The organism is Siminovitchia sp. FSL W7-1587 (genome assembly GCF_037963795.1).
Taxonomy (GTDB): Bacteria; Bacillota; Bacilli; order Bacillales; family Bacillaceae_C; genus Siminovitchia; species Siminovitchia thermophila.
Genome location: NZ_CP150169.1, coordinates 346,030 through 403,700 on the forward strand (window position 1 = coordinate 346,030; position 57,671 = coordinate 403,700).

A 57,671-nucleotide genomic window follows, 5' to 3' on the forward strand; every position below is an offset into this window, starting at 1 on the left:
CTGTTAAAATGGAAAATAATAGGGCAATGGCTGTCATCGATCGTTCTCCGCCCGATAAAAGGCTCAAATTTTGCAGTTTTTTTCCGGGCGGCTGGGCTACTATTTCAACTCCGGTCGTTAATAAATTATCCGGTGCTGTCAACTCCAGCTTCGCTCGTCCTCCGCCAAATAAGGATCGAAAAACTCCTTCAAATGCTTGTTGGATGGATTCAAACGTTTGACCAAACCGTTTAATCATTTCTCCATCCATCTCCTCCATAATTTGTATAAGCGTATCCTTCGCTTCCATTAAGTCTTGCTGCTGGGCTTGTAAAAATTCAAATCGGCTGTTTACCCTGTCATACTCTTCTATTGCACCAATGTTGACAGTACCCATATCCTCAATTTCATTCTTAAGCACTTCCAACCTGTTTTTTGCTTCTTCAGGTGTTTCTTCTAATGGATAATCTGCTTTCGCCCGCTCATAAGACATCCTATATTCATTTTTTAATATATGGGCATAGTTTTCCAATTCAACTTCGAGCCGGTTTTTTTTTAATTCGCTTTCTTTTGCCAGATTCATCATTTTCCGATGTTTTCTTTTTAACGCTCGCAGTTCGATTTCGATTTCCGCAATGGCTTGCTGGACAGCGTTTCTTTCTTTACGCCTAAGTGCAGCTTCTTCGATCGTTTCTTCCTTTTTTTTCCGCATAATGTGTATTTGTTGGTGATTATCGACGATATTTTTCTCGATTTTTTCGCTTTCTTTTTGGAGTGCGGCGAGTCTTTCCTCTGCGTCCACCATGTCGTTTTGCAATTCTTTCAACGTTAACATAAGCCTGTCCCGATTGGCTATTTCTGCGTTTTTCTGTTCATGCAAAGTCGCATAACGCGTATTTAATTCGTTTATGTCCCCTGAAAGCAACTCTTTATGTTGACGCTGCTCATTCCGTTTTGTTGTGAGCTCTTCAATCTCCTTATCAAGCTTGGCAATTTCTTGTTGACTATTTTCCAACACGGATGCAACTTGCTTCATTTGGTCTTGGATCGAGATACATTCGGCTGTGATTTCCTTTTTTTCCATTTCAAAAAGAGCCATGTAGTCTTGCGCATTTTTTTCATTGATTTCAAGCTGGGAAATTTGTTTCTCTAATTCCTGGCGCTCTCGCAGCCACTTTTTCTTTTGTTTTCCCGCTTCATCCAGCACATTATTATATTTGGCAAGTTGCTCCTTCAGTCTGCTTCCTTCAAGTTCATAGTTTGAAATGGTTGTCTCCACAGCATATAGCTCTTTTTTTAACCGGGCAATCTCATTCTTGCGTCCCACAAGGGAGTTCCGTTTTTGTTTTGAATTTCCCCCCGTCATGGAACCGCCGGGATTCATCACTTCGCCGTCGACGGTTACGATGCGAAAACGATATTGAAGCAGCTTTGCCAGCTCCGTTGCTCCTTGCAAGTCTTTGGCAATAATGACATTTCCCAGCAAGTTGCCAATTGCCGCCTCATGCTTTTTGTCAAAGCGGATCAGTTGCGAGGCAATGCCGACAAATCGGCTGTGACGCTGAAGGAACGCTAGTTGCTCGCTTTGCAGCTGTTTCGGCCTGACAATATTAAGCGGCAAAAAAGTCGCCCGTCCCAATCTGTTTTTCTTTAAAAATTCGATCGCTTTCCGGGCGTCTTCGTCTGTTTGGACAATGATGTGTTGAACGGCGCTGCCAAGCGCGATTTCAATGGCTGTCTCCAGCTCTTTCGGAACATCAATCAATTCTGCGACGGCTCCTTCTATGCCAGACAAAATGGATTTTTTGGCTTTCAACACTTGACGTACACCATGAAAATATCCGGCATAATCCTCAGCCAATGATTCTAGACTTTCCTTTTGGGCTTTCAGTTTATCGGCGGTTCTGTAGGATTCCATCAGCATGGATTGCTGTTGATCCAATTTACCCTTCAACCCATTCATATGTTCCACAAGTTCTTTTTCCTGCAACACTATGTCTTCCAGGGCTTTTAACACTTGAACGATTTTTTCCTTTTTCTCCAAAAGCTTGCTTTTTATATCTTGATAGTCTCCTGAATATTTGTCATAATTTTCATTCGCCTTTTGCAGCTTTATTTCCTGCTGGCTTAACTGGCTTTCTAAATATTGAAGCCTGTTTTTCTCGGATGCCCGCTGATTCAAAACCTCGACATAATCACTTTTTAGCGAATCTATCGTCGCCTCAATTTGGTCATCAAAAAAGCCCAGCTCATTTTTCTTTTTTTGAAGCTCATCCTGGACATGGTCAATTTCCTGATCTTTTTTTTGTAAGAGATTTCTCGTAGCCTCGAGTTGTTTTTTTAACTCTTCTATTTTACTGCCGGCCTCTTGAATCGAAACTTGGAGCTGTTCCATTTGTTCGTTCGTATGCTTCTTTCTTTCCTGAAGAACCTGGCTCGTCCCTTCCAGTTTCTCTAGTTGTCCAGACACTTCGAGAAGAACATTTTGAAGTGAGGTGATCGCCTCGTCAAGCCCATTCTCGGTCTCCCTTTTCCCATCAAGAGCCATTTCAGCTTGCTGGACGGCATTTGCCACTGATTGCTCATTGTCGGTATGCTCTTCCCACTTGTTGTTCAACGACTCCCATTCTTTATAAAGCGTTTCGATTTGGTATACTGTTAACGCTATTTCACTTTTTTCTTTCAACCTTTTTTTATCCAGATATGTTTTGGCCTTTTCTGCTTGTTCCATTAACGTTTCCAATTGTCCATCCAATTCATGGATAATATCGTTCACCCGGTTTAAGTTGTCCTCTGTTTCCGCCAATTTTCCTTCTGCTTTCATCTTTCTCTGCTTATATTTCAGGACTCCGGCGGCCTCTTCAAAAATGGTCCGCCTTTCTTCCGGTTTACTGTTTAAAATTTGATCCACTTTTCCTTGGCTAATGATGGAAAAGGCCTCTCTTCCAAGCCCTGAATCAGTAAACAGATCGACAATATCCCTGAGCCTGCATCTGCTCCCATTGATATAAAATTCACTTTCTCCGGTACGATGAACGCATCTTTTCACACTGACTTCATTATAATCAATCGGAAGCAACCCGGATGTATTATCCAAGATCATGGTCACTTCCGCAATATTAAGCGGCTTCCTTGAATCGCTTCCCGCAAAGATGACGTCTTCCATCGTTCCCCCGCGCAAGCTTTTGGCGGATTGTTCGCCGAGCACCCAGCGAAGAGCGTCTGTAATATTGCTCTTGCCGCTTCCGTTTGGCCCGACAACCGCGGTAACGCCGGGTACAAAATCGACCGTTACCTTCTCGGCGAAAGACTTAAATCCAAATATGCTTAATTGTTTCAAGAACAATCTGTTTCTTCCCTTCACTATTGAGTTAAAGCTCGTTTAGTTTTCCTAAAGCCATTTGGGCGGCATGCTGCTCCGCTTCTTTTTTGGAGCGGCCCATGCCTTCGCCGAGTACTTGGCCATTGAGGATTACTTGCGCTTCAAACACACGATTGTGGGCCGGACCGTGTTCTTTGAGTATATTGTATTCAATCGCTCCGGAACCGTCTCTTTGAACGAATTCCTGAAGCTGGCTTTTAAAATCCATCACATGAGAAAAAGCACCTTTGTCCACTTTTGGAAACACGATTTTTTCAAGGAATGCTTTCGTTATTTCCAAGCCCTGATCCAAGTATAAAGCTCCGATAAATGCTTCAAAGGCATCCGCAAGCAATGCGGGCCGTTTTCTTCCGCCAGTCATTTCTTCTCCCTTGCCAAGTAAAACGGCATCACCAAAATGCAGTTCATTGGCAAAAACAACTAATGACGGCTCACACACGATGGCAGCTCGGAGCTTCGTCAGCTCTCCTTCGCTCATCATCGGATATTTTTCGTATAAGTAGTGGGAAACTGTCAGTTCCAGAACCGCATCTCCCAAAAATTCCAGACGTTCATTATCTTCATAGGGCTTTTTTCGATGCTCATTCACATAGGATGAATGTGTAAAAGCTTTCATCAGGAGTGTTTCATTGGAAAATTGAATTCCAATTTTTTCTTGGATCTGTTTAAATAACAAACGCTCCCGTTCTCCTGCTTGTTGACTTTTTTTTGGTTTGCGCATATCTTCTTCCACCTTATCGGTATTTATAAGTAGAAAAAGCCCCGTCGGCAATCAACGGGACATTTTACTTCCAACGATTAACTGTTGCTTTTTATGTAATTGACCGCATCACCGACTGTCGCGATTTTTTCAGCATCCTCATCGGAAATTTCCATATCAAACTCGTCTTCAAATTCCATGACCAGTTCAACTACATCAAGCGAATCTGCTCCTAGATCATCTCTGAACGAAGCTTCAAGCGTTACTTTAGACTCTTCCACTCCAAGACGGTCAACAATAATTTTCGTTACTCTTTCCATAACATCTGCCATCCGATTCACCTCCCCTCAAGTCATTATAATCGATATACATGAAAAATAAAATATCGCCTTTATTTTCCTCAGGCGCATTTACATAGCCATTCCGCCATCTACGCAAATCGTTTGTCCTGTTATGTACTCGGCATCATCGGAAGCCAAAAACAGCGCTGTTTTGGCGATATGCTTTGCTTCACCGAATCTCGCAAGCGGAATTTGTTGTAACATCGCTTCTTTCATGTCTTCCGATAATTCGTCAGTCATATCCGTGGTAATAAATCCAGGCGCAATCGCATTGACTGTAATATTGCGTGATGCAAGCTCCCTTGCCGTAGATTTCGTTAAGCCGATGACTCCGGCTTTTGCTGCAACGTAATTGGCTTGACCCGGGTTTCCGATCACACCGACGATCGAAGAGATGTTGATGATTCTTCCAGATCTTTGCTTCATCATTTGCCTCGTTACAGCTTTTGTGCAAAGGAAGACTCCTTTTAAGTTGGTGTCGATCACTTCATCCCACTCATCTTCCTTCATTCTCATCAGCAGATTATCTCTCGTAATACCGGCGTTGTTGACAAGAATATCTATACGCCCAAAGTGGCTAATTGTATCTTTCACCATTTTTTGTACCGCATCCCCAGACGCCACATTGCATTGATAGGCGACCGCTTCGCGGCCCATGTCGGTAATCAGGCGTACTACTTCTTCGGCTTTTTCCTTGCTGCCGGAATAATTGACGATGATATTGGCTCCTTCATTGGCAAGTGTCAAAGCCATTTCCCGGCCTATTCCCCTTGAGGCTCCTGTCACGATAGCTGTTTTTCCTTCCAAACGCAATTTAATTCCCCCTTAATGCCGCCACTGCAGCTTGTAAGCTTTCCGTATCTTGGACAGATACTGTCTTGACGTTGCGGTCTACTTTTCTGATAAGTCCGGATAACACTTTTCCCGGGCCGACTTCTACGAAAGTGCCGACACCAAGCTTGATGAGCTTTTCGACCGTATCTTCCCACAAAACTGGTGAATATAATTGTTCAATCAACTTTTTCCGAATCATTGCAGAATCGGTTTCGGGAGCCGCGGTCACATTGACTACGACCGGGATCTCGGCATCTTTTACATTGATTTCGTCCAATACGGCTTGGAATTTTTCTGCTGCGGGTTTCATGAGCATGGAATGAAAAGGACCGCTCACCTGCAATGGAAGGACGCGTTTCGCCCCCGCTTCTTTAGCCCGATCTCCAGCTTTTTGCACTCCCGCAACCGTACCGGAAATCACAATCTGTCCGGGACAATTGAGATTGGCCAATTGCACGGGATCTCCTGCTCCCGTTACATGTTGGCAAATATCGTGAAGGATGCTTCGGTCCAACCCCAATACAGCCGCCATTGTGCCTTCTCCGCTTGGAACAGCTTCTTCCATATATTCGCCCCGCTTCCTGACTGTATAAACAGCGTCTTTAAAGTCGAGCGCTCCGCTCGCTACCAGTGCGGAATATTCTCCCAAGCTGTGTCCGGCCGTATAATCCGGGCGAATGCCGGCTTCTTCCAGCCCTTTCAGCAAAGCGACGCTTGTCGTCAAAAGGGCGGGCTGGGCGTTCGTTGTAAGCGTCAGCGTTTCCTGAGGTCCCTCAAAAATGACCTTGGACAAGGAAAAACCCAATGTTTCATCCGCCAAGTCAAAAATGCGGCTTGCCTGTTTATTTTGCGTGGCCATTTCCTTTCCCATGCCTACCGTTTGCGAGCCTTGCCCCGGAAAAACAAAGGCAATTTTCTCCATGTATTCCACTCCCTTTATATTAACCATTTTGTTCAGTAATATTGGCTTTGATCGTTCCGGTCACATCGTTCTTGACAATGTCGAACGCTTGGCGGATCGCATGGTAGACGGCATTCGCATTAGAGGAGCCATGAGCCTTGATGACCGGCGACTCCAATCCGAACAGACAGGCGCCTCCATACTCCGTATAGTCCATTTGATCTTTCAGTTCAAGCAAATCCCCTTTGATGATCCCGGCTGCCAATTTGTTTTTAACACTTTTTGTCATCGTTTTTTTCAGCATGGAAAAAAGCGAAGCGGCTGTTCCTTCAATGGCTTTTAAAACCACATTTCCGGTAAATCCATCCGTTACGACAACATCCGCATGACCCTCAAGAAGTTCCCGGGCCTCGATATTTCCGGTAAAGTTCACGTTTGCTTTTTTCAATAAGTCGTATGTCTTTTTCGTCAGATCGTTACCTTTATTCTGTTCAGAGCCAATATTTAATAAAGCCACTCGCGGATTTTCTATCTTTCTAACATTTTCAGCATATATTTTTCCCATATAAGCATATTGCAGCAAATGCTCGGGCTTGGCATCCACATTAGCCCCTAAATCTAGCATCACAAATCCTTTTCCATCAATGGTTGGAAGTGTCGGGGCAAGAGCGGGCCGCTCCACACCTTTAATTCTCCCGACAATAAATAAACCTGATGCCATCAAGGCCCCTGTATTGCCGGCTGATATACAGGCATCCGCCTGTCCATCGGCCACAGCTTGGGCCATTTTCACCATGGATGCCTCTTTCTTGCGGCGCACGGCTCTGACCGGTTCGTCGTCCGCCCCGATTACTTCTGTTGTATGGACGATTTCAATCCGTTCATGACTAGTCAGGTATTGCTGTATGTCCTTTTCGTTTCCATACAACGTGAATGCTGCATCAGTAAAATCTTTGGCTGCTTTTTCTACACCACGGACAATTTCTCTTGGTGCATGATCGCCGCCCATCGCATCTATCGCAATCTTCATGTTAAAACTCCCTTACTCATAACTGAAACGATACATTTCAAAATTTCCTTTAAAGCACATTTCGCCGCCTACAAAACTTTCAACCTTCACAAACGTTCTTTTGTCACCTTTTGTATGGCCGAGGACTTTTGCTTTGGCGACTACTCTTTCACCTGCTTTAACCGACCTTGTAAAATGAATGTCCGCTGTGACCGTAAGAGCAACTTCATCATCAATGACTGCAACAGCCAATGAGTTTGCCTGGGCAAACAGATGGTGCCCCCGCGCAATAGAATTTCTTGTAAATGTGTGTTCGCTTTTCACATCAAAAATGGATATCGCACTTTTATCAAGCTCAATATCGATGATATCACCGATGACATCATCTGCAGGCAATGACTTTACTTCATTATCGACATGTTGTTCGGCCACATGCTTAATACGTTCACGCAGCTCCGGTATACCGAGTTCCATCCGATCAAGTCTGATCGTTTGAACACTGACCAAAAAACGTTCCGCCAATTCCTCATCCGTGATGAACGGGTTCGTGTCAATCGTTTGGACGAGAAGCTGCTGGCGTTCTTTTTTCGTTGGCTTCATGCATGCATCACACCATTTCACGTTATTAAGACTTGGTATTAATAGTAGTATATAAAAAGGTGGATTGTCATGCAACATTATTGGAATATCTTAATCTAATTTCTCTCCGGACATAGCTCCCGATTCTTCAAGATAACATCTAAGCGACGCATATTCATCATCCTGCCAAAATTCGTCCAGTTCAATGAAACGGATCGCGTCGGCGCGGGCAATTTCCAAAATTCGGTAATCATGGACCATGTCCGCCACTCGAAACTCAGGCAGCCCGCTTTGTTTTTTTCCGAAGAAATCCCCTGGCCCACGCAATTCTAGGTCACGTTCACTCAATACAAATCCGTCATTCGTTTCTGTCATAATTTTCATTCGTTCTTTCCCGGTTTCATTTTTCGGATCGGCAAGCAAAATGCAATACGATTGGCCGGAGCCGCGTCCAACTCGGCCGCGCAGTTGGTGCAACTGGGATAACCCGAATCTTTCCGCATCATAAATCAGCATGAATGTCGCATTTGGAACATTGACTCCTACTTCCACAACAGTTGTCGAAACAAGGACTTGGATTTTATTGGCGCTGAATGCTTTCATGACTTCCTCTTTTTCTGAAGAGGGGAGGCGTCCGTGCATCAAGCCTGTATGAAACCTGCCGTGAAAATGATTGGCCAGCAAATTATACACGTCAATCGCATTTTGGACATCCAAGTTCTCCGACTCTTCAATTAAGGGGCATATGACATAGGCCTGCCTGCCTTTATTCAACTCTTTTTCCATTAATGAAAGTACCCGATCCAGCATTTCATGCTTTGCCCAAAACGTTTCAACAGGCTTTCTGCCGGCAGGCATTTCGTCAATAACAGACACATCCATCTCGCCAAAAACAGTAATAGCGAGCGTTCGGGGAATTGGGGTGGCAGTCATAAATAAAACGTCCGGATTTTCCCCTTTTTCTTTTAAAACTCTCCGCTGTTCTACACCGAAGCGGTGCTGTTCATCTGTAATGACGAGCCCCAGATTTGAAAAATGCACCTCATCTTGAATCAAGGCATGCGTTCCCACTAATATATCAATCTCTCCATTTTGAAGCCGTTCCAATATTTCTTGGCGGGCCTTCCCTTTTACTGAGCTGGTTAACAAACCTATTGTCAAGTCCGTATTGGCGAACAGCTTGCTTAACGATTCGGCATGCTGTTCGGCCAATATTTCCGTTGGAACCATTAAAGCCCCCTGGAAACCCGCCGTATAACTTGCGTACAACGCAATCGCGGCCACAACCGTTTTCCCCGAACCGACGTCCCCCTGAAGCAGCCTGTTCATTTTGTAAGGCGATTTTAAATCTGCACAAATGTCATTGACTGCTTTTTTTTGTGCATTCGTCAAAGAAAAAGGGAGGGTCGAGATAAACTGCTTCAATTGCTTCAAATGATAGTCTTGGCCGACTCCCCGTGTTCGTTCCCTTCTCATTTTCCTGAACACTTGAAGCTTTAATTGGAACAATAAAAATTCCTCGTAGACAAACCGTCTGCGCGCCTGCTTCATCTCCTCCTCCGTTTTCGGAAAATGGATGAATGCTAGAGCATCCTGTATAGGAGCCAATTTGTAGCGGTCTCTTACTGCTTTTGGAAGAATTTCTCCCACGGTGCCGCCGTATTTTTGCAGGGCATTTTCTATATAGCGACGCAGCGCTGGAACCGTAACATTCCCTTTTACCGGATAAACAGGAAGGAATGGCGTGACTTGCTGGTGTGGACCAAAAACGATGTGGCTGCATGTAATGGTTTGCCGATGTTTGTCCCACTTTCCGGACACAGTAATCACATCATTCGGCGCCAACTTGCCCTTTAAATACGATCGATTGAAAAATACTGCCTTAATCAAGTATTTATCAACCAAAAGATGGATCGTCAGCCTGTTCTTTTTTCTTCCATAAAATACAAGAGAAGGTTCACTATGAACCTTCCCTTCAACCGTTATCCGCTCATCGTGTTGAACGTCGGCCAAATCACGCACTCTCATGTCATCGTAACGGTAAGGCAAGTAGTACATTAAATCTTGAATGGAGTGAATCCCCATATCGGCAAGCTGGACGGCCGTTTCCTTCCCAATTCCTTTTACTACTGTTACGTCTATATTTTGTAAATCGGTCATGGGCTGCTTGCCTCCCTCCTTCCTTATTTCAGGAGCATATCACTCAACTGAAAAAATAAAGTCGTATACAGGCTGGCCCCCTTCATGGAGTTCAACCTCTATATCAGGAAACTGCTCTTCGGCAAACCGGCACAATTGTTCCGCAACCGCCGGCTCGGTGCCTTCTCCATAAATGATCGTCAAAATTTCCGAGTCATCCTCAATCATTTTTATCAACAAATTTTTGGCCGCTTCCAACAAGTTTTTGTTTGTTGTTACGATTTTACCGTTGGCAATGCCCATATAGTCATCTTTTTTGATTTCCATTCCATCGATGGACGTATCCCTGACAGCATACGTAATTTGTCCTGTTTTTACCAATTGCATCGCATTTTTCATTGCCTGTACATTGCTTTCAAGGTCCCGATCCGGATGGAATGCCAACATAGCGGCGATCCCCTCAGGAATTGTCTTTGATGGAACGACAAAGATGTTTCCCTTGGCAACTTCGGCTGCCTGTTCCGCTGCCATGACAATATTCTTATTATTGGGAAGAATAATGATGTTTTCAGCATTTACCCCATTGACGGCGTTAAGCAAGTCTTCGGTACTCGGGTTCATCGTTTGGCCGCCTTCGATAATGGCGGAAACGCCGGTGCTTTTTAACAATTTAGCGACGCCTTCTCCAGTGGCCACAGCAACTATTCCCCATTTCTCCTGTTTCTTTTTCTCAACAACCGGAGTGGATGGGGCTAAAGCCGGGCGCTCTTTTACAAGGGCGCTGTGCTGCTCCCGCATATTCTCAATCTTTATATGAATAAGTGGACCGTACTGCAGGCCGTATGATAAGACCTCTCCGGGCTGCTCGGAGTGAATGTGGACTTTGGCCACCTCTTCATCGGAAATAACGAGCAGGGAATCGCCGTATTCACTCAAGTCTTTCCGGAAGGTTTCTTCATAAAAAGGTTTTTGATCTTTTTCCAAACGGACCATGAATTCTGTGCAATATCCAAATTCAATATCTTCCGTACTCATAAATCCGTGAACATTTTGGTGATGCTGCGCGTTTACCAGTTCTTCCATCGAGCGGACGTCCGTTCGGGGAGCGCGCGAAAGAACTTTTCCTTTCAAAACTGCCAGAAAGGCTTCATATATAAAAACAAGTCCCTGCCCACCGCTGTCTACAACACCTACTTCCTTTAAAACGGGTAGCAGATCGGGGGTCCGGGAGAGCGACTTTTTTGCAGCAGCCAGAGTATGATCCATTACTTCTGCAATATCCACCGTCGTTTTGGCGGTTTCCACCGCTTGTTTGGCGGCATCTTTTGCTACTGTCAAAATCGTTCCTTCCACTGGTTTCATGACTGCTTTATAAGCTGTTTGAACGCCTGCTTCCAATGCGCGGGCAAATTCTCTGCTCGTTAAAGCGGATTTGGTTTCAATTTCTTTGGCAAATCCCCGAAAAAGCTGGGATAAAATAACGCCGGAATTCCCGCGGGCTCCCATTAACAAGCCTTTGGAAAAAGCGGCACCTACCTTGCCTATGTGATCTTGTACATTTTTTTGTACCTCTTTTGCTCCCGAATTTATTGATAATTTCATATTTGTACCTGTATCGCCGTCAGGCACAGGAAAAACATTTAAGGCATCAACCAACTCGGCATTGGCTGATAAGTAATCGGCTCCGTGAGTAACCATCTCAGCGAAGCGATTTCCATCCAATGATGTTATCGACACAAACTTTTCCTCCTCATTACGGGTTCGTAACCCGAACTCCATGAACAAATATATTGACTGTATCGGCTGATAGTCCGATCATTTTTTTCAATGTATACTTAACCTTTGATTGGACGTTGTAAGCCACTTCTGAAATTTTTGTTCCATAGCTGACAATTATGTACATATCGATGTGGAAGGCGCCTTCTTCCTGACGGATGACCACTCCGCGCGAAAAATTATCTCTGCGCAATATTTCAGTCAGCCCATCTCTAATTTGATTTCTGGAAGCCATACCGACGATACCATAGCAATCAATCGCCGCTCCACCGGCAATCGTTGCGATCGTTTCATTCGATATGTCGATTTGGCCGTACTTCGTTTTCATTTCAATGGACATGTTGCTCCCTCCTATTCTCTTTCCAAAAGGTTGAACGGTTCAAGTTTATGGCTATGCTTATCTTACTATAACAGAGGTAAATTTTAAAGCTGAATCATTTTTATTTGATTGCTCCGTAAAGAAAAAAACCTTAACAGCAGGGAGAAGATTTGTTGCATTCTGGCCCGTTGTATGATAAATTATTAAAGTATTATTTACGAATAAAGATTAATGTAACCATCAACTGGCGGTTTGAGCAAAAAAAGCAAACAGTTCGCAAGAAAGCAACCGAGCGGCACCGGAGTGTAGTGTGTTAGAGAACACCGCGGTAAAGCCCGACGGCTTGTCCGCAACATCAGCGCTGGCACATCCAGCACACCCGATGTGCGCGCGAGGGAAGCAATCAAGAAATGCGGCGCTTCTTTTGGTCAACAGTTGATTTATGGGGATTTATATGGATTGGAGGGAATCTTTATGGCGAAGCAATGCGTCATTACCGGGCGTAAAACAGCTACGGGCAATAAACGTTCTCATGCTATGAATGCAAACAGACGCACATGGGGTGCCAACTTGCAAAAAGTGCGGATTTTAGTGAACGGGAAACCAAAGCGGGTGTGGGTATCAGCACGCGCACTCAAATCAGGAAAAGTTCAAAGAGTATAATGGCAGTGAGAAAATTGCTCTTTCTTATGAAAGGCAATTCTCTCTATAAAAAAGGGCGCCTATTCGTATAGGTGCCTCTTTGCATTTTGATTCAACCTTTTTTAAATGTACTAAGCATCGCCCGTACTATGCCGCCTAAAAACCTCGGAAGCTTGATCGTGTAAAACTTCATACAGGTCCCCTCCTCACCGCTTTAAAGAGAAATAGCTGTTTTCACTCTTATCTTATTCAACATGTATTCATTAGTACACGAAGCAAACAAACATGTTAGAAACATTAATCCATGCTCCTTATCATCATTAATATGCCTTTTTCAAAAGAAAAATGACCGGTTTGCCGAATAAGTTCATTGCTGACGCATAGTGAAGAGCCGAGCGGAACCGTATGATTGCGTAATGGATATTTGAAACCCGACAATGTAAGCCCTATAACCTCGTTAAACACGGGAATAAAAGAGACATATTTTTTTGCGGTGTCCTGCTCAATGGTGTGCATGCCGGGCAACCAGACTGAAATTGTATTATTTGTATCAATTAATTCAAACATAATGTCAGGGTATTTCTGTTTATAGGCCGCCACCAAAAAGGCGTTTGCCATAAAATGATCGAGTCTGCCACCGGTTGCCCCAAAAATAACGATTTTTTTCGGTGTTTGCCCGACGGCCCACAATAAAGCCAGTTCCATGTCTGTTTCATCTTTTTCCGGGCGAAACTTGTGAATCGCGGGTACTTTCTTTTCAATTTGCTGCCACTCTTCCTTACTGATCGAATCAAAATCCCCAACAGCAACATGGGGGGCGATACCTGCCTGGAAGATTGTGCGAACCCCGTGATCGACCCCTGCCCAAAGTACGGGATGATCGATAAACAAAGACAGATCCGGGATTAAATTCCTCGGACCTCCAGCAACGATATGGATGATTGGTTTTGTCATTCCCAACGTTTATTCCTTTCTAAACGATTTCTTTACGGATTTCCAGCAAGGCTTTTTTTCTGTCTTTTTGTTGAAAAATAGAGGAACCGGCTACCAAGACAGTCGCGCCGGCTTCTTTGCATAGCCTCGCCGTTTCGGGATTAATGCCGCCATCCACTTCAATATCAAATTGAACACCATGTTTCAGCCCCATATTCCTTACTTCGGTAATTTTGGGGAGCACGGAATGAATAAATGATTGCCCGCCAAATCCCGGATTTACTGTCATCAACAAGACCATATCAATGTTGTCGAGCACATATTTTATCGATTCTGCCGGTGTTGCCGGGTTAAGAACAACACCGGATTTTATCCCTTGCTTTTTGATCTCATCCAGTGTTCGATGCAAGTGGGGCGAAGCCTCGACATGAACGGTCATATAATCCGCCCCCGCTTTGGCGAATGCCTCAATATATTGATCCGGATTTTCAATCATAAGATGAACATCAAGAGGGAGCTCTGTAATAGACCGGATCGCTTCTACTACTGCGGGGCCCATCGTGATGTTGGGGACAAAATGACCGTCCATGACGTCAATATGAATCAAATCTGCTCCTGCGGCTTCAACTTCTTTAATTTCCTCCCCCAGCTTTGTAAAGTCCGCAGCCAATATGGATGGCGCTATTTTCATAACCTAATACCTCGGCTTTCTCTCTTTAATTTCTTCCAAAAATTTCTTGTAATGTTCATATCTGTATAAACAAATATCGCCTTCTTCGACGGATTTTATCACCGCGCACCCCGGTTCATTTACATGAAGGCAACGACGAAACTTGCAACTTGCACTCGCTGCAAAAATTTCCGGAAATGCTCGTCCTAATTCGGCCTCCTCCATCTCGGGAAATTCTAGGGAACTAAATCCCGGCGTATCCGCAACAAGTCCTTCACCAATTTGCAGCAATTCAACATGGCGGGTTGTATGCTTGCCTCGTCCAAGATGTGATGAAATATGTCCTGTTTTTAAATCAAGCTCTGGTCGCAACGCATTCAAAAGAGAAGATTTTCCGACACCTGACTGTCCGGCTAGAACACTCACTTTTGAATCAATATGCGGCAAAAGCTGGTCTATCCCTTCACCGGTCAAAGCAGACACCAAAATAACATCATAGCCGATCGTCCGATAGTCTTCCACATAACGATCAAGTTGCTTCCTCTCCTCTTCCAAAAGCAAATCAATCTTCGTCATGCAAATAATAGGATGAATATTGTTTGCCTCCACAACGGATAGAAAGCGATCTAGAAGAAGTGTGTTAAAGTCCGGTTCTTTGGCGGAAAAGACCAGGATGCCCTGGTCAATATTCGCTATTGGCGGACGTGTCAGTTCATTTTTTCTCGGCTCAATCGCCATAATATAACCTTCTTGCTCATTTTCAGCCTGAAATGTAACATAATCGCCAACGAGCGGATGTATATTCTTTTTGCGGAAAACGCCTCTTCCCCTGCATTGGACTATTTGATCTCCCGCCAATACATAGTAAAAACCGCTTAACGCTTTAATAATCTTTCCTTTGGTCATGGCATCCTTCCTTTCAAATATTAATCATTTGGATAAGGCACTTCCTCTTCCAGTATGACTGTATTGTCCCTCACCACTTTATAACCGGCTTTTTTGTCTTTTTCAACCTTTAATTGGATCTCCCTCTTAACATTGGAGTTGATTAAAAAAATTTCTGCAGGAACCGTCATACTATGATTCATATCCTCTATAAAGATTCTTACTTCTTGAGATTTCCCCTTTTCTGCGGGTTCATATGGAATCGTAATTTCTTTTGTCACGGTTTTGGGGGGGATTTCTTTTTCCCCTTTGGAAATGACCACCTTGACTGTATCGCCCTTTTTTAGTTCGGTCCCTGCGGCAGGCTCCTGTGATATGACGAGACCTGCATCAACTTCGTTCGAATATTCTTCCGCAGAGGAGTCAATCGTTAAACCAGTAGATTCCTCGTAGCTTTCCAAACCTTTTTTATTGTACCCTCTCAAATCTCTTAGCGTAATTCTCTCTGCCCCTTGGCTAACGGTGAAAGTAACCGTCGTTTCGGAAGGAACTACTTCCGATCCAGGTGAAGGATCCTGCTCAATGATCGTCCCCGGTTCTTCGTCTGAAGTCACCATTTCTTTTTTAATTTCCTTAAAGTCTTCATCATTCAACAATGTAAGAATGTCTTCGTACGGTCGTCCCGTGTAATCTGACATGACGAATTTTTCTTCTCCCGTACTTAAATAAATGTCGATGACACTGCCCTTTTTAACTTCCCGACCCGCTTTGGGGCTTGTTTTAATGACTTCGCCTTCTTTAAACTCTTCATCCGGGGTTTCTATTGTTTCACCGACCTCCAAGCCGGCATCAACCAGCGCCAGAACTGCATCGTCGTATTCTTTTCCGCTTACATCAGGTACGTTGACAATTTTCGCCCCAAGGACTGCTGGCAAAATAATGGTAAACAACAATACCAATAAAAGTGCAAGGGTTATGATCGATCCAATAATCCAAAGCAACTTTTTTCTCGGCTTTTTCTTCTTCTTTTCTTTTTTCTCGGGGTTATTGTCCGAACTGTTAGGATGAATAACCGTTTCGTCCCCTGAGGAATTGATGTCATGATCCGTAATAACCGGAATGGCTTTTGTCGCCTCTTCATCTTCGGGAATCAAAAATTTAGGCTCTTGCAGCCGATCCGGGTCAAGGGCCGTTTCTAAGTCTTTTTCCATCTCATCTACATTATTGTAGCGTAAAAAAGGATCCTTTGCTGTTGCTTTTAAAACAATATTTTCAACACTTTGCGGGATATCTGGATTCCACCGTCTTGGAGATGGGGTTTCTGACTGCAAATGTTTCAGTGCAATGGATACCGCCGATTCCCCGAAGAATGGGAGCCTTCCCGTAAGAAGTTCAAACATGACAATCCCGAGTGAATATATATCTGACTTTTTAGTGGCCATGCCTCCGCGCGCTTGTTCAGGAGACAAGTAATGAACGGAACCCAAAACGGCATTCGTATGGGTAATCGAGGTTGCGCTTAAAGCCATGGCAATGCCAAAATCCGTAATTTTGACGGTTCCTTCATGATCAATCAATATATTTTGCGGCTTTATGTCGCGATGGATAATGTGATTGTAATGCGCATGGGAAAGTCCGGATGTTAGCTGTTTCATAATGTCAAGCGTTTTTTCCACCGATATGGGATGATTTTGTTGTATGTATTGTTTTAACGTCATTCCATCGACATATTCCATTACAATATAGTATATATTTCCTTCCTCACCCACGTCATATATATTGACAATATTGGAATGAGCAAGGCTCGTAGCGGACTGGGCTTCTCTTTGAAAACGGCGGATAAATTCGTCTTCATCTGCGAAGTCAAGTCTCAATACTTTTACAGCCACATCCCGGTCCAAGATCATGTCGTGGGCCAGATAAACGTTCGCCATTCCTCCTCCGCCAATTACTTTTATGATCTTATAGCGCCCGCTTATCCTTTTTCCGATCAGCATCCATTACACCTGCTTTCACCGCGGGCTTCATATTCAATAATGGCGAGTGAAATATTGTCCTCACCGCCGTATTGATTAGCCATCTGTATCAATTTTCCGGCTTTTTCTTCTACATCGCCCTGTTCATTTAAAATTGATTCCATCTCGTCCTTCGTTACCTTGTCCGACAAACCATCGGAACAGAGCAATATTTTATCCCCTTCTTCAAAGGTGATTGTTTTCGTGTCCATTTCGATGTCCGGCTCGGTTCCAACCGCTTTTAACACGATATTTTTACGTGGGTGATGGGCCGCATCTTCAGGCGTAATTTGCCCTGTTTTCACCAATTCGTTGACAAATGAATGATCTTCCGTTAATTGTTTATACCCTTGTTCATTCATCACATAACAGCGGCTGTCCCCGATATTGGCCACCGTCGCAAATTTATCGGTAACAATGACCGCCACAATCGTTGTGCCCATGCCCTCATACTCTTTGTTTTCCCGGGAATATTTTAAAATTTGCTTGTTGACCGCCGTTATATTCGTTCGAAACCAATTTTCTGCCTGAGCAGGGGTCTCCATCGTATCCACTTGCTGCCACTGATCTTTCAAATGGCTTACAGCACATTGGCTTGCCACTTCCCCTGCCTTGTGCCCGCCCATCCCGTCTGCAACAATGGCAAGATAATCGCCGCGATGATTTACAAAAACACCACCGTTATCTTCATTATGCGGCCGGACTTTTCCCGTATCTGTTTTAAATATTGCTTTCAATTGCGATCCACCTCATCCCATAAGTCAATTTGGAACGACTTTTTATTCTTCCTTTTTTCTAAATGATGAAATGAAAAAGCCGTCACTGTCAAAATCTTGGGGCATGATTTGCACGTAATATCCATTTGCCAAGGCGGATATCGCCTCCGGCAATTGTAATGGATACGGTTCAAAGTCAGGGTGATCAATCAGAAAGTTCTCAGCAACTTTTACGTTTTCTTCCTGATCAACCGTACATGTACTGTAAACGAGCACCCCGCCTGTTTTCACAAGCTTTGCTGTTGCATTCAATATATCGGCTTGAACAGTTTTCAGGGAATAAATATCTGCCGCCGTCTTGGCATACTTGATGTCCGGCTTCCGACGCAGAACACCTAAACCCGAACAAGGCGCATCTACGAGCACCCTGTCAAAGGATTTCTCAGGAAATATCTCGTTTACCTTCCGGCTGTCAAGTATTTGGACTGTTATGTTTTGAAGGCTTAACCGGTTCGCCTGCTCGGTAATCAATTTTGCTTTATGGGCGTGAAGATCGAGCGCAATGACTTCCCCTGTATTTTCCAGCATCTCGGCAATATGAGCCGCTTTGCCCCCGGGAGCCGCGCAAGCATCAAGCACCTTTTGACGGGGAGAAAGGTTGAGCGCGTAGGCGGCCAGCATGGAGCTTTCATCCTGAATGGTAAAATATCCCTTCTCATAATATTTCGAATGCGCCAAGTTGCCCTTGACAGCTCGAACAGAAATGGGAATAATGGGGCTCGGCTCTGCAATAAGGCCTTCTTCTTCCAGTAATTCAAGCAAGTGTTCCCTTGACGTTTTTAACACGTTTACCCTCGCTGTTTGAACAGGAGCCTGCAAATTCTTTTCACACATGTCTTGCGTTTTTTCAAGTCCATACTGAGTGATCCACCGCTCGACCAGCCACTGTGGGTGGCTAGTCGCAATCGCCAGGCGTTGTGCGGGATCTGAGATAGAATCCAGGGATGGTATACCGTTTCTCTGAATGGACCTTAATACACCGTTCACAAGCCCGGCAATACCTCGATGGCCACGTTTTTTGGCTATTTCTACTGCTTCGTGAATAACAGCCCGATCAGGAATTTTATCCAAATAAACCATTTGATATACGGAAAGCCGCAACAAATTGCGAACCCAGTTCTCCAATTTCTTTTTAATAAACGGCTCCAAATAATAATCAAGGGTCATCTTTCTTTGGATTGTTCCGTAGACCATTTCTGTCAGCAAAGCCGTATCAGGCCCTTTTAATTGATATTTTTTAATGAAGCTGTTCAGCAGAAGATTGCTGTATGACCTTTGTTTTTCCACTGCTTCTAATATGTCCAATGCAACTTCGCGAACGTTTTTCGGTGGCTTTTTCATGTTTTATTCTCCTAAAAGATCGCCTTCTTTGATGGAAGCCCCTGCTCCTCTTAAATATTGGGACGCTGACATTTTTTTCTTCCCCGCAGGCTGCAATTCCAATATTTTGATGCCTGTATTGTTTCCCGTGGATACTAGAAAACCGTCTTTTTCAACCTGGACAATCGTTCCCGGCTTCTTTTTTGCTTCGATATGCTTTTTTTGCGCTTGCCAAATTTTTAAAATGTCACCGTCGAAAGTTGTATAGGCAACCGGCCAAGGGCATAAACCGCGAATATGATTGTATATGTCTTCTCCGGAAGAAGACCAGTCAATTTGTTCTTGTTCACGGGTGATGTTGAAAGCATAAGTTGCTTGTGATTCTTCCTGGGGACGGGGATTTAGTTCACCGGCGAGAAGCTTCGGAAGTGTTGTCGACAAAAGGGTTGCCCCTGCTTCACTCAGCTTGTCATGCAAGGAACCGACGTCATCTTGTTCGGTAATGGGAACTTCCACTTGACTGATAATATCTCCGGCATCGAGTTTTTCAACCATATACATGATCGTGATCCCTGTTTTGGCCATCCCGCGCATGATGGCGTGGTGAATCGGCGCCCCGCCCCGAAGCTCAGGCAACAAGGAAGCATGGACATTTATGCAGCCGTGTTTAGGAGCATCCAAAATGGGGCTTGGCAACAGTTGCCCAAAAGCAGCCGTGACGATCAAGTCCGGGGAAAGCTCCAGGATTTTGTCCGTTTCTGCTGCTTCACTGATTTTCTCAGGCTGGTAGACGGGAATATTCCACTTTTCCGCTTCTTTTTTTACAGGCGGCGGCGTCAATATCCTTTTCCTGCCAACCGGCCTGTCCGGCTGGGTAACGACTGCGGCCACATCATACCCATCCTCGATCAACGTTCTTAAAATGGGGACGGCAAAATCGGGCGTTCCCATAAATATCACCTTAGTCATTCAGTTCGCTCCCTTCCAATGTCGCCAATTCAGATTCCGTTACATATTCAGTGACTTTTGTTGTAAACAAAATGCCTTGCAAATGATCAATTTCATGCTGCAGAGCCCTGGCTAAAAAGCCTTCGGCTTTTATGGAAAATACTTGTCCATGCCGATCCATTGCTTTTACAACGACAATGCGATGGCGTGGGACCTTTCCATATAAACCGGGCATGCTCAAACAGCCCTCTATATCAGTTTCTGAACCACTTGCCTGTACGATGACAGGATTAATCAGTTCAATATACTCATCACCATATTCCTCACCAATGTCCACGATTGCAATTTGTTGACCAACGCCTATTTGCGGAGCGGCTAGCCCAACTCCATCAGCGGCGATCATTGTTTCATACATATCATTCAACAGTGATCCAAGAGCTTCGTCAAAAAGAGTGACACGTTCACAGCTCTTCTCCAACATTTCGTTTGGATGACATACGATGGGTAGAATAGCCACTATGAGTTCCTCATTTCTGTCAGTTATATCATCATATAAGGATTAACATCGATGGAGATGGATAATCCCTCTTTTGAAAGTTTCGTTTGATAATGTTCAAGCACTTTCTTCAATGCTGGAAAAAGGTTCGGTTCCCGCTTGTATTTTATCAAACATTGATAACGATATCTATCATTGATTCTGGGGATGGGGGATGCGACAGGCCCCAATAAAATGGCATCTTGCGATATTCTTGCTTTCATATAGTTGGATATTTTTTCGGTAACGGAAATGACTTTCATTAAGTCTTCGTGTTGAACCGTGATTAATGCCAGATAGTAAAAAGGAGGATATGAGCCAAGTTTTCTCATGGCCATTTCCTGCCTGTAAAAACGATCGTAATCCTGCTTCCCCGCAAGCTGGATGCTGTAATGTTCAGGTGAATATGTTTGAATGACCACTTCTCCAGATAATTCATGTCTTCCTGCTCTCCCGCTCACTTGCGTCAGAAGCTGGAACGTTTTTTCGGCAGCGCGAAAATCCGGCAAATGAAGCATCGTATCGGCACTTAATACGCCAACAAGGGTAATATTGGGAAAATCTAGCCCTTTGGCAATCATTTGTGTTCCAAGCAAAATATCCGCTCGTCCCGCCTGAAAATGGTCTAATAGCCGTTCGTGGGCACCTTTTCGTCCAGTTGTGTCCACGTCCATCCTGATCACCCTGGCCTCTGGAAGCAATTTAGAAAGCTCTTCTTCCACTTTTTGTGTTCCGGTACCAAAATAACGGATATGCGAACTTGCGCAGTCCGGGCAGGTTTGCGGCGCCTCCGTTTGAAACCCGCAATAATGGCACTTCATTTCATTGGAATAGCGGTGAAATGTCAGCGTAATGTCGCAGTGCGGGCATTGCATGACAAATCCGCAATCGCGGCACATTAAAAACGTAGAATGACCGCGGCGATTCAAAAATAAAACCGTTTGTTCCCGTTTGGCAAGCCTGTCTTTGAGTTTTTCAAAAAGCTCTTTGGAAAACATCGACCGGTTGCCGCTTCTCATTTCCTCCCGCATATCCACAATTGCTACCGAAGGTAACTGTTTTTCATTCATCCTTTTAGACAATGTCAACAGTTGGTAAACTCCTTTTTGAGCCCTGGCAAACGACTCGAGTGAAGGTGTGGCGCTGCCAAGAACGACTGGGCACTGATGATATTTTGCCCTTTCAATGGCAACGTCCCGGGCATGATAGCGCGGTGTTTCTTCCTGCTTATAGCTCGTTTCATGTTCTTCATCTATAATAATGATTCCCAAGTTTTCGAAAGGGGCAAACACGGCTGAACGCGCTCCGACAACGACTTTGACTTCCTTTTTTTGGATTTTGCGCCACTCGTCATACTGTTCGCCAATGGAAAGCCGACTGTGCAGGACAGCCACATCACTTCCAAATCGTCCTTTAAATCTTTCTACCATTTGCGGGGTAAGTGCAATTTCTGGTACAAGGACAATCGCCTCTTCCCCTTTTTTGATCACTTCATGAATGGACTGTAAATAGACTTCTGTCTTGCCGCTGCCTGTTACACCGAAAAGCATGAACGTTTGGTGGATATTTGTTTCAATCGTTTCCAATATCGGGCGAATGGCCTCTTGCTGTTGGGCAGTGAGCGGCAACGGGGTCGTCCGCTGAAAATGTTTGTGCTTATATGGGTCCCGATATACGTCTTCTTCTGTTTCAGATAAAATTCCCTTTTTGACAAGTGCCGCAATCGTTTGCCGGGGCACTTCCGCGCGGGCGGCCAAATCCCCCGCCTCAAATGATTCCTCTTGTGCAGCATGAATATATTGCAGCAGCTTTATTTGGTTCACTGCATTCTTTGGAAGCTCATCGGCAGCCACTCTCAGCTCATGATGTGGCACTGCCGGCTGCACTATTTTCATTTTTTTCGTTTTCGCCCGGTCCTTTACAAGATAAATGACTTCGGCATTGCCTTTATTGATCTCTTTGTGAAGATCAGGGAGCAGATTTCGTTTTTCTGCCTCCTTCCAGTCTATTTCCTGCTTTCCGCCAAATAAGTCGTCTAAAGAAATCAGTTTCATATGATCCGTTTTCCGGATGACTTTTTTATACTTTGCTTTCATGGCGGCTGGAAGCATTGCATGGAAGGAAGTGATCTTAAAAGACAACGTTTGTTCGGCAATCCACTCTCCTAATCTCAGAAGCTCCTTATTTAAAACGGGCGTCATATCCAATGGCTTACTGATGGATTTTAAACGTGGAACATCTGTCGTATCTTTCAACCCAATGACAAACCCTTGAATAATCCGGGGGCCAAATGGCACGGCAACACGCATTCCCGGCTGAATCATTTCCCGCCATTTTTCAGGTATGGCGTAATCAAACTCTTTATCTGTTCCAATTGCGGGAACATCAACAATGACCCGGGCAATTGTCATGTTTGCCATTCCCCCATTTGTGAAGCGATCTCCATTAGAATTTCTTTGGCAATATCCGCTTTGCTCATTATTGGTAACTCCTTCGCGGAACCATCCTTATGATAGATCGTTACGATGTTGGTATTCCCTTCAAATCCGGCTCCTTCAAGGGTGACATTGTTGGCAACAATCATATCGGCGTTTTTTCTTGTAAGCTTTTCTCTCGCATATTCTTCAACATGATTTGTTTCAGCAGCAAAACCTACCAAAAATTGATCCTTCTTTCTTTTTCCGAGTTCATAAAGGATATCTGTCGTTTTTTCCATCTCGATCATGATTCGGTCTGCTGATTTCTTTATTTTGGAGTCAAACATCTGCTTCGGCCGGTAATCAGCCACGGCGGCGCTCTTTATGATGATATCGGCTCCAACGGAATGTTTCATCACTTCTTTATACATGTCCTCTGCACTTTCAACATGTATCCACGTAACATCTTGCGGGATCGGAAGACGATCCGTTCCAGATATTAAAATGACGTTTGCCCCGAGCAAAGCAGCCTGCTCCGCCAATGCATAACCCATTTTTCCGCTTGATCTGTTTGTAAAGTAACGGACTGGATCAAGCTTTTCTTTTGTGGGTCCTGCCGTGACAAGGACAGTTTGATTTTGTAATACCGCTTGCTTGGGCGCAAAAAACTCCTCCACTTTTTCCAAAATAACGGCCGGGCTTTCCAATCTGCCCTTCCCCACATATCCGCATGCCAAATACCCCGATCCCGGCTCAATCATACGGACACCATATTCCAAAAGGGTTTCGATATTTTTTTTCACGGATGGGTGGTTATACATATGGACATTCATGGCGGGAGCAATCCATACGGGCGCAGTCGTGGCCAAAAGAGTCGTGGAGATCATGTCATCTGCGATGCCGTTCGCCAATTTCCCGATCATATTGGCCGTAGCCGGAACGACCAACACCAAATCTGCCCAACCCGCCAGATCAATGTGGGCAATAACAGATGGGTCATTTTCGGCAAAGGTATCTATATGGACTTCATTTCTCGAAAGAGCCTGAAATGTCAGCGGTGTAACAAACTTTACTGCGGAGGCGGTCATGATCACTTTCACTTCAAAGCCTGATTGAACAAGCTTGCTCGTTAAATCCGCCGCTTTGTATACTGCGATTCCCCCAGAAATACAAAGCAAGATTTTTTTTTTATTCACGACATATATCTCCTTTATTGTACACTTTTCTTATTTTCTTCTATTATGAATGATAATCGTGTTATAGAAAAGAAAAAACAACCTATCCTGGCGGACAGGTTGATTATTTTCCCTATTCGGCTAGCGCGTTGTCTTCGACCTTGACTTTGAGGACACCTTCATTTATTTCTTCCAATGCCTTGCCGACATATTTATGGGAAACGTATTTTTCCAAAAGAGGCTTGTTATGATCCTTCAGATCACGGGCTCTTTTTGCGGCAATGGAAACGAGTGAATATTTGGAGTCAATCACTTCCATTAACTTATCAATAGAAGGATATAGCATGTTATTCCACCTCCAGCATTTTTATGTATTTGTCGATGACACGTTCGCTGCGGCAATGTTCCGCCTGCACAATGGCATTAATTTTATCAACTGCGCGTTCGACATCGTCATTTTCCACAATATAATCGTACATGCTTGTTAATTCAATTTCTTTCTTGGCCGCTTCCATCCGATTATGAATGAGCTCAATGGACTCAGTGCCCCGGCCGACAATTCTTTTTTTCAGCTCGTCAAGGCTGGGTGGCATGAGAAAAATAAAAAGTCCATCTGGAAACTTTTCCCGAACCTGCTTTGCTCCTTGTACCTCAATCTCTAAAAAAACATCTTTTCCGGAAGCAAGTGTTTCTTTTACATAATCAATGGGAGTTCCGTAATAATTACCGACGTATTCGGCATACTCGAGAAGTTTCCCTTCCTTGATCAGCCGCTCGAACTCTTCCCTTGACTTGAAAAAATAATCGACCCCATCAACTTCCCCTTCGCGCGGCTTGCGTGTTGTCATGGAAATTGAATATGCAAATGTTGCGTCCGGACGGGAGAATACAGCCTTTCTCACCGTTCCTTTGCCCACTCCGGATGGGCCTGATAATACAATCAGAATACCTTTCTCTTTCATATGTCCGTTTCCTACCCCTCTTCCTGGCCATTCGATACTAACCGTTGCGCAACCGTTTCAGGCTGCACCGCTGACAGAATAATATGATCACTGTCCATTATGATGACGGCCCGCGTTCTTCTCCCATAAGTGGCGTCAATGAGCGTGGCACGTTCCCGTGCATCCTGAATCATCCTTTTGATAGGGGCAGATTCAGGACTGACAATGGAAATAATTCGATTGGCGGAAACAATATTTCCAAACCCTATGTTTAATAACTGTACCGGCATGCTGCTCCTCCCAGTATTGACGGTTGTTTGCTTTTACAACCGTTATTTACTCCAAATTTTGCACTTGCTCCCGTAGCTTTTCGATCAACACTTTCATTTCCACTACAAGCGACGAAATGTCAGAATCGCTTCCTTTTGAACCAATTGTATTCGCTTCCCTGTTCATTTCTTGGATAATGAAATCGAGTTTCCGACCGACGGGTCCCTTGGAGTTCATTGTTTCTGTAAACTGTGCGATATGGCTTGCAAGCCTGGCCAGCTCTTCACTTATATCGGATTTATCGGCAAAAACAGCCGCCTCCGTTGCGATTCTTGTGTCATCTAACATGTCGCCAGCCACATCTTTCAATTTCTTTTCAAGTTTTTTCCGATAAGCCATTTCTGCTTTTGGAGCCTGCATCTTTGCCTTTTCTACGAGGAGATGTAACGAAGAAATGTGGTTTGCCAGATCGGAAAGCAAGTTTTCTCCTTCCCTTATCCGCATTTCCAGAAGTTTATCTGCGGCTTCTTCAACAGCCTCCATCAGGACAGTAACAAGATCGTCGACATCTCGCCTGCCTTCGCTGACAACTACTGCTTCATCAATATGTAATACATCCGTAACCGACAGGTCTGAAGGCAATTGATACCTTTCGCTGGCCTGCTGTATAAACTGATAATAACTGTCTAAAAGATTCCAGTCAATATGCAATTCCTTTGCCGCATTCCATGTGCCAGAAAACGTTGCATGAACCTCTACCCGGCCCCGCTTTATGTATTTGTTTAAGCATTTTCTTATTTCCATATCAGCGTAGGCGAAAGCTTGGGGTAATTTGATGCTATATTCCAAAAAACGGTGGTTAACCGTTTTTATTTCTACTTGAATGCTCAAATTTTCCGTTTGTTTTATGCTTCGTCCAAATCCCGTCATGCTTGCAGCCATTCACAGTCACTCCCGGTCGCTTCATACACAATAAGAAAGGTAATAGCTTCATCCTATTACCTTCATCGATTATATCATAACATTATTTGTTTTTTCTTGAAAACAATGAACCTGCCAATAAGAAAGTCGGGAAACAACTGAGACCCAATACCAACAACCAGTCCAAAGGTAAAATGGGGACAGTATGAAAAATCGGCTGGAGTACCGGGATATAAATAACCGCCACAGTCAGCAATGCCGAGGAAATGACAGCCCAAACCAAGTACTTGTTTTCAAACGGATTTCTTGAAAAAACGGATATTTCGCTTCGGCAATCAAAAACATGTATAAGCTGGGACAGTACAAGGGTAGTAAAAGCAATCGTCTGGGCATAGGAAAGATCAGAAGGATCCCGTCTGTAGACGATGATAAAAGCAATTAACGAAACGATGCCGATCAAAAATCCGCGGGAAACAATTTTCCACCCTAGCTTGCGGGCAAAGACACCTTCCTTTGGATGCCGCGGTTTTCTGTGCATCACATTTTCTTCAGGCTGGTCCAACCCAAGAGCCATGGCCGGCAATCCATCAGTTACAAGATTGACCCATAAAATTTGAATGGGGACCAACGGAAGCGGCAGGTACAAGAGCATCGCGAATAACATCACAAGAATTTCCCCTACATTTGAAGCCAGTAAATAACGGATGAATTTACGAATGTTTTCATAAATGTTCCGCCCTTCCTTGATGGCGGCCTTGATGGTGGCAAAGTTATCGTCAAGTAAAATTAAAGAAGATGCTTCTTTTGACACGTCTGTTCCAGTAATTCCCATGGCAATTCCGATATCAGCCGCTTTGATCGCGGGCGCGTCGTTTACCCCGTCACCGGTCATGGCGACAACATGGCCTCTGTTTTGCAATGCCTTGACAATCTTCAATTTATGTTCTGGAGATACCCGGGCAAACACCCCAACATCCTCAACGGTTCCTTCCAGCTCCTGAACGGACATATCGTCCAGCATTTGTCCGTCCATCACGTTTCTGCTTTCCTTTCCTGTTTCCAGTATCCCCAATTGTTTGGCAATGGCCCGGGCGGTAACGACGTGATCGCCGGTAATCATGATGGTTTTAATTCCGGCCTGGCGACACTCTTCAACGGCGGCTTTCACTTCGGGACGCGGCGGATCGATCATTCCGAATAACCCGATAAACGTCAGGCCGCTTTCGGCCTCTTGAGCCGTTTGCGGAATGTCTGGGGAGTGGAGTTCTTTGCAACCGACGGCAATCGTCCTCAATGCTTGGACAGCAAGCTCCTCGACCGCCCCGTCTACCTCTTTTCGAATGAAATCATTAATCGGTTTTACGGTTTCGCCCCATAAAGCCCTTTGGCATTTCGTAATGAGCACATCCGGTGCCCCTTTGGAAATAATCAAACGGCGGCCGGAGCGATCCTTGACAAGCACACTCATCATTTTTCGTTCAGAATCAAACGGATATTCTTTTTCAACTGTAAATTCATTTAATAGCGTCTGTTTTTCATATCCCGCTTTCAAGGCAGCAATCAATAAGGCGCCTTCCGTCGGGTCTCCATCCAACTCGACTTCATTACCAGTAACAGAAACGGAGGCGTTATTGCATAAGGCTCCAAAAATGAGCAATTGTTGAAGTGTTTTTTCCTTCAGCACGTCCACCTTATGATCCTGATAAAAAAAATCGCCCTCAAGATGATATCCGGTTCCCGTTACATCCCAGTCTTTTCCACCATTCCAAATTTTTGTCACAGTCATTTTGTTTTGGGTCATCGTTCCGGTCTTGTCCGAACAAATAATAGATGCGCACCCAAGTGTTTCAACAGCCGGCAGCTTGCGAACAATCGCATTTTTTCGTATCATCCGCTGCACGCCAAGAGATAATGCGATCGTAACGATGGCCGGCAAACCTTCGGGAATAGCCGCCACAGCCAAGGAAACTCCCGCCAAGAACATCGTATAAACATCGTGGCCATGGATGATTCCCGTAATGACGACAAGTACTGTCAAAACAAGTGCCACAGAAATCAATATTTTTCCGAGTTGATCCAACCTTCTTTGCAAAGGCGTCATAACGGATTCGGCTGTCTGGATCATTCCGGCTATATTGCCCATCACTGTGGACATTCCAATAGCGGTCACAACCCCTACCCCATTTCCGCGAGTAACCAACGTTCCCTTAAATGCCATGTTCGCCAAATCCCCTAGCGGAGGATTCGTTTCAGCAATGGGTTCTGTAAATTTCGGAGCAGGGATGGATTCACCAGTTAAAGCAGATTCCTCAATCTCCAAATTATTTGCGGCAATAATCCGCATATCAGCGCCAATCCGGTCACCGCTTGCAAATTTGATAATATCCCCGGGAACAACTTCTTTCGAATTGATCTTTTGCCATTCGCCATCCCGCAACACAGTAACTTGCGGAGCCGATAAATTTTTTAACGCCTGCAGGGACTTTTCTGCTTTATTTTCCTGTAAAAAGCCTAAGAAACCGTTTATTAAAACAATGACCATGATGGCCACCGCATCTAGGTATTCACCGAGGAGTCCGGAAATAAGCGTAGCTGCCAGAAGAACAAGCACCATAAAATCTTTAAATTGGTTAAAAAAGAGCAGGATAGCCGACGGCCGCTCCCCCTCGGACAATTCATTCCAGCCGAACTTCTCCCGTTTTTTATGAACAGCTTTACGAGTCAAACCATGCGTTATATTCGTATGAAGTGTTTGTTCCACTTCTTCTAGTTTCATTTGATGGAATTTCAACAAGCAACACCCGCCTTCCCTTCAAAAGAAGTAGTAGTTGTCCTTATCACTCCATGCTTATTCAGAAAGAAAGGCTTTCATGATATAATTTTTCCTACGGGAAATTTATTTTAAGCAAAGGAATGTTTTATATGGCTTTTGACGGCTTATTTACACGTGCAATGGCAAAAGAACTGGATGAAGCACTTACGGGTGGAAGAGTCCACAAAATTTACCAACCTTACAAAAATGAAGTTATGATCATTATCCGCAATAAGGGAAAAAATGTAAAGCTACTCGTTTCCGCGCATCCCAATTATTCCCGGGTTCAAATAACGGAAGAAACAACGGTCAACCCGGAAGAACCCCCGATGTTTTGCATGATACTCAGAAAACATTTGGAACGCGCCACCGTCCAAAGTGTTTACCAGCCGGGCCTTGAGAGGATCATTGTCATAGAAATGAAAGGAAGAAACGATCTTGGGGATGAGACGATCAAGCAGTTGAAGATCGAAATCATGGGCAGGCACAGCAATATCATTCTTGTAAACAAGGACACTCAAAAAATAATTGACAGCATCAAACACATCCCTTCATCATTGAACAGCTATCGAACGATATTGCCCGGCTCAACTTATGTTTATCCGCCTCCCCAGGAAAAAGAAGACCCATTTAAAGCGGACAAATTGGATATATTGAAGCATATTGACTTTAACGCCGGCAAAATCGACAAACAAATTGTCCAGCGGTTTGCGGGCATTTCACCTGTTGCCGCAAAGGAAATTGTATTCCGAGCGGGATTGGTGAACCCCAAAACGCTGCCTCCGGTGTTCCTAAACATAATGGAAAAACTAAAGCTGCATCAATATGATTATTCGTTGACAGTAACTGAACATAAAAGCGACTTTTATTTGTTTCCCCTCAAACATATTGGGGATAAGCATAAGTCTTTTACCAGTTTAAGTGAAATGCTTGACCATTTTTACTTTGGAAAAGCAGAACGGGATCGTGTCAGACAGCAAACGCTTGATTTGGAACGACTGATGAAAAACGAGAAAGAAAAAAATGAAAAAAAGCTTATTAAGCTTGAGGCCACTTTGGAAAAAGCCGAGAAAGCCGACGAGCTTCAACTGTTGGGAGAATTGCTGACAGCAAACATGCATGCTGTAAAAAAAGGCATGAAAGAGATTGAAGTGATCAATTATTATGATGAAAACGGTGGAAAATTAACCATCCCATTGGACCCCAGAAAAAGCCCGGCCGAAAACGCCCAGAACTATTTCAAAAAATATCAAAAAGCGAAAAATTCCATTCAGGCGGTCAAAGAGCAGATGGAACTGGCCATGGAAGAAATACGATATTTCGACGTTCTGCTCCAACAACTCGAATCAGCATCCGTAAAAGATATTGAAGAAATCAGGGAAGAGCTCATTGAAGGCGGCTATATCAGACGAAAAGCCAAACGCGGCTTCAAGAAAAAAAGCGATGCTAAACCGCTTATTGAGAAATATAGATCAAGTGACCAAACGGACATACTTGTCGGAAAGAACAATAAGCAAAACGATTATTTGACGAATAAACTGGCCCGCCGTGATGACATATGGCTGCATACGAAAGATATTCCCGGTTCACATGTAGTCATAAGAAGCAAAGAGCCTTCTGAACAAACGCTGCTTGAAGCTGCCATGCTAGCCGCGTATTTCAGCAAAGCAAAACATTCGTCTTCCGTACCGGTTGACTATACAAAGGTCCGCCATGTTCACAAACCAAAAGGAGCCAAACCGGGATTTGTCATTTACGATCATCAAGAAACGCTCTATGTCACTCCTGACGAGGAACAAGTCAAAGCAATGCGAATCTAAATGAAAAGTCCAACACCATCCGAATCTCTAAAAGGGTGAACTGTTCCATTTTCATTAAGTGAAACTTCATTCAGGAGGCGTTTTCTTCCCTCGCCTACTGAATGTTAGTTGAACGAACCAGGCATGTAGGTGCCGTTTTCTCCACTTAGACCTTTTGTATCTACTCAGGTCTTGAAGTAGTGTATTGGCACCTTACATGCGGGATAAAAAAGTTTGATCGTTTTCCACCTTTGTTATTCAAGAATAGCGCCCGATTCTGAAACAATGCTTCACTAAAAATTTTAAAGAAAAAAGGTATTATTAACACAAGAAATACCCCTGCAACAAACCCAGATATAACCTGAAATCTTTTTTCACTTTCCTTTCCAAAAAGACATCCCCTTAAAGTGATTTTCATTTATTTAATGTCTATTTTGGATTCCCAAACGAGTAATCAATATAGCAAAGAACGCTAATACAGAAAGGGAAAATGTAGTCCCGGTTACTACCCAATTTATTTCTCCGTTCCGAAGCATACTCACAACTATAATTCCTGTGAGGACACCCGCAATAAGTCCGAAGTATGCCTTTGATATTTTAGCCATAATGTCGCCCCCTAAACAAAATTGATCTAATTGAATCATATCACTTAATCAAGATAATGGGTCGATTGTTAAATAAGGAAAATCCTGGATTAAAAATGGATTTTTAATCAATCTTTATTATCAATTCTCAATCTTTATTTTAAACAATCGAATTTTGTTCCAAGTGATCAATCTGTTTTATAAAAACTACATTAGTCCGCTAATAGGATGGAGAACAAAGGCTAAGATCGCGCCGTACATCCTGTACTTCACAATGCCTTGGGATCGGCATCTTGAAAAAGAAGAGGGCTTTTTTGTGCGGGAGATGTCTCGTTGCCGAAGTTTTTACTTGATCCGAACCAATCAGGCGTTTACTGGCAGTTGACCCCTGTTACCATTCTCGTTTTACCTCGATTGCTTGAAATAGGACTTACTGGAAGTTTATATTGCCACGGAGGAGCCAAGCGGTTTGTTTCAATGCGGATGGGAAAATGAAATGGACGGTGAAAAACATTATATCAGGAGTAAGAGCAGGCCTGAGGATGGGAGGAAAAAGGTATTCGAATGATCCATTTCAGATAAAAAAATTCAAGGTTGAATATTCAAGGAGAATTGGACACCAAATGTAGCAAGCGGTATTGTGTCTAACAAAAGTTAAATAATGGCAACACTTTTTTTATGGGTTATCCAGTCTTCTCCTTTTTTCCATCTTCATTTTCTTTGTGTGATATCCATTTCAACACTCCATAAAGGGTTGCCGTTTCTATTAACATGGCCGAAACAAGCGATATGGCAGCTATCATTGCGCCAGGAAGGGAGGAGCCCATATTAAGAAAAAGCAGCACCAGTGTCATGACAATGATATTAATATACATTGAACGTTCCACATACTTTTCTTTTTCTAAGCAAATTAATCTTCCGCGCAAGTTACTTTGAATCGAGAAAAAAATAGGAGTGATCAACATAATGGCTGTTGAGACGTTAGCCAGATAAAAATACTCCTCCTGTAATCCCATCAATTTTATATAATAAAGTTCACCTAGTGGGGTAACGACGACAGTTAATAAAATAGCACTTAAGCTGATCCCTAATAGTAAGCTGAAGTTCCGCAAATGGATGATAGACTGAACGTTATTACTTAGATTAATGGTTATGTTCTGCAACTCAAGAGCAACTCCACCGATCATATAAATAAAACTAAGAACAATTTGCCATACCACTAAAGACTCCTCCGCAAGATTTGGCGCGTTGCTTATCCCTATCAAAAAAATAGGTGTATCCAAAGTAAGTAAAAACCCTGTAATAGCAAGGGGGGAATGTGACTTCCATATCATTGAAATACTGACGATATCTCCAGTAGCAGGGATATTTCTCTTCGTTTGCTTTCTCCAGACTGTCACTACAATCGCTTCAACAAATGCGCTAATGACCAAAGCATAAGCGCCAACCATTACACCATCAACTGAATGGAATAGATAAAAAAAAGCAGCAATCGTTATTCCTGAAAAAAGCCGAAATAAAGTACTCAAAGTAATGACTTCAGTAGCTTCCCGTTTAATCCAGCGGCCTTGATATACCCTTCTCCACGCAACTGCTAAAGGAGAAAAGCTTAAGACTAAACATCCTTGTTTAATAAGTTCCATTGTATGAGAGTCATTTATAGAGAGAACCTTTTCAAAAAACCAATCGAAAATAGGAGTAGTCAGGAATAACCATCCACACACTACTAAACAAGTACTGTAAATGAGAGAGAACCTTAAAAGACGAAAAAATGAAGGTTGGTTACTAGACAATTTTGCGCTGACAGATGTCAAGTACTGCACAGTGCTATTCAAAATAAATATAAAACCCAGCCCCATACTAAAAGCGATGATGTTTTTACTGGGATCTTCCATTCTTGATATAAAAAATAACATGATAGGAACTTCAATAAAAAGAATACTTGTACTAAGTGCCAATGGAAACCACTGGCGAAATATTTCTTTTTTTGAGTAAACCTTATTCAGTTTTTCCTTCATCAGATACCACCCTTAAGCATGCTCATAAGTGATAAGAGAATGACAGATACAATCAGGTTTAATGGCATGTTCAATATAATCAAATGCCATTTTTTCAGTATTAATATGAAGCGTTTTGCCTAAAACAGAAGGAGTTGCAAATCCTGTTAATAATTTAATCATTTCATGAACAGCAATGGATGCAACCATTAATACATTTGCACCCATGATAGCAGCGTCGTATTTATGTTCATAAAAAAACTTATCGATAGGCAATAAACCTAAACATTCATAACAAGGTGTTTTTCCTGGAATGACCATAGGGCCTACACGAGAAGCTTTATCACTAGAACCAATGCTTACATATGGAATATTTGCTTTTAAACAAGCTCTTGTTACCCAAAGTGCAGAATAGTATAGAGGTTCGTCGATGGCATCAAAAACAAAATCTGCACCTTTTATAATTTCATATACATCTTCTGTTGACTCAACACGCTTATTATAAAATTCACAATTAACACTCGAGTTAAAGGAGGTTATATGCTTTTTAATTGCTTTCACTTTAAGATCGCCAATATCGCTTTCTTTAAAAAATATTTGTGATGGAAGATTAACTTCTTCTACTGTATCGAAATCCACCCCAACTATGTTTCCAATTCCTGCGGCGGATAAAAGGCTGATAAGCGAGGAACCACCTGCTCCAATTCCTACTACAGCTACAGTTGAATTTTTAAGTTTTTCCTGTGCCTTTCTAGCGTTAAAACCTTCCCTTTCGAACAATGCAAAATAATTAATTTGGCGATCCCACCTCTTAAGCAAATACGGATCAATAGGTGTTTTAGGTACATCAAAATCTCTTAACAAATCAAACTCATCTAATTGTTGTAGCCATTTTTTCCCAGCGGAAATTTATTACAAATATCTTCGTATGTATGTTCTCCGTCTAACATTTCAATAAAATTAATGATTTCATCATTTACATCTTCAATTTTAAATTTATCTGTTCCACGACCTATACTAAGAATGTTCCCCTGTAGTATACAGATGTACTCACTTTTAATGCCGGGCTTTTTCATCATTTCAGCCTCCTAAAAGGTTAATACTTAAAAGGGTGGCGATATTTCTAGAAATATCGCCATTGAAAAGTCAAACAACACTAGATTTTTTTCACGTACCAGATGCGATCTTCGGTAGCATTTTTTTCATGTTTAATCTTTAGCACAAGCTCACCTCCCAAAAGTCAAATCGGGATTCAGCGAAATACCAATTTGACATGTAGAGACCATAGTAACTTGAGTGAAGAAAGATGTCAATATTTTAACATAATTTTCTGTAAAATGATTAACTCAAAATTCGACAAATTTATCCCAGACTTTCACCAGAGGGAAGTGTATGATTTTAAAAATATTCAGCCGCATAGAGCGGTCTCTTTTGGGTTAACGCTTCAAAAAGATTGGAAGCGGCAAGCCGAATTCAACAAAAGGTGTTTTTCTTTGAAGCTGGTTGGTTGGAAACTACAGCCTCTGCTGACTTCTTTCTGTTTAGCTGCCACATCACCGAACAGATGGACTAACCATCCCTTTACTTCATGCCAAACGCGCAGTCTTTTCTTCTACTTTACTTATAAAACTATCGATTTGGTAATCTCAGCCAATTATACCTAGCCTATATGTAGTCGGGTTCCTATTCCGCCTCGAAACGCACATTATTGATCTAAAGTTAAACGAACTGCGACTTTTGCTTCACATCCCGGAAACTTTCCCCTCTGAGCACAAAAAAAGGAGGGCATCCAAATTGGACAGCCCCTTTGCTTTACATTCTTTTTGCCCATTCCTCGGGATTTTCCCTCCATTTTTTTAAGGCATTCAAGTCTTCTTCGGAAATCCTTTTTTGCTCAAAAGCAGTTTGAATCAAGTCCGAATAGCCTGCAAGCGATACCGCTTTTACCCCAGCCTCTTCTAATTGACGCTTCCCTTTTTCAAGCTCGTATGAAAAAATGCTGACCGTTCCGAGAACAGTGCATCCGGCTTCCCGCAGGGCCTCTACAGCAGTTAGAACACTGCCGCCTGTGGAAATCAGATCTTCGACAACAACGACATGTTGGCCCTTTTCCACTTTTCCTTCAATTTGGTTGCCTTTTCCGTGCACTTTTGCCTTGGAACGCACATAACACATCGGCAGATCCAGCAAATCGCTTACCCATGCGGCATGTGGTATACCGGCCGTTGCCGTGCCGACGATCATCTCCACTTGCGGAAAATGGGTTCTGATTAACGCGGCCAGTCCTGCCGCTATTTCTTTTCTTACCTCCGGGTAGGACATCGTCATCCTGTTATCGCAATAAATGGGTGATTTCAACCCCGACGACCACGTAAATGGATCATTCGGACGTAAAAATACCGCCCCGATATTCAGCAAGTGCTCGGCTATAGAGCTGTTCATCTTCCCATCTCCCATTCTTTCAAGACTTTTTGATAGGCCGACCGGGGTTGATCGGCACGGGTAATCGGCCTGCCAACAACAATCAAGGATGCCCCTATTTTTCTTGCTTCTTTAGGGGTTACAACCCTTTTTTGATCGTCAGTTGCATGTCCCTCAGGGCGTATACCCGGTGTTACCCGCAAAAATGAAGATCCCGCTTCATCGGCAATGAGGCCTGCCTCATGGGCAGAACAGACAACTCCGTCAAGACCCGCTCTTTTGGCGAGTAGCGCATAATGCAAGACCGATTTCTGCAAAGGCCGGTCAACTAATTGCTCGGTTTTCATTTGTTCTTCGCTCGTACTCGTTAATTGAGTCACAGCAATGATTGCCGGGCGGGAGCGCCCGGTGCCGCTCCCATCTTCCAGACCGTGCACTGCTGCTTCCATCATTTTGCTCCCGCCGGCAGCATGTACGTTCACCATGTCAATATCCAGCTTCGCCAATACTTTCATGGCACGGTACACCGTATTGGGAATATCATGAAGCTTCAAATCAAGAAAAACGGAATGTCCGGCTCTTTTTAATTCTTTGATAAAATCTGCTCCCGTTTGATAATACAGCTCCATGCCCACTTTTACGAAAAGTTCTTCCCCGGGAAAAAGGCGTAAAAAGTCTACCGCCTCATCTTTTCCCGGAAAATCAAGGGCAATAATTGGCCTGTTTTCTTTACTAAGCACGTTTGCCATTAGTTAACCACCTTTTTGCCGCCAGTCATCGGTTCTGAAGAAAATACCATTGATTCCAATACATCAAGGATCGCTTTTGCCGTATCAAGGGACGTTAAGCAAGGTATTTCATTTTCCACTGATTCCCTGCGGATTCTAAATCCATCACGGCGGGGCTGCTTTCCTCTTGTCATTGTATTAATGACAAGTTGGGCATTGCCTTGGCGGATGACATCCAGCAGGTTGGGACCTTCTGAACCAATTTTATCAACCGGCTGCACTTTTACTCCGAAATTCGTCAAAAACTGTGCTGTTCCTCTTGTAGCCAATATTTGATAGCCGATCGCTGCAAACCTCTTAGCGAGCTCCGCTGCTTCCTCTTTATCTTTGTCCGCAACAGTGATCAGTACGGCTCCGTGCGTTTTAATTTGAATACCGGAAGCGACAAGACCTTTATAAAGCGCCTTTTCCATTGTCCTATCTATCCCCATGACTTCACCGGTGGACTTCATTTCAGGTCCAAGGTTGATATCCACTCTTCGTAGTTTGGCGAATGAAAAGACCGGAACCTTTACATACACCCCATCTATCTCTTCATGCAGTCCTGTTCCATAACCAAGAGAAGCCAGGCTTTCGCCAAGAATCACTTTGGAAGCAATATTCGCCATTGGCACACCTGTTATTTTACTCAAAAACGGAACCGTACGGCTGGAGCGCGGATTCACTTCGATAACATAAAGCTCATTATTCGATACAACGTATTGAATATTCAACAGCCCTACAATTCCAAGGCCTTTGCCCAATCGAATCGTATAATCGACAATTTTATCCATCATCTCCCGGCTGATATGCTGCGGTGGGTAGACAGCGATTGAGTCTCCCGAGTGGACTCCGGCCCGCTCTATATGCTCCATGATTCCGGGGATAAATACATTTTCGCCATCGGAAATGGCATCTACTTCAATTTCTTTTCCCGTTAAATATCTGTCAACAAGCACCGGATGTTCCGGATTAATTTTCACTGCGTGTTCCATGTAGTGAAGCAGTTCTTTTTCTTCATACACAATTTCCATTGCCCGGCCGCCGAGTACATACGAGGGGCGGACAAGGACCGGATAGCCGATATCTGTTGCAATTTTTACCGCTTCCTCCACGGAAAATGCTGTTTTTCCTTTAGGCTGCGGGATATTTAATTCAGCAAGCGCATGCTCAAATTTATCCCTGTCTTCCGCCCGATCAAGGCTTTCAAGTGACGTTCCGAGAATGTTTACGCCACGTTCGGCAAGACTGCCGGCGAGGTTGATCGCTGTTTGGCCACCGAACTGCACAACAACTCCGATTGGCTGCTCCAAATCAATAATGTGCATCACATCTTCGATTGTCAGCGGTTCAAAATACAGTTTGTCAGAAATGCTAAAGTCGGTTGAAACTGTTTCGGGATTGTTGTTGATAATGATAGCTTCGTATCCGGCTTCCTGAATCGCCCAAACGCTGTGTACTGTCGCATAGTCAAACTCGATTCCCTGCCCGATCCGGATCGGACCAGATCCTAGGACAATGACACTTTCTTTTGTCGATTGAACTGATTCATTTTCTTCCTCGTATGTGCCATAAAAATAAGGCGTCTCTGATTCAAATTCCCCTGCACACGTGTCCACTTTCTTATAGACTGGTATAATGCCGTTCTCTTTCCGCCACTCATACACCTCTTTTTCAGTGCAGTTCCATCGTTTTCCTATTGTAAAATCCGAAAATCCCATCTCTTTGGCACGTCTGGCCCATTCAACAGAAAATGCTTCCTTTTGCAGTTCTCCTTCAAGTTGGATGATGTTGTTCAGTTTATGAAGGAAAAAGAAGTCAATCCGGCTCCATTCATGAATGGTTTCAATGGAAATGCCTCTTCTTAAAGCTTCAGCTATGATAAACAAGCGCTCGTCCGTGGCGTTTTGTATTTCTGACTTAAATGTATCCTCTTCGTAACCGCCTGCCTCCTCGTGTTCCAAGTGGTAGAAGCTGATTTCCAGCGAACGAACAGCTTTTAACAGTGATTCCTCAAATGTCCGACCGATCGCCATCACTTCGCCCGTCGCTTTCATTTGCGTACCAAGCAACCGATTGGCTGACTCGAATTTATCAAATGGCCATCTCGGTATTTTTGTCACGACATAATCAATGGCAGGCTCAAAACAGGCATACGTTTTCCCCGTTACCGGATTCATCAGCTCATCGAGCGTATAGCCCGCAGCTATTTTTGCCGCGAGTTTCGCAATCGGAAATCCGGTTGCTTTTGAGGCTAAAGCAGAAGAACGGCTGACACGCGGATTCACCTCAATAATATAATATTCGTAGCTATTTGGATCCAGGGCGAGTTGGACGTTACAGCCGCCCTCAATTTCCAAGGCGCGGATCAGCTTTAATGAAGTGTTCCTTAACAACTGTACTTCCCTGTCGCTTAATGTTTGACAGGGGGCAACGACAATGGAATCACCGGTATGGATGCCGACCGGATCAACATTTTCCATATGGCAGACAACAATCGCCTGATCATTAGAGTCCCGCATTACTTCAAATTCGATTTCTTTAAAACCAGCAATGCTTTTTTCCAGGAGACATTGGTTGACGGGGCTGTTTTTTAAACCGCTCGATACGATGGAAATAAGCTCTTCTCTATTATGGCAAATCCCCCCGCCGGTTCCCCCCAATGTATAAGCCGGGCGAACAATGACTGGAAATCCTACTTCCTCTGTAAAAGTCTCAGCTTCCTCGATGGAATGGACGATGTCACTTTCAGGAACCGGTTCATTCAAGTCATTCATTAGTTTCTTAAAAAGCTCTCTGTCTTCAGCTTGTTCGATGGCTGACAACTTTGTGCCAAGAATCTCAACACCGCATTCTTCCAACACACCTGCTTCCGCTAACTGCTTTGCGATATTCAATCCTGTTTGGCCGCCAAGTGTCGGCAAGATGGCGTCTGGTCTTTCTTTTCTAATAATCCGGCTGACAAATTCGATTGTCAGCGGTTCAATATAAACGGCATCTGCGATTTCAGAGTCTGTCATGATTGTGGCCGGATTTGAGTTAATCAGGATGACTCTATAGCCTTCTTCTTTCAAAGCAAGACAAGCTTGGGTCCCGGCGTAGTCAAATTCTGCCGCCTGCCCGATGACAATTGGTCCTGACCCAACCACCAAGATGCTTTCAATATCAGTTCGTTTTGGCATGCCCATCAACCTTTCGTTTGTTGGTCTCCATAATGGCTAAAAATTGATCGAAAACATATTTCGCATCTTCTGACCCCGGGGATGCTTCCGGATTAAATTGAACGGAAAATGCCGGAAACTGTTTATGGGCCAGTCCTTCCACAGACTCGCTGTTGATTTCTTCATGAGTCACAGAAAGGGTATTTTCATCAACCGTTTCTTTCACAACTTCGTAACCGTGGTTTTGCGAAGTAAAAAGGACTTTGCCCGTTTCCAAATCTTTTACTGGATAGCTGGAACCCCGATGGCCGATGGTCATTTTTTTCGTTTGGCAGCCGTTTGCCAGAGCAAAAAGCTGATGTCCCAAACCGACGCCTAATATCGGAATCTCCTGTTGGATCACCCGGACTGTATCCGCCAATTTTTGAACATGAAGCGGATCACCAGGACCATTGGAGAGCAGTACTCCGTCAGGGTGCAATGAAAGAATATCACTGGCATTCGTGTGATATGGAACAACGGTTACATCGCAGCCTCTTTTCGTCAACTCACGCAAAATTCCATGTTTGAGACCAAGATCCATGACAACGACTTTATGTCCCCGTCCCGGTACTGGATACGGTTTAACGGTTGATACTTGCTTCACTTGGTCAACCAATGTTTCCATCGCTTGCAGCCTCGACAAGTGAGTTTCGACTTTTTCTCCGAAACCGCAAATGATGCCTTTCATCGGTCCGTTTGCCCGGATTTTGCGAATGAGTTTCCTTGTGTCGATTCCGGAGATCCCAGGGATATCTTTTAATTTCAAAAATTCGTGGATCGACATGCCGCTTCTCCAATTTGACGGCTGTTCGGCGGCTTCCTTTACGATAACCGCTTTGACGACCGGCTGTATCGTCTCAAAATCGTCGCGGTTGATGCCATAGTTTCCAATAAGAGGAAAGCTGAAAGCAACGATTTGCCCGTAGTTGGAAGGGTCTGTAATGATTTCTTGGTATCCCGTCATACTCGTATTGAATATGACTTCTCCGGATGTCTCTTTTTCACTTCCGAACGCCTTGCCAATAAATGTTGTCCCATCTTCTAAAATAAGCTGCCGTTTCATTCACAATCACGTCCTTTCGCCCATGTGAGCTTTCCACTTACAAATGTTGCAACAGGCCAGCCCTGGCAGCTCCAACCTGCAAATGGAGTGTTTTTTCCTTTTGAAGCAAACGTTGCCGGATCAATTTTCTGTTCTTTTTCCAAGTCGATCAGCGTGATGTCGGCCGGTTTGCCCGTTTCCAGCGTTCCACTTTTCAAATTGAAAGTTTTCGAAGGGGCAACGCTCATCCAATCGATCAACTGTTTTAATGTGCATAGTCCTTGTTTGACAAAGTGCGTGTAGAGCAATGGAAATGCGGTTTCCAAACCGACGATTCCAAACGGAGCCGCCTTCATCCCTCTCGCTTTCTCTGCCGCAGTATGGGGAGCATGATCCGTTGCGATGAAATCAATTGTCCCATCAAGCAAGCCCTCTATTAAAGCTTCTCGATCCTCTTTGCTTCTAAGCGGCGGATTCATTTTATAATGGGCATCATCGCCTTTTATGTCTTCATCACATAAAAGCAGATGGTGCGGAGATACCTCAGCTGTCACCTTTATGCCAGCGCGCTTGGCATCCCGGACAGTACGGACAGATTCTTTCGTACTAATATGGCAAACGTGGTAGTGACAGTTAGCCGCTTCCGCCAGCAACACATCTCTGGCAATCTGGACAGATTCGCAGATGGAAGGAATCCCGGGAATCCCTGATTGCTTTGAAAAGGTTCCTTCGTGAACCGCTCCCCCGTAAATAAGTGAATTATCTTCACAATGGGCTACGATTGGCATCTCTATAGCGGCAGCTTTTTTCATGGCTTCATACATCATTCCAGCCGATTGAATACCCACTCCATCATCGGTAAAGGCAAATGCGCCCGCCTGTTTTAGCGCCTCGAAATCATTCAGTTCCTCTCCCTTTAAACCAGCCGTGATGGCGCCATAGGGTAAAACATTCACATGCGCCTTTTCTTCGATGCGTTGCATGAGCCATCTCATTTGCTCTTCATTGTCAGGTACTGGATTCGTATTCGGCATGGAAGCTACCGTTGTAAATCCGCCTTTGGCTGCTGCTTTTGTTCCAGTCTCAATTGTTTCCTTTTCTTCGCCACCGGGCTCCCGAAGATGGATGTGGAGATCCACAAATCCTGGCGATATAAGCAGCCCTTCCGCGGCAAACTCTTCTTCTCCGTCACTTTCCAAATCAGAACCCACTTCGGCAATCATGCCATCCTGAATGCGGACGTCCACATCCTTCAATTCTCCCAAATCATTAAGCATTTTTACGTCTTTTATCAGCCAGTTCATGCCCATCCTCCTTTTATTGTTCCAATACAGTCCGCAGTACGGCCATTCGTGTATACACACCGTTTTGCATCTGTTTAAAAATTCTTGACCTGTTGCATTCGACAAGACCGTCCGCTATTTCAACTCCTCTGTTAACAGGACCTGGGTGCATAATAATGCTACCCTTCTTCATCCGCCTTTCCCTTTTAAGGGTTAAGCCATACAACTCGTGATATTCTTCAGCGCTCAAATGGAACATGTTTTCATGACGCTCATGCTGAATTCTTAACAGCATGACTACATCACATATTTCCATTGCATGGTCTATATCGATATACTGCTCTGCATTGCCATAAAACCATTCGCGCGGTCCTGAGAAAAATACATTTGCACCGAGGGCGGACAATGCTTCACTGTTTGATTTCGCGACTCTGGAATGGCTTAAATCCCCAATGATCGCCACATTCAATCCGGAAAAGCCCCCAAATTCCTGACGGATTGTATGAAGATCAAGCAAAGATTGCGTCGGATGCTGGCCGCAGCCATCTCCTGCATTGACAAGTCTTGTGCCAACTTTGTTTTTCAGCGCTTCATAATACTTTTCTTCTTTGTGCCGGATCACCACAACGTCCACACCGATCGCTTCCAGTGTTTTTATTGTATCCTCTAATGTTTCTCCTTTTAAAACACTTGATTGGGCCGTTTCAAACGGGATGACATCCAGTCCAAGTTTTCTTTCTGCCATTTCAAAGCTCGTTTTGGTTCGAGTGCTTGGTTCAAAAAACAAATTGACGGCAAAAAGCTCTTTAGGCGGGCTCCAGGTTTTTCCTTGTTGGAAGGAGTCTGCCATATCCAATATTCCGCATATGTCCTCCTTCGAAAGCTCACACATTGAAAGTAAATGTTTCATGACAATTCACCTGTCTTTCTGTCAAAATAAAAAACCCTTTTTGCCCAACACGGCAAAGAGGGTTCGCGAAAAGAAGCCTGTTACATTCAGCTTCCATAAAACCTCCCTTTGCCAGCCTCTCGGGACTGTATTTAAAAGGGATTATTCAATTGAATGGATTGTAACTTTGTCCTCGCCATCTGTTTCCGAAAGTTCCACAACGATTTTTTCCTGGCGGGAAGTAGGGATATTTTTTCCGATAAAATCAGCACGTATTGGCAATTCCCTGTGTCCCCTGTCCACGAGGACGGCGAGCTGGATTTGCGAGGGCCGCCCCATATCAATCAATGCATCCATTGCTGCCCTCACCGTTCTTCCGGTATATAACACATCATCTACTAAAATGACTTTTTGATTGGCAATATCAATCGGCAAACTGGATCCTCTTACTTCAGGCTCCGCATTTTCTGTTTCAACCGTCAAATCATCTCTGTATAACGTAATATCGAGATCCCCGACAGGTACTTGCACGCCTTCAATCTGGTTGATTCTTTCCGCCAGGCGCTGTGCCAAGTAAATGCCCCGCGTTTTTATCCCGATCAGCACACAATCTTCAATTCCTTTATTTCTTTCAATGATCTCATGGGCAATTCTTGTCAATGCCCTTTGAATGGCCTTTTCATCAAGAACAATCGCCTTTGGAGCCATAAACAACACCTCTTTCAAAAGTCTTTTTCAACAAGAAGGAGTACTTCGACGGCGAACGACGTCATGCCTTGCTGCAGCGGAGAAATGGGATATTCGAAACTATGCTGTTTGAACATGTTCTATAAACATAGAAAAACCCTCTTGCCAATGCGGCGAGAGGGTGCAATTTCTCCTTAAACGGGCACGACAAACGAGCTGCCCATTATATACACGTTCCTTCTCAGCCTCACGGGACCGAATTTAAAGGCAATTATTAAGCTATACCAACTATATACTTGTTGCTTGGATATGTCAATCATTCTGACGCAATTTATTTAGAAGCGCAACAAAATATTGTGGCAATGGGGCGTTGAACTCCAAATACTCTCCCGTTCTCGGATGTTGAAAACCCAATACTCCTGCATGCAGCACTTGTCCGTCCGCGGAAATCGTCTGTTTCGGTCCGTATTTCGGATCGCCTGCAAGCGGGTAGCCGATATACTTCATATGGACCCTAATTTGGTGGGTTCTTCCTGTTTCCAGTTCGCATTCTGCCAATGTAAATTGTTCAAATCTTTCTTTTACGGAAAAATGAGTGACAGCATGCTTGCCTTTTTCGGTGACCGCCATACTTTGCCGATCGGCCGGATTTCGCCCGATCGGAGCATCGACCGTTCCATGATCATGGGGAATGATCCCGTGAACAAGCGCTACATATTTCCGGACGACGGTTTTTTTGACAAGCTGATCGACAAGCCGTTCGTGGGCAAGATCATTTTTGGCGACCATCAGCAATCCCGATGTGTCCTTATCGATTCGATGAACAATGCCGGGGCGTAACACACCATTAATACCCGATAAATCTTTGCAATGAGCCATCAGTCCATTTACAAGTGTGCCGGAAGGGTGGCCCGGCGCAGGGTGCACGACCATGCCTTTAGGCTTATTGACTACGATCACATCCTGATCCTCGTAATAAATATCAAGATCCATTTCCTCCGGTTCCACATTAAGCAGTTCTGGTTCGGGAATAGAAATGGCGATCTCATCATCTGTCTGACATTTATAATTTGCCTTCACTTGTTCCGCATTTACTTCAACGAATCCAGCTTTTATCCATTGCTGGACTTGTGAACGGGACCATTGTTCATCAAGGGAAGCAATCAACTTGTCAATCCGTTCCCCGTTTTCCTCACTTGAAACAAGATGCTCAACCTTTTTCATTCGCGTTCACCTTTTCTTTTCTGTCTTCACGAAAGATTTGAATCATCAATAGGACAACACCGATCGTCAGAGCGGAATCGGCTATATTAAAAATCGGAAAATCGTAGCCAAAAATATATGTATCAAGAAAGTCAACGACTTCCTTCCTAAACAAGCGGTCAATAAAATTCCCGATCGCTCCGCCGAGAATAAAAGCGAGGCTTATCTGAAAGAATGGCTTTCCTTTCACTTGGGTTTGCATATAATATATGATTCCCGCTACCACAATGACGGTTATAATATAAAACAGCCACATTTGCCCCTCTAATATTCCCCAGGCCGCTCCCCTGTTGCGGTGTGAAGTAATATGAAACAGATTGGGAAGAATCGGAATGCTTTCCCCGATCTCCATATGACGAACGATCAGCCACTTTGTAATTTGGTCCAATACAACTACAAATAAGGCAATCAAATAATAGCCCACGCGCAAACCCCCGTATCGTAATTCATTCCAATTACATTTTAGCTATAATCACTTATTTTTAAAAGTAACAAGCCCTCCGAAAAAGAAGGGCTTGCCATCAATCATGTTAACTGCTTAACGACATTGGCACAACGCGGGCAAATATCCGGATAATCCTTATCTTCTCCGACGGTCGGTGTCACGACCCAGCAGCGGGCACATGTTTCGCCTTCAGCCTTCTCAACAACAACAGCAGCACGTTCCAGCTTCAAGGCGCTGTCCGGCGCATCATCGTACGCGCCACCCACTTCAAACGCTGAAACAATAAACAACTGTTTCATGTCTTCAGAAATACTTTCCAGCAGCGTCTTTACTTCATCATTAACGTAAAGGGTCACTTTTGCGGTAAGCGATTTGCCGATCACTTTATCGTTTCTGGCTTCTTCCAGCGCTTTTAATACGTCATCGCGCACACGCAAAAATTCGTTCCATTTATGTTCAAGATTTTCGCTATCGGCAATTTCTTCTGGTTGGGGCATATCCGTTAATTGAACGCTGATTTCCTCTACACCAGGAATGTATGACCACACTTCATCCGTAGTATGCGGCAGAAGCGGCGACAATAATTTTGCCAGAGTCACAACACATTTGTACATGACCGTTTGCATGGCTCTTCTTTCAAAGTGATTTGCCGCTTCAATGTACAGCACATCTTTGGCAAAGTCCATGTAAAAAGAACTTAAGTCGTTTGTACAGAAATTGTTCACCGCGTGGTAAATATCGGCAAACTCAAAATCTTCATATGCCGCCAATGATTCTTTTATCAAGTTGTTTAGCCTGACAAGCAGAAATTGGTCGACTTCCCTCAGCTTGGCTGTTGGAACCGAATGTGTTTTGGGATCAAAATCTGCCAGATTTCCAAGCATGAAGCGGAAGGTATTCCTGATTTTCCGATATACTTCACTTACTTGTTTTAAAATAGCGTCGGAAATTCTGACATCTGATTGGTAGTCAACCGAAGCAACCCAAAGTCGCAATATTTCGGCTCCAAATTGACTCGTAATTTTAGCTAGGGCAATAATATTGCCCTGAGATTTACTCATCTTATGGCCTTCGCCATCAAGGGTGAAACCATGACTCAGCACTTCTTTATATGGTGCTTTTCCAGTGACGGCGACCGAAGTTGTTAAAGAAGAGTTAAACCAACCGCGGTATTGGTCCGAACCTTCCAAATATAAATCCGCAGGCCATCTTAGGTCTTCGCGGACGGTCAAGACGCTCTGATGGGAAGAACCGGAATCAAACCAAACATCCATAATATCCGTTTCTTTTGTAAAAATGCCGTTGGGGCTTCCCGGATGTGTAAAGCCTTCAGGCAACAGCTCATACGCTTCTTTTTCAAACCAAATATTTGAGCCATGCTTACGGAACAGTTCGGAAATATGGGCAATTGTTTCATCCGTAATAATTGGCTCACCGTTTTCCGCATAAAACACCGGAATGGGCACTCCCCATACTCTTTGCCTTGAAATACACCAGTCACCACGATCGCGTACCATATTGTACAGCCGTGTCTCTCCCCATTTTGGAATCCATTTTACTTCTTTGATCGCCTCAAGAAGTTCAGGCCGAAAATCTTTAATGGAAGCAAACCATTGGGACGTTGCCCGATAAATAACCGGCTTTTTCGTCCGCCAATCATGCGGATACGAGTGTGTAATGAATTCAAGCTTTAAAAGCGCTCCTGCTTCATCCAGCTTTTCGGTGATCGGTTTGTTCGCCTTATCATAAAACAACCCTTCAAAACCGGGCGCCTCATCTGTCATATAACCTTTATCATCAACAGGGCAAAGCACATCAAGTCCATATTTTTGGCCAATATAAAAGTCGTCTTCTCCGTGCCCGGGAGCAGTATGGACACATCCCGTACCGGCATCAACCGTGACATGCTCGCCAAGGACTACAAGCGAATCCCTTTCATAAAGCGGATGTGTGGCTGTTACATGCTCCAGCTCATTTCCTTTCAAGGTTTGCACGGTTTCATATTGATCCCATTCAAATAGAGCAGCAACCTTTTCCAACAGATCTTTTGCCAGAACATATTGTTTGCCTTCATGCTCAACGACTGCATATTGTAAGTCAGGATGCACGGCAATCGCGAGATTGGCCGGGATGGTCCACGGCGTCGTGGTCCAAACAATCAAATAACTTCCTTCTTTCAGTACTTGTTTGCCGTCTTTTACAGGAAAGGCAACATAAATGGACGGAGAACGTTTGTCTTTATATTCAATTTCCGCTTCCGCCAGTGCAGATTCACTCGAAGGCGACCAGTATACGGGTTTTTTCCCTTTGTAAATATAGCCCTTTTTGGCCATTTCACCGAACACTTTTATCTGTTCCGCCTCATACTCGGGCTCTAGCGTAATATAAGGATTTTCCCAATCCCCCCGTACACCGAGCCGTTTAAACTCCTTGCGCTGGTTGTCAATTTGCTCAAGCGCGTACTGGGCACATTTTTCCCTGAACTCGGCAACCGACATCTCCTTGCGCTTTACACCTTTATTGGTCAAAACCTGTTCAATCGGAAGGCCGTGAGTGTCCCAGCCCGGAACATAAGGGGCGCAAAAACCAGCCATCGATTTGTAGCGGACGATAAAATCCTTTAACGTTTTATTGAGCGCATGCCCCATATGAAGACTGCCATTGGCGAATGGGGGGCCGTCATGAAGAATATAAAGCGGCCTGCCCGCCGTCCTTTCCTGGACTTTCCGATAAATATCTTGTTCCTCCCACCATGCCTGGATTTCCGGCTCTCTTTTCGGCAAGTTCCCTCGCATTGGGAAATCCGTTTTCGGCATAAGCAACGTATCTTTATAATCCATTTTTTTTCCTCCTTCAACTTTTATCTTGCAGCCATCCGGCCTTGTACAACGCATTTTTCAACATTTCTTCTTACAATGCAAAAAACCTTCACATCCCCACAAGGGACGAGAAGGTTATATTCCCGCGGTACCACCCAATTAGACATGCATAAAAGTGTTACTCAAAAAGTTCGTTAAAAATGACACATCGAATTTCTTCACTGGCAACTATGCTGCGCAAACTGCGATGCCTCGAAATTCTTGGTCCTTTTATACTCCTTTTTGAACACACTTTAAAGTGCATTTGTCCACTCTGAATCAGTATCGTTGATCAGCCGCTCTCATCTACTTACCAAAGGCTTTCGTTTCGAGTACTCAAGGGTGATTTTCCATTTCTCTTCCATCCCGGGCTTCCACCATCCCCGGATCGCTTGAATGGCTTTTTTAAAAATGTACTTTCCCTATCATCGCTTTATTCCCTGTAAAATTACTATTATTATATGTGAGCACTCAAAATGATGTCAAGTTCTACTCTACTTCTTCCGCCTCTTCTAAAGAAGTGAGTTCGGTAGCATCAAGTTCAAACTCCATCAGTTTATCCCAATCATCGCTTTGCAACAGGTCAAGCTGAGCCTCGATCAACATGCGGAAACGTGTGCGGAATACTTTTGACTGCTTCTTTAGTTCTTCAATTTCCAAGGCGATCTTTCGCGCTTTTGATAAAGCTTCATTTACAATTCTATCTGCATTTTTTTCAGCTTCACGTATGATCAGCTTTGCTTCTTTCAATGCATTGCCTTTTACTTCTTCAGCAGCCTCCTGAGCCACAACAATCGACTTATTAAGCGTTTCCTCTATATTGTTGAAGTGGCCCAGACGCTCATTCATAGCAGCCAATTGGTCTTCTAATTCTTTTTTTTCTCGTATTAAAAGCTCATAGTCTTTTATAACCTGATCAAGAAACTCATTGACTTCATCTCTATCATAACCGCTCATTCTTTTGCTGAATTCTTTATTATGTATGTCTACCGGCGTTAACGGCATCATGCCACCTCCTAGTGCTTTTCCTCATCATAAGATACATATATTATAACGAATTTTGTCTAAGTCTGGGGAGATTCTTTTCAAATTTAAGATTTTACCATCCCGAATTGTATCCTAAGCTTCTGTTTTTTCGTTTCTCCCAAAATGCGGATAATCTTACACCTTCCAAGCCTGCGCGCAGAGATCATATCACCTTCAAAACAGTCCGTTGCCGGTTGTTCGGTTATTTTCCAGTTTAATTTTACCAACTTTTGACCGATGATTGATTGGGCTTTTTGCCTTGAAACGGAAAAAGCGGCAGAAATAATAGCATCCAGCCGCATCGAGGAAGCAGTCTTTTCCATCTGGACCCACTCTTCTTCCCGTTCAATCACTTCATCCAGCCCAAGCTTTTGAATTGTCACATTGGCCTTACCGACCTCTTTAAATTGAGAGATGATATAATCTTCAATTTCCGTACTGGAAAAAAAATGAATGCGATCCCCGTTTACAATGATGTCGCCAAACTTCTCTCGCTTGATCCCTAAGGACATTAACGACCCGAGCACCATGCGATGTTCCAGCTTCACAAACTTCCGGGGATAATCAATCTCGTACAAGCCGATTTGAAAGTGATCTTCTTGCGGTTTTAAATAATCCGGAAAAATGAGTGCCCTTTTACGCTCACAAGAAGGACCTCCTCCAAAAAAAGCATAGCGGACATCAGGTCCATCACCGACAACCGACTGTAATATGAACTGTTGTCTTGGATCAAGAAAGTCTGTCAATTTCTCTGCATAGGTTCTTTCCACAAACTCTTTCCAGTCCATCGCCAAATCAATAAATTGTTTTTCTTCCTTGCGAAAATGTTGATATATATCATCCAAAACGGTCAACCCCATTTGCAAAAAACACTCGGATCATGAGTCAAGGAGCTCAGCGGCCCCAAACCCTTATCCCACCCATTTGGCAATTTCAAGTAATCCCATTGTCGCAAGCTTGAGAACAATAAAAGCGACAATCGGAGAAATATCAATCATGCCAAGGGGCGGCACAATTCTGCGGAATGGTTCCAAATAAGGTTCGCAAATCCGCCCCAGAAACTGCCCGATTCCAGATTCTCTGGCGTTCGGAAACCACGACATTAATATGTATATAATTAATGCCCAAGAATATAGTTGAATCAATTGTACAATTATAGCAGTTATTAATGTCATCCCGTTATGACCACCTCGTATCATCATAATGATCGGTGTCTATCATTTCTGTAATATTTCCTGATACTTCCACGTTATCAGGCGTACAGAGAAAAATATCCTTGCCGATTCTTTGTATGTCGCCTCCTATAGCATAAACAGTACCGCTTAAAAAGTCGACGATTCTGACTGCCTGGTCGTGCTGAATACGTTGTAAATTAACGACAACCGCTCGGCGGTTGACCAAATGATCCGCTACTTCCTGTGCTTCGGCATATACTCTCGGTTCAATCAATATTACCTTGGAAGACTGTTGTACGCTTTGCAGACTGACGACATTTTGCTTCCGTGTAGCCGGTGTGCTTGGTTTTTTTGTTTCCTCAGGTTCGTTAGCCACTTTTTCTTCTTCAGCGTATTCATACTCATCTTCCAGCAAAAAAAAGTTTTTAAATTTTGATTTAATACCCAATTTCGTGCCTCCTTCGCATCATTCACCAACAAGAGCGGACCCGATGCGGACGAAAGTTGCCCCCTCTTCTATGGCAATTTTGAAATCATTGGACATGCCCATCGACAGATCTTCACATGGCGCATGCGGCAAATCCAACTGTTTGATTTCTGTTTGCAAATGCTTCAGTTTTCGAAAACAGGTGCGTAACATATCCTCGTCATCTGTTAATGGCGCCATCGTCATTAATCCGGCAACAATTATTTTATCAAATTGGGCCAATTGTTCAATAAACTCTTTCACCTGACCAGGATCCAACCCGTGTTTTGACTCTTCACCGGAAACGTTTACTTGGACAAAGCACTTAACAGATTGTTCGGCTCTTTTGTTAATTTCTTTTGCCAACGATAGCCGGTCAAGCGAGTGAATATACGTTACCTTGTCAATAATATTTTTAACTTTTCGGGATTGGAGTGTTCCGATGAAATGCCATGTGGGCTTGTCTTTTAAAACTTCCCATTTTTTCTGCAGACCGTCATCTCGGTTTTCACCAAAATGCTGAATGCCCGCTTCAAGTGCTTCCACAGCCCTGTCTATTGTCACATATTTCGTTACCGCCACGATGGTGATGTCTTCAGGATTCCGGTTGGACCGGGCGCATGCTTCTGCGATTTCCTGTTGAATCAAATGCAGCTTTTCAATAACTTTCACGATTCATTACCCCTATATTCTTGTTGTATATATTCGCGTAAAATGACATTTTCTTTAGTGTACCACAAAAGCATGCGAACAGCATGGATAATCTTAATCTTTTGGCATGTTAAGCTGCTGTTGTTCAAATTTGGCACTGCTGTGCCTCACAAGAATGACATCCGTTCCGATTTTGATAATTTGATTCCAGGGAATAATGATTTCATCTTCTTTTCCAAAAAAACCAAGCAGTTTGCCTGTTTGGCTAATAATGATCGACTCTATTTTACCCGTATCAAGATTTATATCGATATCGCCTATATTTCCAAGCTTGCGGCCATCTGTCACATTCACCACATCTTTTAATTGAAATTCCGATATTCTTACCATTATGATCCCCGCTTCCCGCCATGCTTTTTATATACTATAAGTATATGCAACACCCTTAGCCTTTCATGATAAGCGAAAGCCGGATTTCGTATAGTGAAATCCGGCTCATTGAATGTTGATGTTTTTATTCATTTGTTTAATAGCGGCTTTTTCCAATCTTGATACTTGTGCTTGGGATATGCCAATTTCCTCTGCCACTTCCATTTGGGTCTTTCCTTGAAAAAACCGTTTGCGGATGATCATCTTTTCCCTATCATTCAGCCGCTGCAGGCCATCATGCAAAGCGATTTCTTCAATCCACTGGCTATCCCTGCTCTTTTCGTCGCTCAATTGATCCATGACAAAAATGGGGTCCCCACCGTCGTTATATATCGGCTCAAACAAAGAGACAGGGTCTTGAATGGCATCAAGGGCAAAAACAACTTCTTCATGAGGGATTTCCAGTTCACGGGCAATTTCCGCTGCTGTTGGCTCCTTAGACGTTTTTGCCATTAACCGTTCACGTACATGGAGTGCTTTATAAGCGATGTCCCGCAATGAACGCGATACCCGGATAGGGTTGTTATCCCGTAAATATCGGCGGATTTCCCCAATGATCATCGGGACGGCATACGTTGAAAAGCGGACATTTTGGCTGAGGTCGAAATTATCTATTGATTTCATTAATCCGATACACCCGACCTGAAATAAGTCGTCCACATACTCTCCCCGGTTGTTAAAACGTTGAATGACGCTTAACACAAGGCGCAGATTGCCGTTGATCAGTTTTTCTCTGGCTGTTACATCCCCTTGTTGCATTTGCTTCAACAGTTCCCGCATTTCCTCATTTTTCAAAACAGGGAGCTTTGAAGTATCCACACCGCAAATTTCCACCTTATTTCGCTTCAACAGTTTTTCCCTCCTAGCAGGAGCTTGCTTACAGTGTAAGTATCTCCCTGGGAGGAAAATATATGCATTCCCATTTCTTCCTGCCGCTTATAAATCCATGTGAGCCTCTGCCGTCCTTTGCTTTTCGTTCAAAATAATTTTTTAGTTCTTAAATCATTTTATTGAATTCTTTTCTGAGGCGTTTGATAATTCTTTTCTCTAGTCGCGAAATATACGATTGGGAAATGCCCAGAATTTCCGCAACGTCTTTTTGTGTTTTTTCCTCCCCGCCCGCCAGGCCAAAACGAAGCTCCATAATCTGTTTTTCCCGATGGTTTAATTTTTCCAACGCATTGAATAACAGTTTCTTATCCACATTCGCCTCGAGATCCCTTGTGATAATATCATTTTCCGTCCCCAATACATCAGACAACAACAGCTCGTTGCCATCCCAATCAATGTTAAGCGGCTCATCAAAGGAGACTTCGGATCTTGTTTTGTTATTTCGGCGCAAATACATGAGAATTTCATTTTCAATACACCGTGAAGCATAGGTCGCCAGTTTTATCTTTTTCTCGGGATTAAACGTATTGACCGCTTTAATGAGTCCGATCGTTCCAATGCTGATTAAGTCCTCAATATTGATCCCGGTATTTTCAAATTTTCTGGCAATATAAACTACCAACCTTAAATTCCTTTCAATCAGCATGGACCTTGCGGTCTTGTCCCCTTTGGGAAGCTTTTCAAGAAGAACCGCTTCTTCTTCCTTGGAAAGCGGGGGAGGAAGAGCCTCACTTCCCCCTATGTAATAAACTTCATCTGTTTTCCATCCCAATTTCATGAGGAACTTATACCAATAATATGTGATGCGAAACCGAAACTTTTTCACGATATGTCCTCCCTGAATTTTTTTGTTGTGCGGCACTTATGATGCTGACTCGGAGATTGCTTGCTCGATAATGAGAGGATGTACAATACACTCAAATGTGCCATCGCTGGACAGATGTTGGTCTGTAAAAGCAATCAAAGCTTTTCTAGCAACCTTCTCCTGGTCATTCATTTTGATCTTGATTGATTCTGGCTTAAAAGCGAATAAAAGCTGGTGATTCATTCCCAGCGTTTTTGCGGGAATAAGCCTCATCTTTTCCCTCCACTGATCAGGCAATTCCGAAGCAACCTCAAGTGAGTGGTTCGACTCATTGGATAGGTTCACGATTTCTTCCGGCAAGACCTCTTTTAAAGAATGAGTCGAAATGATCATAACCGGAGTTTTGGAGATGGGATCATACAATTGATTGCCGCTGTCAATCAAACCCTTTACATGAATATGGAGTCCGTTCAAGTGGATGGAAACATCTGCCAATACACTATATTCAACAGACGAAATCGTCATATCGTCCACTCTTTTCCTTGAAAAATACCACGCGAGCGGAAATGCAAAGATTACAAACAGCCAGCTGATCGGATCGCCAAACCCTTTTATGCTCTCAAGAAAATAAGCTGTTTCAAGATCCATGTCGAATGAGAGAAAATAGTGAACACCTATAAGAGTTCCTCCCATGAGAAATGTAGCGAAATAAAATGTCAGCAGGGAGGAGATGAACGTTTTAAATCTTTTATACCCGAAGGCGATCATCACCATAAAAACGGATAAACCAAACTTTGCAAGCGGGTGGCCGGACATCTCGGCTACCGGAGTAACAGCCAAAAGAACGACAATGGATCCTGCAATCCCCCCGAGTAAGATACGCCAGAGTTTGACATGCCTTTTTAAAAAAATAGCTGTTATCCATAAAAGCAAGCTGTCTACCAAGACATTTAAAAGCCATATGATATCCAAATAAACAACCAATGACCCTCCCTCCCCAAGTGGATCATAGCGCAAGGGCAGTCCTTTTATTCATTATCGTTTAGTATAAAGGAAGAGGGCTATAGAATGTGTCAATTCCTGTAAGGGAAAATAGAGAAGTTTTCACAATTAACATCGAAGATTGGCTAATGCGGAAGGGTAGAAGATAAATAAAAAAACCAGATTCATGATCAGGCCAGGTAACTAGATGCTTGACAACCTGTCTACAGGACCGGCTATCTGTTTTAAAAAATAATATTACGTGTTTGCTAAGACAGTAATGGGATGACTCCGGAAAGAAACATTCCAATTGCCCAAGCCTGGATTCATTTAAAAAAGGCTTGAAGGGCAGCCATGCTTTTACATTTCCTCCATTCCTGGTTGGGCTAAAAAGGATGATCGTCAAAACATCCTGGCGGGCAAAAAGGATGATCGTCAAAACATCCTGGTGGGCTAAGGGGATGATTGTCAAGACGGACATCAAGGGGGAACGCATGTCAGGTCCCAATGTAAAAACGGGCATCATGCAGAAATAGGGATGTCTCATTTGTAAAACCGATCAACATCCACCCGAAAAGCGCAAGATGGAACAGTGATCAAACATATGACTAATCGGCCGCATTCATAATGAATAGAAGATCCGCGATCTGTTTTTTCGCTTCTATAATACCTTACAAAATAAAAAAGCTTGTAGAGAAAAACAACTGCTTTTTCTACAAGCCGACCAGATTCATCATCTGGCTTATCTTCTTCTATTTCGATTTCTTAAAAATGTAGGAATATCCAGTGTATCCTCCACCGGAGGCTGGTTTGTCCTTGCAGGCTCCTGTACCTCTTCCCTTTTTTGCTCTCGGCTTGTCACGGGGTTATGGTTATGCTGGTGTTGCGGCCTCATTTGCCGGAGCAAAGGATTTTGTTGCTTTTCCTGTCCAGCTGTTTCGTTAAAGCCCGTTGCGATTACAGTCACAACAATTTCATCCTTTAAACTTTCATTAATGACAGATCCGAAAATCATGTTTACTTCCTGGTCTGAGGCACTGGCCACTACATCTGCCGCTTCTTGAACTTCATACAGGCTCAAATTTGTTCCGCCGGAGATATTCATCAATACCCCTTGGGCGCCATCGATGGAAGTTTCCAGGAGTGGGGAAGAAATAGCCTTTTTGGCAGCTTCTACCGCCCGATTTTCACCGGTTGCGACACCAATCCCCATTAAAGCGGAACCTTTATTCGTCATGATGGTTTTGACATCCGCGAAATCCAAGTTAATTAAACCAGGGACGGCAATCAACTCGGAGATTCCCTGAACACCTTGCCGCAAAACATTATCGGCTTCCCGAAATGCTTCCAGCATCGGCGTGCTTTTATCCACAATCTCTAAAAGTCTGTCGTTTGGAATGACGATTAAAGTATCGACAGACTCTTTCATCGCGTCAATTCCACCGCTTGCTTGGTTCGCCCGCTTCCGGCCTTCAAAAGTAAATGGCCTCGTGACGATTCCGACAGTCAATGCCCCCAAATCTTTGGCAATCTGGGCGATGACCGGTGCAGCTCCCGTTCCGGTGCCGCCGCCCATTCCCGCGGTGACAAAAACCATGTCTGCCCCTTTTAATGCTTCTTCTATCTGTTCTTTACTCTCTTCGGCAGCTTTTTTCCCGACTTCGGGATTGGCACCCGCACCAAGACCTCTTGTTAACTTCGCGCCAATTTGCATTTTAATCTCGGCTTTTGACAAGTTAAGTGCTTGTGCGTCCGTATTGACTGCGATAAATTCGACGCCCTGAACGTCATGCTCTATCATCCGGTTTACGGCATTGTTACCGCCGCCGCCGACACCAATAACTTTAATGGTTGCTAAAGAATCAATATTTGTATCGAAATCCAACATGACATGTCCTCCTGTTCTTTTATTCCCAACGGATGTCTCTATTCAAAAAAGTACCCAAAGAATTTTTTTACTTTAGTAGATATTTTCGCATCGGGATCCTTCGTATCTTTTGTATTCGGCTGATGACCCGCAGGAATTCGGGCTTCATCTGCGTCACTTGGCAATTGCACAGGAGAGGCACTGATATTTCTGCCTTGTAATTTTGCCTCGTGGTAGGCATACTTGATGAGCCCTACAGCTGTTGTATATTGCGGCTCTCTGACACCGATGTAATCCGGAAGGGCGATCCTCACCCTGTTTTGGAAAATGATTTGAGCCAATTCCATTACCCCGGGCATATTGGCGACGCCTCCTGTCAAAACAAAACCTCCCGGTAAATCGGCAGCTCCCATTTGCTTTAATTCAAGCTGCACAAGCTCGAATATTTCTTCCATTCTAGCTTCAATGATATCAGATAGCTCCAGCTGGTTAAATTGTTGATGTTGGTCGCTGCCAATAATTGGCACGCTGAATACTACTTCTTCTGACGCATGGTCGTAAAATGCATGTCCATATGCGAGCTTGATGTTTTCCGCGTCATCAGTAGCCGTCCTTAAACCAATTGACAAATCCTTTGTAATATGATCCCCGCCAACCGGGATAACGCTTGTACCCGCAATGCCTCCATTGGCAAATACGGCAACTGTCGTGGAACCTCCCCCGATATCGATTAAGGCACTTCCCATTTGGCGTTCATCTTTTGACAATGCAATAGAAGCAGCTGCCAGCGGTTGCAGAACGATATCGGTGATTTCCAGACCGGCTCGTTCGACGCAGCGCAAAGTATTATGTAATATGGTCTTTGCCCCGGTGACAATCGTCCCTTCCATTTCCAGGCGGACTCCAATCATTCCTCTCGGATC

The 57,671-nt window shown here is 43.8% G+C and carries 53 protein-coding genes (2 of these 53 only partly in view); 3 read left to right on the top strand and 50 right to left on the bottom strand.

The window, feature by feature from the left end:
• From smc to NST31_RS01695, 10 genes are all read right to left on the bottom strand, one after another.
• Positions 1–3,325, bottom strand: partial view of a chromosome segregation protein SMC gene (gene smc, locus NST31_RS01650; RefSeq protein WP_339163515.1) — the 5' portion only. 239 nt of this gene lie to the left of the window's left edge; 3,325 of the gene's 3,564 nt are visible here — the first part of the coding sequence; its start codon is at positions 3,323–3,325; its stop codon lies beyond the left edge, outside the window.
• A 25-nt stretch (positions 3,326–3,350) separates the two neighbouring features.
• Positions 3,351–4,082, bottom strand: a complete 732-nt coding sequence (gene rnc, locus NST31_RS01655; protein WP_077111755.1) for a ribonuclease III — start codon at positions 4,080–4,082, stop codon at positions 3,351–3,353.
• A 77-nt stretch (positions 4,083–4,159) separates the two neighbouring features.
• Positions 4,160–4,393: an acyl carrier protein gene (locus NST31_RS01660; RefSeq protein ID WP_077111756.1), complete on the bottom strand. Its 234-nt coding sequence runs from the start codon at positions 4,391–4,393 to the stop codon at positions 4,160–4,162.
• A 78-nt stretch (positions 4,394–4,471) separates the two neighbouring features.
• Entirely contained in the window at positions 4,472–5,215 is a 744-nt protein-coding gene (gene fabG, locus NST31_RS01665) for a 3-oxoacyl-[acyl-carrier-protein] reductase (RefSeq protein ID WP_077111757.1), read from the bottom strand.
• A 1-nt stretch (position 5,216) separates the two neighbouring features.
• Entirely contained in the window at positions 5,217–6,158 is a 942-nt protein-coding gene (gene fabD / locus NST31_RS01670) for an ACP S-malonyltransferase (protein ID WP_339163521.1), read from the bottom strand.
• A gap of 19 nt (positions 6,159–6,177) precedes the next feature.
• The gene (gene plsX / locus NST31_RS01675) at positions 6,178–7,167 is read right to left on the bottom strand and encodes a phosphate acyltransferase PlsX (RefSeq protein WP_077111759.1); all 990 of its coding nucleotides are present in this window, start codon (positions 7,165–7,167) and stop codon (positions 6,178–6,180) included.
• A 12-nt stretch (positions 7,168–7,179) separates the two neighbouring features.
• Positions 7,180–7,746, bottom strand: a complete 567-nt coding sequence (gene fapR / locus NST31_RS01680; RefSeq protein ID WP_077111760.1) for a transcription factor FapR — start codon at positions 7,744–7,746, stop codon at positions 7,180–7,182.
• Between the two features lie 90 nt (positions 7,747–7,836).
• Complete coding sequence (gene recG / locus NST31_RS01685; RefSeq protein ID WP_339163524.1) at positions 7,837–9,885, bottom strand: ATP-dependent DNA helicase RecG; 2,049 nt, start codon at positions 9,883–9,885, stop codon at positions 7,837–7,839.
• A gap of 39 nt (positions 9,886–9,924) precedes the next feature.
• Entirely contained in the window at positions 9,925–11,601 is a 1,677-nt protein-coding gene (locus tag NST31_RS01690) for a DAK2 domain-containing protein (protein WP_339163527.1), read from the bottom strand.
• A 16-nt stretch (positions 11,602–11,617) separates the two neighbouring features.
• Positions 11,618–11,980: an Asp23/Gls24 family envelope stress response protein gene (locus NST31_RS01695; RefSeq protein ID WP_077111763.1), complete on the bottom strand. Its 363-nt coding sequence runs from the start codon at positions 11,978–11,980 to the stop codon at positions 11,618–11,620.
• Between the two features lie 453 nt (positions 11,981–12,433).
• Between NST31_RS01695 and rpmB the strand changes: the two genes are divergently transcribed.
• The gene (rpmB, locus tag NST31_RS01700) at positions 12,434–12,622 is read left to right on the top strand and encodes a 50S ribosomal protein L28 (protein ID WP_205179456.1); all 189 of its coding nucleotides are present in this window, start codon (positions 12,434–12,436) and stop codon (positions 12,620–12,622) included.
• A gap of 91 nt (positions 12,623–12,713) precedes the next feature.
• Here rpmB and spoVM read toward each other — a convergent pair whose 3' ends face one another.
• The 16 genes from spoVM to NST31_RS01780 all read right to left on the bottom strand — a co-directional run bounded on the left by spoVM (position 12,714) and on the right by NST31_RS01780 (position 29,198).
• On the bottom strand, positions 12,714–12,794 hold the full coding sequence (spoVM, locus tag NST31_RS01705) for a stage V sporulation protein SpoVM (RefSeq protein WP_077111765.1): 81 nt from the start codon (positions 12,792–12,794) through the stop codon (positions 12,714–12,716).
• Positions 12,795–12,898: 104 nt separating this feature from the next.
• On the bottom strand, positions 12,899–13,555 hold the full coding sequence (locus NST31_RS01710; protein ID WP_339163530.1) for a thiamine diphosphokinase: 657 nt from the start codon (positions 13,553–13,555) through the stop codon (positions 12,899–12,901).
• Positions 13,556–13,574: 19 nt separating this feature from the next.
• Positions 13,575–14,225 (bottom strand): ribulose-phosphate 3-epimerase, encoded by a 651-nt coding sequence (rpe, locus tag NST31_RS01715; RefSeq protein WP_339163533.1) that lies wholly within the window; start codon positions 14,223–14,225, stop codon positions 13,575–13,577.
• Between the two features lie 3 nt (positions 14,226–14,228).
• Positions 14,229–15,110, bottom strand: a complete 882-nt coding sequence (rsgA, locus tag NST31_RS01720) for a ribosome small subunit-dependent GTPase A (protein WP_205179453.1) — start codon at positions 15,108–15,110, stop codon at positions 14,229–14,231.
• Between the two features lie 20 nt (positions 15,111–15,130).
• Entirely contained in the window at positions 15,131–17,086 is a 1,956-nt protein-coding gene (pknB, locus tag NST31_RS01725) for a Stk1 family PASTA domain-containing Ser/Thr kinase (protein ID WP_205179446.1), read from the bottom strand.
• On the bottom strand, positions 17,080–17,841 hold the full coding sequence (locus NST31_RS01730; protein WP_205179444.1) for a Stp1/IreP family PP2C-type Ser/Thr phosphatase: 762 nt from the start codon (positions 17,839–17,841) through the stop codon (positions 17,080–17,082). Before NST31_RS01730 ends, pknB begins: the two co-directional genes overlap by 7 nt.
• A 42-nt stretch (positions 17,842–17,883) precedes the next feature.
• A complete protein-coding gene (gene rsmB / locus NST31_RS01735) occupies positions 17,884–19,221 on the bottom strand; it encodes a 16S rRNA (cytosine(967)-C(5))-methyltransferase RsmB (protein WP_205179442.1) in 1,338 nt (445 codons plus the stop codon).
• A 3-nt stretch (positions 19,222–19,224) separates the two neighbouring features.
• Positions 19,225–20,169: a methionyl-tRNA formyltransferase gene (fmt, locus tag NST31_RS01740; protein ID WP_205179440.1), complete on the bottom strand. Its 945-nt coding sequence runs from the start codon at positions 20,167–20,169 to the stop codon at positions 19,225–19,227.
• Complete coding sequence (def, locus tag NST31_RS01745) at positions 20,162–20,665, bottom strand: peptide deformylase (protein ID WP_205179438.1); 504 nt, start codon at positions 20,663–20,665, stop codon at positions 20,162–20,164. Before def ends, fmt begins: the two co-directional genes overlap by 8 nt.
• A 23-nt stretch (positions 20,666–20,688) precedes the next feature.
• Positions 20,689–23,094 carry a primosomal protein N' gene (priA, locus tag NST31_RS01750; protein WP_205179436.1) on the bottom strand — a complete coding sequence of 802 codons (2,406 nt, stop codon included), beginning with the start codon at positions 23,092–23,094 and terminating at the stop codon, positions 20,689–20,691.
• The gene (gene coaBC / locus NST31_RS01755) at positions 23,091–24,296 is read right to left on the bottom strand and encodes a bifunctional phosphopantothenoylcysteine decarboxylase/phosphopantothenate--cysteine ligase CoaBC (RefSeq protein WP_205179434.1); all 1,206 of its coding nucleotides are present in this window, start codon (positions 24,294–24,296) and stop codon (positions 23,091–23,093) included. Before coaBC ends, priA begins: the two co-directional genes overlap by 4 nt.
• A 112-nt stretch (positions 24,297–24,408) precedes the next feature.
• Positions 24,409–24,621 (bottom strand): DNA-directed RNA polymerase subunit omega, encoded by a 213-nt coding sequence (gene rpoZ / locus NST31_RS01760; RefSeq protein ID WP_077111776.1) that lies wholly within the window; start codon positions 24,619–24,621, stop codon positions 24,409–24,411.
• 1 nt (position 24,622) lies between these two features.
• Entirely contained in the window at positions 24,623–25,237 is a 615-nt protein-coding gene (gene gmk / locus NST31_RS01765; RefSeq protein WP_339163543.1) for a guanylate kinase, read from the bottom strand.
• Between the two features lie 11 nt (positions 25,238–25,248).
• Entirely contained in the window at positions 25,249–25,506 is a 258-nt protein-coding gene (locus NST31_RS01770) for a DUF370 domain-containing protein (protein ID WP_077111778.1), read from the bottom strand.
• A gap of 46 nt (positions 25,507–25,552) precedes the next feature.
• Positions 25,553–26,428 (bottom strand): YicC/YloC family endoribonuclease, encoded by an 876-nt coding sequence (locus tag NST31_RS01775; protein ID WP_077111779.1) that lies wholly within the window; start codon positions 26,426–26,428, stop codon positions 25,553–25,555.
• Positions 26,429–26,510: 82 nt separating this feature from the next.
• Entirely contained in the window at positions 26,511–29,198 is a 2,688-nt protein-coding gene (locus NST31_RS01780; protein ID WP_339165457.1) for a calcium-translocating P-type ATPase, SERCA-type, read from the bottom strand.
• A gap of 131 nt (positions 29,199–29,329) precedes the next feature.
• On the opposite strand from NST31_RS01780, the gene NST31_RS01785 reads away from it, so the two are divergent.
• Positions 29,330–31,039, top strand: a complete 1,710-nt coding sequence (locus NST31_RS01785) for an NFACT RNA binding domain-containing protein (RefSeq protein ID WP_205179430.1) — start codon at positions 29,330–29,332, stop codon at positions 31,037–31,039.
• Between the two features lie 896 nt (positions 31,040–31,935).
• Positions 31,936–32,097 (top strand): hypothetical protein, encoded by a 162-nt coding sequence (locus tag NST31_RS01790; RefSeq protein ID WP_205179429.1) that lies wholly within the window; start codon positions 31,936–31,938, stop codon positions 32,095–32,097.
• A gap of 188 nt (positions 32,098–32,285) precedes the next feature.
• Here the strand turns inward: NST31_RS01790 and NST31_RS01795 are convergent, their stop codons facing one another.
• The 24 genes from NST31_RS01795 to ftsA form a co-directional block, all read right to left on the bottom strand.
• Complete coding sequence (locus tag NST31_RS01795; protein ID WP_077111783.1) at positions 32,286–33,620, bottom strand: hypothetical protein; 1,335 nt, start codon at positions 33,618–33,620, stop codon at positions 32,286–32,288.
• A 12-nt stretch (positions 33,621–33,632) separates the two neighbouring features.
• Entirely contained in the window at positions 33,633–34,463 is an 831-nt protein-coding gene (locus NST31_RS01800) for a ThiF family adenylyltransferase (RefSeq protein WP_077111784.1), read from the bottom strand.
• An 11-nt stretch (positions 34,464–34,474) separates the two neighbouring features.
• Positions 34,475–34,678 carry a hypothetical protein gene (locus NST31_RS01805; RefSeq protein ID WP_205179428.1) on the bottom strand — a complete coding sequence of 68 codons (204 nt, stop codon included), beginning with the start codon at positions 34,676–34,678 and terminating at the stop codon, positions 34,475–34,477.
• 733 nt (positions 34,679–35,411) lie between these two features.
• On the bottom strand, positions 35,412–36,041 hold the full coding sequence (gene pyrE, locus NST31_RS01810) for an orotate phosphoribosyltransferase (RefSeq protein ID WP_339163554.1): 630 nt from the start codon (positions 36,039–36,041) through the stop codon (positions 35,412–35,414).
• Complete coding sequence (gene pyrF, locus NST31_RS01815) at positions 36,038–36,769, bottom strand: orotidine-5'-phosphate decarboxylase (RefSeq protein ID WP_077111787.1); 732 nt, start codon at positions 36,767–36,769, stop codon at positions 36,038–36,040. Before pyrF ends, pyrE begins: the two co-directional genes overlap by 4 nt.
• The gene (gene carB / locus NST31_RS01820; protein ID WP_339163557.1) at positions 36,769–39,969 is read right to left on the bottom strand and encodes a carbamoyl-phosphate synthase large subunit; all 3,201 of its coding nucleotides are present in this window, start codon (positions 39,967–39,969) and stop codon (positions 36,769–36,771) included. The genes pyrF and carB overlap by 1 nt, the downstream gene beginning before the upstream one ends.
• Entirely contained in the window at positions 39,953–41,053 is a 1,101-nt protein-coding gene (locus NST31_RS01825; RefSeq protein ID WP_339163560.1) for a carbamoyl phosphate synthase small subunit, read from the bottom strand. The genes carB and NST31_RS01825 overlap by 17 nt, the downstream gene beginning before the upstream one ends.
• The gene (locus NST31_RS01830; RefSeq protein WP_339163563.1) at positions 41,050–42,336 is read right to left on the bottom strand and encodes a dihydroorotase; all 1,287 of its coding nucleotides are present in this window, start codon (positions 42,334–42,336) and stop codon (positions 41,050–41,052) included. Before NST31_RS01830 ends, NST31_RS01825 begins: the two co-directional genes overlap by 4 nt.
• Positions 42,337–42,349: 13 nt before the next feature.
• Positions 42,350–43,225: an aspartate carbamoyltransferase catalytic subunit gene (locus NST31_RS01835; protein ID WP_339163565.1), complete on the bottom strand. Its 876-nt coding sequence runs from the start codon at positions 43,223–43,225 to the stop codon at positions 42,350–42,352.
• 141 nt (positions 43,226–43,366) lie between these two features.
• Positions 43,367–43,912 (bottom strand): bifunctional pyr operon transcriptional regulator/uracil phosphoribosyltransferase PyrR, encoded by a 546-nt coding sequence (gene pyrR / locus NST31_RS01840; RefSeq protein ID WP_077111792.1) that lies wholly within the window; start codon positions 43,910–43,912, stop codon positions 43,367–43,369.
• 291 nt (positions 43,913–44,203) lie between these two features.
• On the bottom strand, positions 44,204–45,115 hold the full coding sequence (locus tag NST31_RS01845; protein WP_077111793.1) for an RluA family pseudouridine synthase: 912 nt from the start codon (positions 45,113–45,115) through the stop codon (positions 44,204–44,206).
• Positions 45,102–45,578 (bottom strand): signal peptidase II, encoded by a 477-nt coding sequence (lspA, locus tag NST31_RS01850; protein ID WP_205179427.1) that lies wholly within the window; start codon positions 45,576–45,578, stop codon positions 45,102–45,104. The genes NST31_RS01845 and lspA overlap by 14 nt, the downstream gene beginning before the upstream one ends.
• A gap of 101 nt (positions 45,579–45,679) precedes the next feature.
• Positions 45,680–48,439 carry an isoleucine--tRNA ligase gene (gene ileS / locus NST31_RS01855; protein ID WP_339163570.1) on the bottom strand — a complete coding sequence of 920 codons (2,760 nt, stop codon included), beginning with the start codon at positions 48,437–48,439 and terminating at the stop codon, positions 45,680–45,682.
• A gap of 507 nt (positions 48,440–48,946) precedes the next feature.
• Positions 48,947–49,462: a DivIVA domain-containing protein gene (locus tag NST31_RS01860; protein ID WP_077111796.1), complete on the bottom strand. Its 516-nt coding sequence runs from the start codon at positions 49,460–49,462 to the stop codon at positions 48,947–48,949.
• An 86-nt stretch (positions 49,463–49,548) separates the two neighbouring features.
• Positions 49,549–50,328: an RNA-binding protein gene (locus NST31_RS01865; RefSeq protein ID WP_339163573.1), complete on the bottom strand. Its 780-nt coding sequence runs from the start codon at positions 50,326–50,328 to the stop codon at positions 49,549–49,551.
• Between the two features lie 66 nt (positions 50,329–50,394).
• Positions 50,395–50,658: a YggT family protein gene (locus tag NST31_RS01870; protein WP_077111798.1), complete on the bottom strand. Its 264-nt coding sequence runs from the start codon at positions 50,656–50,658 to the stop codon at positions 50,395–50,397.
• 4 nt (positions 50,659–50,662) lie between these two features.
• Positions 50,663–51,106 carry a cell division protein SepF gene (locus NST31_RS01875; protein ID WP_077111799.1) on the bottom strand — a complete coding sequence of 148 codons (444 nt, stop codon included), beginning with the start codon at positions 51,104–51,106 and terminating at the stop codon, positions 50,663–50,665.
• An 18-nt stretch (positions 51,107–51,124) separates the two neighbouring features.
• Positions 51,125–51,796, bottom strand: coding sequence for a YggS family pyridoxal phosphate-dependent enzyme (locus NST31_RS01880; RefSeq protein ID WP_077111800.1), 672 nt, complete (start codon positions 51,794–51,796; stop codon positions 51,125–51,127).
• 93 nt (positions 51,797–51,889) lie between these two features.
• Positions 51,890–52,165, bottom strand: coding sequence for a YlmC/YmxH family sporulation protein (locus NST31_RS01885; protein ID WP_077111801.1), 276 nt, complete (start codon positions 52,163–52,165; stop codon positions 51,890–51,892).
• A gap of 105 nt (positions 52,166–52,270) precedes the next feature.
• Complete coding sequence (sigG, locus tag NST31_RS01890) at positions 52,271–53,053, bottom strand: RNA polymerase sporulation sigma factor SigG (protein ID WP_077111802.1); 783 nt, start codon at positions 53,051–53,053, stop codon at positions 52,271–52,273.
• A 148-nt stretch (positions 53,054–53,201) separates the two neighbouring features.
• Entirely contained in the window at positions 53,202–53,921 is a 720-nt protein-coding gene (gene sigE / locus NST31_RS01895) for an RNA polymerase sporulation sigma factor SigE (RefSeq protein WP_077111803.1), read from the bottom strand.
• Between the two features lie 36 nt (positions 53,922–53,957).
• A complete protein-coding gene (gene spoIIGA / locus NST31_RS01900) occupies positions 53,958–54,884 on the bottom strand; it encodes a sigma-E processing peptidase SpoIIGA (RefSeq protein WP_339163577.1) in 927 nt (308 codons plus the stop codon).
• A 739-nt stretch (positions 54,885–55,623) separates the two neighbouring features.
• Positions 55,624–56,769: a cell division protein FtsZ gene (ftsZ, locus tag NST31_RS01905; protein ID WP_077111806.1), complete on the bottom strand. Its 1,146-nt coding sequence runs from the start codon at positions 56,767–56,769 to the stop codon at positions 55,624–55,626.
• 38 nt (positions 56,770–56,807) lie between these two features.
• Positions 56,808–57,671, bottom strand: the 3' portion of a protein-coding gene (ftsA, locus tag NST31_RS01910; RefSeq protein ID WP_077111807.1) for a cell division protein FtsA. 426 nt of this gene lie beyond the right edge of the window; the window shows 864 of its 1,290 coding nt (coding positions 427–1,290); its start codon lies off the right edge, out of view; it ends in the stop codon at positions 56,808–56,810.

What these genes read in the sequence shown, in the direction of transcription:
- NST31_RS01845 (WP_077111793.1), bottom strand. Translation starts at nt 45,115, where the DNA reads ATGAAAAAGGTTGAGCATCTTGTTTCAAGTGAGGAAAACGGGGAACGG.
- NST31_RS01710 (WP_339163530.1), bottom strand. Translation starts at nt 13,555, where the DNA reads ATGACAAAACCAATCATCCATATCGTTGCTGGAGGTCCGAGGAATTTA.
- fmt (WP_205179440.1), bottom strand. Translation starts at nt 20,169, where the DNA reads ATGACTAAGGTGATATTTATGGGAACGCCCGATTTTGCCGTCCCCATT.
- recG (WP_339163524.1), bottom strand. Translation starts at nt 9,885, where the DNA reads ATGACCGATTTACAAAATATAGACGTAACAGTAGTAAAAGGAATTGGG.
- rpoZ (WP_077111776.1), bottom strand. Translation starts at nt 24,621, where the DNA reads ATGCTATATCCTTCTATTGATAAGTTAATGGAAGTGATTGACTCCAAA.
- pyrE (WP_339163554.1), bottom strand. Translation starts at nt 36,041, where the DNA reads ATGAACAGCTCTATAGCCGAGCACTTGCTGAATATCGGGGCGGTATTT.
- NST31_RS01870 (WP_077111798.1), bottom strand. Translation starts at nt 50,658, where the DNA reads ATGACATTAATAACTGCTATAATTGTACAATTGATTCAACTATATTCT.
- carB (WP_339163557.1), bottom strand. Translation starts at nt 39,969, where the DNA reads ATGCCAAAACGAACTGATATTGAAAGCATCTTGGTGGTTGGGTCAGGA.
- NST31_RS01785 (WP_205179430.1), top strand. Translation starts at nt 29,330, where the DNA reads ATGGCTTTTGACGGCTTATTTACACGTGCAATGGCAAAAGAACTGGAT.
- rsgA (WP_205179453.1), bottom strand. Translation starts at nt 15,110, where the DNA reads ATGACCAAAGGAAAGATTATTAAAGCGTTAAGCGGTTTTTACTATGTA.
- pyrF (WP_077111787.1), bottom strand. Translation starts at nt 36,769, where the DNA reads ATGGCAAACGTGCTTAGTAAAGAAAACAGGCCAATTATTGCCCTTGAT.
- NST31_RS01885 (WP_077111801.1), bottom strand. Translation starts at nt 52,165, where the DNA reads ATGGTAAGAATATCGGAATTTCAATTAAAAGATGTGGTGAATGTGACA.
- pyrR (WP_077111792.1), bottom strand. Translation starts at nt 43,912, where the DNA reads ATGGCTCCAAAGGCGATTGTTCTTGATGAAAAGGCCATTCAAAGGGCA.
- NST31_RS01860 (WP_077111796.1), bottom strand. Translation starts at nt 49,462, where the DNA reads ATGCCGTTAACGCCGGTAGACATACATAATAAAGAATTCAGCAAAAGA.
- NST31_RS01660 (WP_077111756.1), bottom strand. Translation starts at nt 4,393, where the DNA reads ATGGCAGATGTTATGGAAAGAGTAACGAAAATTATTGTTGACCGTCTT.
- rnc (WP_077111755.1), bottom strand. Translation starts at nt 4,082, where the DNA reads ATGCGCAAACCAAAAAAAAGTCAACAAGCAGGAGAACGGGAGCGTTTG.
- ileS (WP_339163570.1), bottom strand. Translation starts at nt 48,439, where the DNA reads ATGGATTATAAAGATACGTTGCTTATGCCGAAAACGGATTTCCCAATG.
- gmk (WP_339163543.1), bottom strand. Translation starts at nt 25,237, where the DNA reads ATGAAAGAGAAAGGTATTCTGATTGTATTATCAGGCCCATCCGGAGTG.
- spoVM (WP_077111765.1), bottom strand. Translation starts at nt 12,794, where the DNA reads ATGAAGTTTTACACGATCAAGCTTCCGAGGTTTTTAGGCGGCATAGTA.
- NST31_RS01695 (WP_077111763.1), bottom strand. Translation starts at nt 11,980, where the DNA reads ATGTCCATTGAAATGAAAACGAAGTACGGCCAAATCGACATATCGAAT.
- fapR (WP_077111760.1), bottom strand. Translation starts at nt 7,746, where the DNA reads ATGAAGCCAACGAAAAAAGAACGCCAGCAGCTTCTCGTCCAAACGATT.
- rpmB (WP_205179456.1), top strand. Translation starts at nt 12,434, where the DNA reads ATGGCGAAGCAATGCGTCATTACCGGGCGTAAAACAGCTACGGGCAAT.
- NST31_RS01770 (WP_077111778.1), bottom strand. Translation starts at nt 25,506, where the DNA reads ATGCCGGTACAGTTATTAAACATAGGGTTTGGAAATATTGTTTCCGCC.
- NST31_RS01775 (WP_077111779.1), bottom strand. Translation starts at nt 26,428, where the DNA reads ATGGCTGCAAGCATGACGGGATTTGGACGAAGCATAAAACAAACGGAA.
- pknB (WP_205179446.1), bottom strand. Translation starts at nt 17,086, where the DNA reads ATGCTGATCGGAAAAAGGATAAGCGGGCGCTATAAGATCATAAAAGTA.
- rpe (WP_339163533.1), bottom strand. Translation starts at nt 14,225, where the DNA reads ATGAAAATAGCGCCATCCATATTGGCTGCGGACTTTACAAAGCTGGGG.
- NST31_RS01830 (WP_339163563.1), bottom strand. Translation starts at nt 42,336, where the DNA reads ATGAACTGGCTGATAAAAGACGTAAAAATGCTTAATGATTTGGGAGAA.
- rsmB (WP_205179442.1), bottom strand. Translation starts at nt 19,221, where the DNA reads ATGAAAAAGCCACCGAAAAACGTTCGCGAAGTTGCATTGGACATATTA.
- priA (WP_205179436.1), bottom strand. Translation starts at nt 23,094, where the DNA reads ATGACAATTGCCCGGGTCATTGTTGATGTTCCCGCAATTGGAACAGAT.
- ftsZ (WP_077111806.1), bottom strand. Translation starts at nt 56,769, where the DNA reads ATGTTGGATTTCGATACAAATATTGATTCTTTAGCAACCATTAAAGTT.
- NST31_RS01825 (WP_339163560.1), bottom strand. Translation starts at nt 41,053, where the DNA reads ATGAAACGGCAGCTTATTTTAGAAGATGGGACAACATTTATTGGCAAG.
- NST31_RS01835 (WP_339163565.1), bottom strand. Translation starts at nt 43,225, where the DNA reads ATGAAACATTTACTTTCAATGTGTGAGCTTTCGAAGGAGGACATATGC.
- plsX (WP_077111759.1), bottom strand. Translation starts at nt 7,167, where the DNA reads ATGAAGATTGCGATAGATGCGATGGGCGGCGATCATGCACCAAGAGAA.
- NST31_RS01805 (WP_205179428.1), bottom strand. Translation starts at nt 34,678, where the DNA reads ATGATGAAAAAGCCCGGCATTAAAAGTGAGTACATCTGTATACTACAG.
- NST31_RS01795 (WP_077111783.1), bottom strand. Translation starts at nt 33,620, where the DNA reads ATGAAGGAAAAACTGAATAAGGTTTACTCAAAAAAAGAAATATTTCGC.
- fabD (WP_339163521.1), bottom strand. Translation starts at nt 6,158, where the DNA reads ATGGAGAAAATTGCCTTTGTTTTTCCGGGGCAAGGCTCGCAAACGGTA.